General features: G+C 67.1%; 48 protein-coding genes, 1 tRNA gene and 2 riboswitches (2 of these 51 cut by a window edge). Of the genes, 23 read left to right on the forward strand and 26 right to left on the reverse strand.

From position 1 onward, the window contains the following. On the reverse strand, positions 1-1077 hold the 5' portion of the coding sequence (locus RVY76_RS12155) for an aspartate aminotransferase family protein (RefSeq protein WP_317376764.1). 294 nt of this gene lie to the left of the window's left edge; the window shows 1077 of its 1371 coding nt (coding positions 1-1077); the start codon lies at positions 1075-1077; its stop codon lies off the left edge, out of view. Positions 1078-1186: 109 nt separating this feature from the next. On the opposite strand from RVY76_RS12155, the gene RVY76_RS12160 reads away from it, so the two are divergent. Continuing rightward, positions 1187-2368, forward strand: coding sequence for a M24 family metallopeptidase (locus RVY76_RS12160; protein WP_317374327.1), 1182 nt, complete (start codon positions 1187-1189; stop codon positions 2366-2368). Next, positions 2365-3522 carry an acetylornithine deacetylase gene (argE, locus tag RVY76_RS12165; protein WP_317374329.1) on the forward strand — a complete coding sequence of 386 codons (1158 nt, stop codon included), beginning with the start codon at positions 2365-2367 and terminating at the stop codon, positions 3520-3522. The genes RVY76_RS12160 and argE overlap by 4 nt, the downstream gene beginning before the upstream one ends. On the opposite strand, the gene RVY76_RS12170 is transcribed toward argE, so the two are convergent. Continuing rightward, a complete protein-coding gene (locus RVY76_RS12170) occupies positions 3519-4562 on the reverse strand; it encodes a dipeptidase (protein WP_317374331.1) in 1044 nt (347 codons plus the stop codon). The two genes, argE and RVY76_RS12170, sit on opposite strands and share 4 nt — an antisense overlap. A gap of 60 nt (positions 4563-4622) precedes the next feature. Then, positions 4623-4698, reverse strand: a tRNA-Ala gene (locus RVY76_RS12175). Between the two features lie 79 nt (positions 4699-4777). Here RVY76_RS12175 and RVY76_RS12180 point away from each other — a divergent pair. Beyond that, entirely contained in the window at positions 4778-6112 is a 1335-nt protein-coding gene (locus RVY76_RS12180) for a DUF2254 domain-containing protein (protein WP_317374332.1), read from the forward strand. 3 nt (positions 6113-6115) lie between these two features. On the opposite strand, the gene gcvP is transcribed toward RVY76_RS12180, so the two are convergent. Genes gcvP through gcvT form a run of 3 tightly spaced genes read right to left on the reverse strand, consistent with a single transcriptional unit; the run spans position 6116 to position 10526 of the window. Continuing rightward, positions 6116-8953, reverse strand: a complete 2838-nt coding sequence (gene gcvP / locus RVY76_RS12185) for an aminomethyl-transferring glycine dehydrogenase (protein ID WP_317374334.1) — start codon at positions 8951-8953, stop codon at positions 6116-6118. Positions 8954-9012: 59 nt separating this feature from the next. Further along, positions 9013-9378 carry a glycine cleavage system protein GcvH gene (gene gcvH / locus RVY76_RS12190; protein ID WP_317374335.1) on the reverse strand — a complete coding sequence of 122 codons (366 nt, stop codon included), beginning with the start codon at positions 9376-9378 and terminating at the stop codon, positions 9013-9015. Positions 9379-9392: 14 nt separating this feature from the next. Beyond that, positions 9393-10526, reverse strand: a complete 1134-nt coding sequence (gcvT, locus tag RVY76_RS12195; RefSeq protein ID WP_317374336.1) for a glycine cleavage system aminomethyltransferase GcvT — start codon at positions 10524-10526, stop codon at positions 9393-9395. A gap of 55 nt (positions 10527-10581) precedes the next feature. Beyond that, positions 10582-10644: riboswitch (glycine riboswitch) on the reverse strand. 3 nt (positions 10645-10647) lie between these two features. After that, a riboswitch (glycine riboswitch) is annotated at positions 10648-10736 on the reverse strand. Between the two features lie 60 nt (positions 10737-10796). Here gcvT and RVY76_RS12200 point away from each other — a divergent pair. Beyond that, entirely contained in the window at positions 10797-11384 is a 588-nt protein-coding gene (locus tag RVY76_RS12200; protein ID WP_317374337.1) for a gamma-glutamylcyclotransferase family protein, read from the forward strand. Here the strand turns inward: RVY76_RS12200 and RVY76_RS12205 are convergent. From RVY76_RS12205 to RVY76_RS12215, 3 genes are read right to left on the reverse strand one after another with little or no spacing between them, the layout of a single operon-like run. Beyond that, complete coding sequence (locus tag RVY76_RS12205) at positions 11381-12274, reverse strand: DMT family transporter (RefSeq protein WP_317374339.1); 894 nt, start codon at positions 12272-12274, stop codon at positions 11381-11383. The two genes, RVY76_RS12200 and RVY76_RS12205, sit on opposite strands and share 4 nt — an antisense overlap. Then, on the reverse strand, positions 12271-12867 hold the full coding sequence (locus RVY76_RS12210; protein ID WP_317374341.1) for a LysE/ArgO family amino acid transporter: 597 nt from the start codon (positions 12865-12867) through the stop codon (positions 12271-12273). Before RVY76_RS12210 ends, RVY76_RS12205 begins: the two co-directional genes overlap by 4 nt. A 49-nt stretch (positions 12868-12916) precedes the next feature. Further along, on the reverse strand, positions 12917-14509 hold the full coding sequence (locus RVY76_RS12215) for an SLC13 family permease (protein ID WP_317374343.1): 1593 nt from the start codon (positions 14507-14509) through the stop codon (positions 12917-12919). A 143-nt stretch (positions 14510-14652) separates the two neighbouring features. Here RVY76_RS12215 and RVY76_RS12220 point away from each other — a divergent pair, with 143 nt between their 5' ends. The 3 genes from RVY76_RS12220 (at position 14653) to RVY76_RS12230 (ending at position 16120) form a co-directional block, all read left to right on the forward strand. Next, positions 14653-14925 (forward strand): DksA/TraR family C4-type zinc finger protein, encoded by a 273-nt coding sequence (locus RVY76_RS12220; RefSeq protein WP_317374344.1) that lies wholly within the window; start codon positions 14653-14655, stop codon positions 14923-14925. Between the two features lie 43 nt (positions 14926-14968). Next, positions 14969-15316, forward strand: a complete 348-nt coding sequence (locus tag RVY76_RS12225) for a hypothetical protein (protein WP_317374346.1) — start codon at positions 14969-14971, stop codon at positions 15314-15316. Between the two features lie 63 nt (positions 15317-15379). Continuing rightward, positions 15380-16120: a YebC/PmpR family DNA-binding transcriptional regulator gene (locus RVY76_RS12230; protein ID WP_317374348.1), complete on the forward strand. Its 741-nt coding sequence runs from the start codon at positions 15380-15382 to the stop codon at positions 16118-16120. Here RVY76_RS12230 and guaD read toward each other — a convergent pair. After that, the gene (guaD, locus tag RVY76_RS12235; RefSeq protein ID WP_317374349.1) at positions 16117-17400 is read right to left on the reverse strand and encodes a guanine deaminase; all 1284 of its coding nucleotides are present in this window, start codon (positions 17398-17400) and stop codon (positions 16117-16119) included. The two genes, RVY76_RS12230 and guaD, sit on opposite strands and share 4 nt — an antisense overlap. 109 nt (positions 17401-17509) lie before the next feature. Here guaD and mgtE point away from each other — a divergent pair, with 109 nt between their 5' ends. The 3 genes from mgtE to RVY76_RS12250 all read left to right on the forward strand — a co-directional run bounded on the left by mgtE (position 17510) and on the right by RVY76_RS12250 (position 20344). Further along, positions 17510-18904: a magnesium transporter gene (gene mgtE / locus RVY76_RS12240; RefSeq protein ID WP_317374350.1), complete on the forward strand. Its 1395-nt coding sequence runs from the start codon at positions 17510-17512 to the stop codon at positions 18902-18904. After that, a complete protein-coding gene (locus RVY76_RS12245) occupies positions 18901-19446 on the forward strand; it encodes a 5-formyltetrahydrofolate cyclo-ligase (protein WP_317374351.1) in 546 nt (181 codons plus the stop codon). The genes mgtE and RVY76_RS12245 overlap by 4 nt, the downstream gene beginning before the upstream one ends. Before the next feature lie 85 nt (positions 19447-19531). After that, complete coding sequence (locus RVY76_RS12250) at positions 19532-20344, forward strand: TIGR00282 family metallophosphoesterase (RefSeq protein ID WP_317374352.1); 813 nt, start codon at positions 19532-19534, stop codon at positions 20342-20344. Between the two features lie 40 nt (positions 20345-20384). Here the strand turns inward: RVY76_RS12250 and RVY76_RS12255 are convergent, their stop codons facing one another. Further along, positions 20385-22343: a bifunctional 2',3'-cyclic-nucleotide 2'-phosphodiesterase/3'-nucleotidase gene (locus RVY76_RS12255; protein ID WP_317374354.1), complete on the reverse strand. Its 1959-nt coding sequence runs from the start codon at positions 22341-22343 to the stop codon at positions 20385-20387. A gap of 320 nt (positions 22344-22663) precedes the next feature. Between RVY76_RS12255 and RVY76_RS12260 the strand changes: the two genes are divergently transcribed. After that, positions 22664-22948, forward strand: coding sequence for an SH3 domain-containing protein (locus RVY76_RS12260; protein ID WP_317374355.1), 285 nt, complete (start codon positions 22664-22666; stop codon positions 22946-22948). 10 nt (positions 22949-22958) lie between these two features. Here RVY76_RS12260 and RVY76_RS12265 read toward each other — a convergent pair whose 3' ends face one another. The 6 genes from RVY76_RS12265 to RVY76_RS12290 form a co-directional block, all read right to left on the reverse strand. Continuing rightward, positions 22959-23453, reverse strand: coding sequence for a nucleoside deaminase (locus RVY76_RS12265; RefSeq protein ID WP_317374357.1), 495 nt, complete (start codon positions 23451-23453; stop codon positions 22959-22961). A 55-nt stretch (positions 23454-23508) separates the two neighbouring features. Further along, positions 23509-24504: an isopenicillin N synthase family dioxygenase gene (locus RVY76_RS12270; RefSeq protein ID WP_317374358.1), complete on the reverse strand. Its 996-nt coding sequence runs from the start codon at positions 24502-24504 to the stop codon at positions 23509-23511. 110 nt (positions 24505-24614) lie between these two features. Continuing rightward, positions 24615-26000 (reverse strand): amidohydrolase family protein, encoded by a 1386-nt coding sequence (locus tag RVY76_RS12275; protein ID WP_317374359.1) that lies wholly within the window; start codon positions 25998-26000, stop codon positions 24615-24617. Then, positions 25997-26827, reverse strand: coding sequence for an ABC transporter permease (locus tag RVY76_RS12280; protein ID WP_317374361.1), 831 nt, complete (start codon positions 26825-26827; stop codon positions 25997-25999). The genes RVY76_RS12275 and RVY76_RS12280 overlap by 4 nt, the downstream gene beginning before the upstream one ends. Next, positions 26824-27600: an ABC transporter ATP-binding protein gene (locus RVY76_RS12285; RefSeq protein WP_317374362.1), complete on the reverse strand. Its 777-nt coding sequence runs from the start codon at positions 27598-27600 to the stop codon at positions 26824-26826. The genes RVY76_RS12280 and RVY76_RS12285 overlap by 4 nt, the downstream gene beginning before the upstream one ends. Next, on the reverse strand, positions 27597-28580 hold the full coding sequence (locus tag RVY76_RS12290) for an ABC transporter substrate-binding protein (RefSeq protein WP_317374363.1): 984 nt from the start codon (positions 28578-28580) through the stop codon (positions 27597-27599). The genes RVY76_RS12285 and RVY76_RS12290 overlap by 4 nt, the downstream gene beginning before the upstream one ends. A 484-nt stretch (positions 28581-29064) precedes the next feature. Between RVY76_RS12290 and RVY76_RS12295 the strand changes: the two genes are divergently transcribed. After that, positions 29065-29973, forward strand: coding sequence for an alpha/beta hydrolase (locus RVY76_RS12295; RefSeq protein WP_317374364.1), 909 nt, complete (start codon positions 29065-29067; stop codon positions 29971-29973). 14 nt (positions 29974-29987) lie between these two features. On the opposite strand, the gene RVY76_RS12300 is transcribed toward RVY76_RS12295, so the two are convergent. Then, positions 29988-30776 carry a helix-turn-helix domain-containing protein gene (locus RVY76_RS12300; RefSeq protein ID WP_317374365.1) on the reverse strand — a complete coding sequence of 263 codons (789 nt, stop codon included), beginning with the start codon at positions 30774-30776 and terminating at the stop codon, positions 29988-29990. A 130-nt stretch (positions 30777-30906) separates the two neighbouring features. Between RVY76_RS12300 and RVY76_RS12305 the strand changes: the two genes are divergently transcribed. From RVY76_RS12305 to RVY76_RS12325, 5 genes are all read left to right on the forward strand, one after another. Continuing rightward, positions 30907-32838 (forward strand): TRAP transporter fused permease subunit, encoded by a 1932-nt coding sequence (locus RVY76_RS12305; RefSeq protein ID WP_317374366.1) that lies wholly within the window; start codon positions 30907-30909, stop codon positions 32836-32838. Between the two features lie 41 nt (positions 32839-32879). After that, on the forward strand, positions 32880-33893 hold the full coding sequence (locus RVY76_RS12310) for a TAXI family TRAP transporter solute-binding subunit (RefSeq protein WP_317374368.1): 1014 nt from the start codon (positions 32880-32882) through the stop codon (positions 33891-33893). 52 nt (positions 33894-33945) lie between these two features. Next, positions 33946-35604, forward strand: a complete 1659-nt coding sequence (locus RVY76_RS12315) for a sulfatase-like hydrolase/transferase (protein ID WP_317374369.1) — start codon at positions 33946-33948, stop codon at positions 35602-35604. Between the two features lie 323 nt (positions 35605-35927). Beyond that, positions 35928-36911 (forward strand): TAXI family TRAP transporter solute-binding subunit, encoded by a 984-nt coding sequence (locus tag RVY76_RS12320; RefSeq protein WP_317374370.1) that lies wholly within the window; start codon positions 35928-35930, stop codon positions 36909-36911. Between the two features lie 74 nt (positions 36912-36985). Continuing rightward, a complete protein-coding gene (locus tag RVY76_RS12325; protein ID WP_317374371.1) occupies positions 36986-39214 on the forward strand; it encodes a TRAP transporter fused permease subunit in 2229 nt (742 codons plus the stop codon). Positions 39215-39249: 35 nt separating this feature from the next. On the opposite strand, the gene RVY76_RS12330 is transcribed toward RVY76_RS12325, so the two are convergent. From RVY76_RS12330 to RVY76_RS12340, 3 genes are all read right to left on the reverse strand, one after another. Next, complete coding sequence (locus RVY76_RS12330) at positions 39250-40584, reverse strand: sigma-54 dependent transcriptional regulator (RefSeq protein WP_317374372.1); 1335 nt, start codon at positions 40582-40584, stop codon at positions 39250-39252. Continuing rightward, positions 40581-42398: an ATP-binding protein gene (locus RVY76_RS12335; protein ID WP_317374374.1), complete on the reverse strand. Its 1818-nt coding sequence runs from the start codon at positions 42396-42398 to the stop codon at positions 40581-40583. The genes RVY76_RS12330 and RVY76_RS12335 overlap by 4 nt, the downstream gene beginning before the upstream one ends. 177 nt (positions 42399-42575) lie before the next feature. Next, positions 42576-43538 (reverse strand): formate/nitrite transporter family protein, encoded by a 963-nt coding sequence (locus tag RVY76_RS12340; RefSeq protein ID WP_317374376.1) that lies wholly within the window; start codon positions 43536-43538, stop codon positions 42576-42578. Between the two features lie 383 nt (positions 43539-43921). Between RVY76_RS12340 and RVY76_RS12345 the strand changes: the two genes are divergently transcribed. The 5 genes from RVY76_RS12345 (at position 43922) to RVY76_RS12365 (ending at position 49533) form a co-directional block, all read left to right on the forward strand. After that, on the forward strand, positions 43922-45847 hold the full coding sequence (locus tag RVY76_RS12345) for a glycoside hydrolase family 15 protein (RefSeq protein WP_317374377.1): 1926 nt from the start codon (positions 43922-43924) through the stop codon (positions 45845-45847). Between the two features lie 117 nt (positions 45848-45964). Further along, the gene (locus RVY76_RS12350; RefSeq protein ID WP_317374378.1) at positions 45965-46873 is read left to right on the forward strand and encodes a metal ABC transporter substrate-binding protein; all 909 of its coding nucleotides are present in this window, start codon (positions 45965-45967) and stop codon (positions 46871-46873) included. A gap of 61 nt (positions 46874-46934) precedes the next feature. Beyond that, entirely contained in the window at positions 46935-47819 is an 885-nt protein-coding gene (locus RVY76_RS12355; protein WP_317374379.1) for a manganese/iron ABC transporter ATP-binding protein, read from the forward strand. Beyond that, positions 47816-48688 carry a metal ABC transporter permease gene (locus tag RVY76_RS12360; protein ID WP_317374380.1) on the forward strand — a complete coding sequence of 291 codons (873 nt, stop codon included), beginning with the start codon at positions 47816-47818 and terminating at the stop codon, positions 48686-48688. Before RVY76_RS12355 ends, RVY76_RS12360 begins: the two co-directional genes overlap by 4 nt. Next, positions 48688-49533, forward strand: coding sequence for a metal ABC transporter permease (locus RVY76_RS12365; protein ID WP_317374382.1), 846 nt, complete (start codon positions 48688-48690; stop codon positions 49531-49533). Before RVY76_RS12360 ends, RVY76_RS12365 begins: the two co-directional genes overlap by 1 nt. A gap of 19 nt (positions 49534-49552) precedes the next feature. On the opposite strand, the gene RVY76_RS12370 is transcribed toward RVY76_RS12365, so the two are convergent. From RVY76_RS12370 to otnK, 5 genes are all read right to left on the reverse strand, one after another. Further along, positions 49553-52882 carry an error-prone DNA polymerase gene (locus RVY76_RS12370; RefSeq protein WP_317374383.1) on the reverse strand — a complete coding sequence of 1110 codons (3330 nt, stop codon included), beginning with the start codon at positions 52880-52882 and terminating at the stop codon, positions 49553-49555. Beyond that, positions 52882-54348, reverse strand: a complete 1467-nt coding sequence (locus RVY76_RS12375) for a DNA polymerase Y family protein (protein ID WP_317374384.1) — start codon at positions 54346-54348, stop codon at positions 52882-52884. Before RVY76_RS12375 ends, RVY76_RS12370 begins: the two co-directional genes overlap by 1 nt. After that, positions 54317-55021, reverse strand: coding sequence for a hypothetical protein (locus RVY76_RS12380; protein WP_317374385.1), 705 nt, complete (start codon positions 55019-55021; stop codon positions 54317-54319). Before RVY76_RS12380 ends, RVY76_RS12375 begins: the two co-directional genes overlap by 32 nt. A 209-nt stretch (positions 55022-55230) precedes the next feature. Then, positions 55231-55881 (reverse strand): aldolase, encoded by a 651-nt coding sequence (locus RVY76_RS12385; protein ID WP_317374386.1) that lies wholly within the window; start codon positions 55879-55881, stop codon positions 55231-55233. Then, on the reverse strand, positions 55878-57131 hold the full coding sequence (gene otnK, locus RVY76_RS12390) for a 3-oxo-tetronate kinase (RefSeq protein WP_317374387.1): 1254 nt from the start codon (positions 57129-57131) through the stop codon (positions 55878-55880). The genes RVY76_RS12385 and otnK overlap by 4 nt, the downstream gene beginning before the upstream one ends. 208 nt (positions 57132-57339) lie before the next feature. Between otnK and RVY76_RS12395 the strand changes: the two genes are divergently transcribed. After that, positions 57340-57671, forward strand: the beginning of a protein-coding gene (locus RVY76_RS12395; RefSeq protein WP_317374388.1) for a sodium:solute symporter. The gene runs 1276 nt beyond the window's last position; 332 of the gene's 1608 nt are visible here — the first part of the coding sequence; its start codon is at positions 57340-57342; its stop codon lies beyond the right edge, outside the window.

Consider the following 57671-nt stretch of genomic DNA (forward strand, 5'->3'; position numbering starts at 1 on the left):
GAGATAGGCCCCCACGGTCCCTGCATTCTCGACGAGCTTCAGGTCGTCGATGAGCTTGAGGTTCGCGACGCCCGCCGCCGCGCCGATCGGATGCGCGGAATAGGTCCAGCCATGGCCGAGCGGTCCGTTCTCGTCCGTGCCCTGCTCGAGCACCTTCCAGACCTTGTCGCTGACGATGGACCCCGAGAGCGGAGCATAGGCGCTGGTCAGCCCCTTGGCGATCGTGATGAGGTCGGGCTCGATCCCGTAATGGTCCGACCCGAACATGGTGCCGAGCCGACCGAAACCGGTCACGACCTCATCGGCGACGAGAAGGATGTCATGACGTTTCAGGATCGGCTCGATCGCCTGCCAGTAGCCCTCGGGCGGCGGGACGATACCACCGGTTCCGAGCATCGGTTCGGCCCAGAAGGCGGCGATCGTCTCGGGGCCCTCGCGCTCGATCAGTTCCTCAAGATCGGCCGCGCATTGCGCGACGAACTGGGCCTCGCTCTGATCGGGATCGTCGCGGTGGAAATAATATGGCGCGGTCGTGTGCAGGACGGGGGCGAGCGGCAGGTCGAACTTGCGGTGGAAGAGCTCGAGCCCGGTCAGCGATCCGGTCATCAGGCCCGATCCGTGGTAACCCCGCCAGCGCGAGATGATCTTCTTCTTCTCGGGCAGGCCACGGATATTGTTATAGTACCAGACGAGCTTGAGGTTCGTTTCGTTCGCGTCGGACCCCGACAGTCCGAAATAGACCTTGGACATGTTCCTGGGCGCGCGTTCGATCACCATCCGGGCAAGCGTGATCGACGCCTCGGTCCCGTGGCCCACATAGGCGTGGTAATAGGCGAGCTCCTGCGCCTGCCTGGCGATCGCGTCGGATATTTCCCGCCGGCCATAGCCTACGTTCACGCAATAGAGCCCGGCAAAGGCATCCAGCATGCGGTTGCCGTCGGAATCCTCGATATGCACGCCCGAGGCGCTGCGGATCACGCGGGTCGCCGTCTCTCCGCGGGCATGTTGGGCCAGATGTGTCGACGGATGCAGAAAATGGTCGCGATCCCATTTGGAAAGCTCGTCGTTCAGGCGCAGATCGTCCATGTCGCGGACCCTCCTTTTGCGATATGCTCGAGGCTAGCCGCAGGCGGCGGCGCTTGGAACCCCCCAAGGGGGACGACCGCGACCCCGAAGGAGGATGCCCATGACGAAACACGAACCTGCCTTCAGCGTCGCGGAATACCAGAGACGATTGTCGCTGGTGCGCGGCCGGATGGAGGCGGAAGGGCTCGACATCCTGTTCGTCACGAACCCGTCGAACATGGCCTGGCTCACCGGGTATGACGGGTGGTCGTTCTATGTCCATCAGGGCGTGATCGTACTGCCCGATGCCGATCCGCTCTGGTGGGGGCGGTACATGGACGGGTTCGGGGCGCATCGCACCGTCTGGATGAGCAACGACCGCGTTCTGAGTTATTCCGACGACTACATCCAGTCCGACGACCGCCATCCGATGCAGACGCTCGCCGCGCATCTGGGCGATCTCGGAGGGGCCGAGGCCCGGATCGGCGTTGAGAAGGAGAACTATTACTTCACCGCCCGCGCGATGGAGGTGCTGAGCGCCGAATTGCCGCAGGCGGTGTTTGTCGATGCGACGAATCTCTGCAACTGGCAGCGCACCGTCAAATCGGCGGAAGAGCTCGTCTTCATGCGCAAGGCAGGGGCGATCAGCTCGAAGATGATCCGCGGGCTGATGGAGCGCGTCGAGGTCGGCCTGCCCAAGAACGAGCTCGTGGCCGATATCTATCGCGATGCGCTGATGGGCGTCGACGGCGATTGGGGCGACTATCCGGCGATCGTGCCGCTGCTGCCCTCGGGATCGGACGCGGCCGCCGCGCATCTGACCTGGGACGGGCGACCCTTTCAGAAGGACGAAGCGACCTTCTTCGAGATCTCGGGCTGCTACCGCCGCTATCACGCACCATTCTGCCGGACCGTGTTCCTCGGCGATCCGCCGCGCGAGATGCGCCATGCCGAGGCCGCGGTCGCCCGCGGGATCGAGGCGGGGCTGAAGGCGGCAACGCCCGGCAACCGCGCCTGTGACGTCGCCATAGCGCTAAAATCCGAACTCGAACGGGCGGGCATCACCAAGACCGGGCGTGTGGGCTATGCCGTCGGGCTGAGCTACCCGCCCGACTGGGGCGAGCATACGGTCAGCCTGCGCGAGACGGACGAAACGCTGCTCCGACCCGGCATGACCTTCCATTTCATGCCGGCGCTCTGGATGGAGGATTGGGGGCTGGAGCTGACGGAAACCATCGTCATCGGCGAAAGCGGCCCGGCGGAATGCCTGTGCGACTTTCCCCGCGCGCTCGTCGCGAAATGAGCCGGATCGACGAGACGGTCACGATTCTGGGCGAGCTCATCGCCTATCCGACCGTATCCTCCGACAGCAACCTCGCCATGATCGATTTTCTCGCGGACTGTCTGGGCGCCCTGGGCGCACGGTGCGAGATCCTGCGGGACGAGACAGGCGGGAAGGCGAACCTCTTCGCCACGATCGGACCCGAGACCGGCGGCGGCATCCTGCTGTCGGGACATACCGACGTCGTGCCCGTTGCCGATCAGGACTGGAGCACGGATCCCTTCGCGATGCGGGAGGTGGACGGCCTGCTCTACGGGCGGGGGACGTGCGACATGAAGGGGTTCATCGCAGCATGCCTCGCCACCGCCCCGGTCTATGCGCGGGGGACGCTGTCGCGGCCCGTGCATTTCGCCTTCACCCATGACGAGGAGGTCGGATGCCTCGGCGCGCAGGCACTGGTGGCCGAGATGCGCGGCCGCGACACCCGCCCCGCCCTCGCCATCATCGGCGAGCCGACCTTGATGCGCGTGATCGAAGGGCACAAGGGGTGCTGCGAATACACGACCCGCTTCCACGGACTCGAAGGACACGGATCGGCGCCCGATCTGGGCGTCTCGGCCACCGAATACGCCGCGCGGTTCGTCGTGCGGCTTCTGGAGCTGCGCGGAGAACTGGCCGCGCGCGCGCCAGAAGGCAGCCGGTTCGACCCGCCGGGCAGCACGGTGCAGACGGGCCGCATCGCGGGTGGCGTCGCGCATAACGTGATCGCGGGTCTGGCGGAGGTCGATTGGGAGCTGCGCCCGGTCACCGCCGCCGACAAGGATTTCGCGACGCGGACGATGCGCGACTATTGCAACGACACGCTGCTGCCCGCGATGCGCGCGGTGCATGAGGGCGCGCGGATCGAGACGCAGGTGATCGGCGACGTGGAAGGGCTGGAGCCCGTCACCGACAACGAGGCGGCGCGGATCGTGTCGGAGCTGACGGGCGCGAATGGCGCGGATGTCGTGGCCTTCGCGACCGAAGCGGGCCTGTTCCAGAGCCTCGGGATGCAGGCGGTGGTCTGCGGGCCCGGAGATATCGCACAGGCGCACAAGCCGGACGAGTTCGTGGCGCGCGACCAGCTTGCCGCCTGTCTCGCGATGCTGGAAGGGCTCGACGCGAAGCTGCGTTAGGCCCAGCTCTTTTCCAGCACGCGCAGCCAGTTGCCGTGGCAGAGCTTTTCCATCAGCGCGTCGTCGTAGCCGTGATCGCGCATCGCGCTGCGCAGCCTGGGCAGGTCGGCGACGCTCGTCAGATCCTCCGGCACCATCGCGCCGTCGTAATCCGAGCCGAGCCCCACGCGATTCTCGCCGAGCCGGTCGATCAGGTGATCGAGATGGCGCAGCATGACGTCGATCCCGACATCCGCGCGCATCCTGCCGTCGGGGCGCAGGAAGGCCACCGCGAAGTTCAGCCCCACCATCCCGTCGCTTTCGGCGATCGCGTCGAGCTGCGCATCGGTGAGGTTGCGCGCATGCGGGCTGATCGCATGCGCGTTGGAATGCGTGGCGACGAGGGGCCGCGTGCTGGTCCTGGCCACGTCCCAGAACCCCGCCTCGTTCAGATGCGACAGGTCGAGCATGATCCCCAGCTTGTCGCAGCGCCGGACGAGCCGGATCCCCGCATCGGTGAGGCCGGGCCCCGTATCGCCGGTCGAGGGGAAACGGAACGGCACGCCATGACCGAAGATCGTCTCGCGGCTCCAGACGGGCCCGAGCGAGCGCAGGCCGCGATCGTAATAATCGTCGAGCTCGGTCAGATCGGGGCCGATGGCCTCCGCTCCCTCCATGTGCAGGATCGCGGCCATGCCGTCGCCGCCGATCGCGGCGCGCAGATCCCCGACACTGCGGCATTGGGTCAGAAAGCCGAGCCGCACGAGGTCGTCGAAGATCGCGATCTGGTCGTTCACGACCTTCGTTGCCTCGTCCTGCGGCACCATCCCGGGCAGAGGCATGTCGTATCCGTCGCCCTGCATCGCCGCCATCTTGGCGATGACATCGACATGCGACGGCACCCAGAGTGCAAAGAAGCCGCCGGCGAAACCGCCCTCGCGCGCGGCGGGTGCAAAGATCGCACCCTGCCCCTCGCCGCCAACGCTTTCGGGGCCGTCGGGCGCACCATAGAGCCGCGTCAGCAGATCGTTGTGACCATCAAAGATGAGGGGTGCGCGCATGGCCGGAACCTCCCGGGGTGGCGGACCGCCCGGGCGCATGACGATCGCGATCGAGAAAGGTGGTGGAGCCGAGGGGGATCGAACCCCTGACCTCGTCATTGCGAACGACGCGCTCTCCCAACTGAGCTACGGCCCCAACGGGCCGAGGCATCGCGCGTCGCGCAGCAATTGTCAAGCGGATGCGGAACCGGGCGCGGACCGCGACGTTCGACGGGATGATAACTTCGGTCTACTGGCAGGTACGGCGGTTCGCGCGCCGATTCTGGGTGCGCGTGACGCTGATTTCCTGCCTCGCGATCCTCGCGGCGGTGCTGTCGCCACTGTCGCATTTCCTGCCCTTTTCGCTGAAGGCCGAGATCGACGAGGAATCGCTCGACGATCTGCTGTCGATCCTGACCAATTCGATGCTGACGGTGACGACGTTCTCGCTGTCGATCATGGTGTCCTCGCATCTGGCCGCCGACGGAAACGCGACACCGCGGGCCCACAGGCTCCTGCGCGAGGACGGGCGCACGCAGACCGTCATCGCGACCTTCATCGGGGCCTTCATCTATGCGCTGACGATGACCGTGATGCTCAATCTCGGATTCTTCGAGCAGGACAATTACGGGATGATCTATCTCGTCACGGTGGGGGTTCTGGCACTTCTCGTCGTGGCGATGCTGCGCTGGGTCGCGCATCTTGCCGGGCTCGGCTCGATCGAGGCGACTATCGGCCGGGTGGAGGAAAGCGCGATCGCCTCGCTCAAGGCGCGCTGCGCGTATCCGTTCCTAGGCGCACGTCCGCTGTCGGAAGCCGAGATCCCGGAAGACGCGGCCGTGTTTCATTCGAAGCGCTTCGGATACATTCAGAACATCGACACAAACCGGCTGAACGAATGCGCCTCGGACTGGGCCACGCGGATCTTCGTCTCCGTCTCGCCCGGGGATTGGGTGGGTGCGGGCGATCCGCTCGGCCAGGTCGATCTCGAGACGCTCGACGAGGAGCAGGAGAACGCGATCTACGCGGCCATCGCGATCGGCGACCAGCAGGATTACGATCAGGACGCGATCTTCTCGCTGGTCGTGCTTGCCGAGATCGCCGAACGCGCATTGTCACCCGGCATCAACGACCCGCGCACCGGCATCGACGTGGTCAGCCGCCTGACCCGCATGATCGGTGAGATGCCACCCGAACGGCCGATCGATCCGCCGACCGCACCCGCGGTCTATTGCCCCCCGCTCGACATGCGGCAAATGCTGCTCAGCACGCTCGACCCGATCGCGCGCGACGGGCGCGCCTTCGTCGAGGTGCAGATCGCCGTGCAGAAGGCCTATGCGCTGCTCTCGCGTCACCGCGACCCGGATCTTGCCGAGGCCGCGGTGGCATTGTCGGCGCGCGCGCTCAGCTACGCGCGCGAAGGGATCCCGGTGATCGAGGATCTCCAGCGTCTGGCCGCCGTGGCCCCCGCCGACTACCTCGCCGAAACGACGGCGAGCGAACCGAGCCGCCGGGTCAGTTCCCTTCTCGGCGACGAGCGCCAGATGAACATCGAGCGCTCAGACGGCTAGGTATCACTCGGCCGCGTCGAGATAGGTCTCGAGCGGCGGGCAGGTGCAGACGAGGTTGCGGTCGCCATAGACGTTGTCGACACGGTTGACCGGCGGCCAGTACTTGTCGACCCGGAACGCGCCCGCCGGATAGCATCCCGTTTCGCGGCTGTAGGGCCGATCCCAGTCGCCGATGAGGTCCTCGACCGTATGCGGCGCATGCTTCAGGGGGTTGTTCTCGGCATCGCCGCCCTCCTCGATCGCGCGGATCTCCTCGCGGATCGACAGCATCGCGTCGCAGAAGCGATCGAGTTCGGCCTTGGTCTCGCTCTCGGTCGGCTCGACCATCAGCGTTCCGGCCACGGGCCAGCTCATCGTCGGAGCGTGGAAGCCGTTGTCGATCAACCGCTTGGCGACATCGTCGACCGTCACATGGGCCGACTTGTCGAAGGGCCGCGTGTCGAGGATGCATTCATGCGCGATGCGTCCGTTCCGCCCGCGATAGAGGACGTCGTAGGCCCCTTCGAGCCGCTTGGCGATGTAGTTCGCGTTGAGGATCGCGACCTTGGTGGCCTGCGTCAGCCCCTCGCCCCCCATGAGCAGGCAATAGGCCCACGAGATCGGCAGGATCGAGGCCGACCCGAAGGGGGCCGCCGAGACCGCGCCGCCATTCTCGCCGAAGCCCGGCAGATGCTCGGCCAGATGGGCGCGCACGCCGATCGGCCCCATGCCGGGACCGCCGCCGCCATGCGGGATGCAGAAGGTCTTGTGCAGGTTCAAGTGGCTTACATCGGCACCGATCTCGCCCGGTTTCGACAGGCCGACCATCGCGTTGAGGTTCGCTCCGTCGAGATAGACCTGCCCGCCATGCCGGTGCGTGATCTCGCAGATCTCGCTCACCGTTTCCTCGAAGACGCCGTGGGTCGAGGGATAGGTGATCATGCAAGCGGCGAGATCGTCGCCCGCGGCCTCGGCCTTGGCGCGGAAATCCTCGACATCGACATCGCCGCGCGCGGTGCACTTCACAACCACGACCTTCATGCCGCACATCTGCGCCGAGGCGGGGTTGGTGCCATGCGCGTTGACGGGGATGAGACAGATCCGGCGATGCCCCTCGCCGCGCGCCTCGTGGTAGCGCTGGATCGTCAGGAGGCCTGCATATTCGCCCTGCGCGCCCGAATTGGGCTGCATCGACATGGCGTCGTAGCCGGTGATCTCGCAGAGCTTGGCGCTCAGATCCCCGATCATCTCGGCATAACCCTCGGTCTGGTCGGCGGGCGCGAACGGGTGGATCATCGCGAATTCCGGCCAGGTGATCGGGGCCATCTCGACCGCGGCGTTGAGCTTCATCGTGCAGGAGCCGAGCGGGATCATCGCGCGGTCGAGCGCGAGATCGCGATCCGACAGACGCCGCATGTAGCGCATCATCTCTGTCTCGGCCCGGTTCATGTGGAAGACCGGATGGTCGAGATAGCCGGTCTGCCGCGCGAGCGCCTCGGGGAAGCGCGCATGGGTCGGGGCCTGCGTCTCGGGATCCTCGATCCCGAAACAGCCCAGAAGCTTCACGACGGTTTCGAGCCGCGTCGTCTCGTCGAGCGCGATGCCGAGCCTGGTCCGCCCCACCCGACGCAGGTTGATCCGCTGGCGAGCGGCCTCGGCGAAGATCGTGCCCTGCAACGCGCCGACCTCGACCGTGATCGTGTCGAAGAAATGCTCGGGCGCGACCGAATAGCCGGCCTTCGCCAGTGCCTCGGCCACGTGGACGGCCTTGGAATGTATCCGCTCGGCGATGGCGCGAAGGCCCTCGGGGCCATGGAAGACCGCATAGAAGCTCGCCATCACGGCGAGGAGCGCCTGCGCGGTGCAGACGTTGCTCGTGGCCTTCTCGCGGCGGATGTGCTGCTCGCGCGTCTGCAGGCTCAGGCGGAAGGCCTGATTGCCGCGCGCGTCGACGCTGACGCCCACGATCCGTCCGGGCATGGAGCGCTTGAGCGGGTCGCGGCACGCCATGTAAGCGGCATGCGGCCCGCCATAGCCCATCGGCACGCCGAAGCGCTGGGTGGAGCCCACCGCGATATCGGCCCCCATCGCGCCCGGCTCCTTCAGGAGGGTGAGCGCCATTGGGTCGGCGATGACGATGCCGAGCGCGGCGTTGTCGTGCAGCGCCGCGATGATGTCGGTGAAATCGATGAGCCCGCCATGCGTGCCGGGATACTGGAAGATCCCCGCGAAAACGGAGGCGGGGTCGAGATCCGCGGGCGCGCCCACGATCACCTCGATCCCCAGCGGGGCGCAGCGGGTGCGGATCACGTCGATATTCTGCGGGTGGCAGTTCTCGTCGACGAAGACCGCTCGGGCCTTCGACTTGGCGGTGCGCTCGGCCATCGTGACCGCTTCGGCCGCCGCCGTCGCCTCGTCGAGGAGCGAGGCATTGGCGATGTCGAGCCCCGTGAGGTCGCAGACCATCGTCTGGTAGTTTAGAAGCGCCTCGAGCCGGCCTTGGCTGATCTCGGGCTGGTAGGGCGTGTAGGCCGTGTACCAAGCCGGATTCTCGAGGATGTTGCGCTGGATCGCGGGCGGCGTGACCGTACCGTGAAAGCCCTGGCCGATCATGGTCGAGAAGACCTGGTTCTTGCGCGCGGTCTGGCGCATGTGCCAGAGCAGCTCGCGCTCGGACAATGCCGGCCCGAAATCGAGCGGTTTCGCCTGCCGGATCGAGGACGGCACCGTCTCGTCGATGAGCTGGTCGAGCGACCCGGCCCCGAGCCGGTCGAGCATCTCGGCCATTTCCGAGGGAGACGGTCCGATATGGCGCCTGTTGGCGAAATCGTAGGGATCGTAATCGGTCGGCTCGAACGTCATGGCCAGTCCTTTCCTTGCCGCGGGCCCGGGGTTCCCGATGGAAAGCCCGGGCCCCGCGATCAGATGAATTTCTTGTAGGCGGCTTCGTCCATCATCGCGTCGAGATCGGACATGTCGGCGACGCGCATCTTGAAGAACCAGCCCGCACCCAGCGGGTCCTCGTTCACGAGCGAGGGATTCTCCTCGAGCGCGGTGTTCACCTCGATGATCTCGCCGTCGCAGGGGGCCATGATGTCGGATGCGGCCTTGACGGATTCGATCACGACGACCTCGTCCTCCCTCGCGATCGTGGTCCCTTCCTCGGGAAGCTCCACGAAGACGAGATCGCCGAGCTGCTCGGCGGCGTGTTCGGTGATGCCCACGGTCACGACGTTCTCCTCGTCGTCCTCGGGGCGGAGCCATTCGTGCTCTTCGGTGAATTTCATGGGCGGCGTCCTTCTCAGCGTTTGTACGTGGCGGGTCGGAACGGCATCTCGACCACGGTGACGGGCAGCCTCCTGCCGCGCACCGCGCCCCAGATCTTGGAGCCGATTGCGGAATGGTCAATCGAAACGTAGCCCATGGCGAGGGGCCGCTCGATGCTCGGCCCGAAAGCGCCCGACGTGACGGTGCCGATGGGCGTTTCGTCATCTTCTGCGGCAAAGAGCTCGGTGCCCTGGCGCATCGGGGCGCGCCCCTCGGGCAGAAGGCCCACGCGCAGCCGCGCGGGGCCCGTCGCCAGCCGGTCGAGTACGATCCCGGCCCCAGGGAAGCCGCCTTCCCGCGCGCCGCCCGCGCGCCGGGCCTTCTGGATCGACCAGAGGAGGTTCGCCGAGACCGGGTCGGTCGTGCGGTCGATATCGTTGCCATAGAGGCAGAGACCGGCCTCGAGCCTGAGCGAATCGCGTGCGCCGAGCCCGATCGGCGCGACGTTCTCGTGCGAGAGCAGCGCGCGGGCGAAATCCTCGGCTCTGTCGGCCACGACCGAAATCTCGAACCCGTCCTCGCCGGTATAGCCCGAGCGCGACACCCAGAGCGGCCCGAAATCGGAGCCGAGGGTCGCCACGTCCATGAAGGACATGTCGCGCGCGCCGGGGGCCAGCGCGTCGAGCGCATCCTCGGCCGCCGGGCCCTGCAGGGCGATCAGGGCGCGATCCGCGATCTCCTCGACCTCGCATGTCCGGGACAGATGCTCGTGCAGATGGGCGATGTCGCGGGCCTTGCAGGCTGCGTTGACGACGAGAAAGAGGTGGTCGCCGCGATTGGCGACCATCAAATCGTCGCGGATCCCGCCCTCGTCGTCGGTGAAGAGCGCATAGCGCTGACGCCCGTCCTTCAGCGCAAGGATATCCTGCGGCACAAGCGTTTCGAGCGCGCGGGCCGCGTCGGCGACGTCGCCCGATCGGGGCCTGAGGATCACCTGACCCATATGGCTCACGTCAAAGAGACCGGCGGCGGCGCGGCAATGAAGATGCTCCTTCATCACGCCGGGGACGTATTGCACGGGCATCTCGTAGCCGGCGAAAGGCACCATTCGACCGTCGAGGTCGCGGTGGAGCGCATGGAGCGGCGTCGTCAGAAGTTCTTCGGCCATAGCGGGGGGACCTCCGGCATCAATGTCGCGCGGAATGACCCGCGTCCGATGCCCCCTCTGTCCCTTGCGCCTGAGATCGCTATCCCTTCGGCGGGCGCGGCTGCGCCACTCTCCAGAGTTCGTGTGAGCGGCGGTCCTTTTGCCTGAGAGTTTACCGGGGCGGTTGCTCCTTCGGCACCGGCATTCACCGGCTTCTCCCGTCGCTCGCGGCCTCATGCCACGAAGCCGCGGGGTTGCCAAGCCCCACGTGACGCGGCAAACCGCGTCGCCATGAGCGATCCCTATTTCTTCGGCTATGGCAGCCTCGTCAACGTAGGCTCCCACGCGTATCGACCGACCGTACGCGGGGTCCTGCCCGGCTGGCGGCGTCGCTGGCGCGCCACCCATCTGCGTCCCGCCGCCTTCCTGACGGCGGCGCGCGACCCGGATGTCGAGATCGAGGGCCTGATCGCGCCGGTGCCGGGGGCCGACTGGGCCGCGCTCGACCTGCGCGAGGGCGGCTACGACAGGCTCGAGGCCGCCGGTCTGCGCCACGATCTGGGGCGCGACGCGCATGTCGCGGTCTATGCCATCCCCGAGAGCATGGATCCCGCCGACGGGCCCTGCCCGATCCTGCTGAGCTATCTGGACGTCGTGGTGAAAGGTTATCTCGACGAGTTCGGCGAGGCCGGCGTCGCGCGGTTCATGGAAACGACCGACGGGTGGGAAACGCCCGCGGCCGATGATCGCGATGCGCCGCTATACCCCCGTGCGCAGGATGTGGGCGGCGATGTCCGCACCCTCGTCGACGACTGGCTCGATCGGCTCGGCTGTCCGCACATCGACATCGCCGAGACCGCGCTCGGCCAGGCGGGCTAGGGCGCAACGGGGGGCTGCTGCCGCACCCGCTTGGCGCGCGCCTCGCGGATCGTGATGACGAGAACGGCCCCCACGATGACGATGCCGCCCGTCACGACATAGGCATCGACCCCCTCGTCGAAGACGAACGCGCCCAATGCCGTCGCCCAGATCAGTTGCAGGAAGGTCACGGGCTGCGTCACGGTGATGGGTGCCGCGCGGAAAGCGAGCGTCATGCTCAGATGTGCGCTGGTGGCGACCGTCGCCACGAGGAAGAGCCAGCCGAGTTCGGACCAGGTGGGCCAGACCCAGACTGCCATCGCGAAGGGGGTGAGCCCGATCGTCACCGTGATCGACAGCATGGCCACCACGACGGTCGGCGCGACCTCGTCCGACAGGACCTTGGCGATGAGGTAGGAGCCGGCGAAGAGGATCGCCGTCCCGATCATGGCGATGTGGCCGGGGCTGATCTCGCGGAACCCGGGGCGCAGGATGATCGCGACGCCGACAAGCGCCACGAGGATCGCGACGATGCGCGGCCAGCGCATGCGCTCGCCCAGAAACAGCGCCGCGCCGATCGCGACATAGACCGGCGAGACGTAGTTCATCGCCGTGACCTCTGCGATGGGGATCTGCGTCATCGCGAAGAACCACAGGATCACGCCCAGCGCGTGCAGCAGCCCCCGCACCCCGAAGAGCGTCGCGACCCGTCGGTCGAACCTGACGCGCCGCAGCGCACCCAGCATCGGCAAAAGAAAGACGAGGCCCAGGGCATAGCGCAGGAAGGCCGCCTCGGCCGCGGGGACGCGACTGCCCAGATGTTTGACCATCGCGGTCACCGCAACGAAGAGCACTCCCGTCAGCAGCATCCAGAGCGCGCCCGCCACGGGCCTGTCCTGCCGCACGCTCATCCCGTCACCAGCCTGAGCGCGATGGCCCACATCACGATGCCCACGCCGATGTCGAGGGTTCGCCAGGCCACCGGCCGCGCGAAGAGCGGGGCCAGCGCCCGCGCGCCGTAGCCCAACGCGAAGAAGAACGCGAATGAGGCGGCGACCGCTCCCACCCCGAAAAGCAGCCGGTCGTCGGCCCCGGACGCGACCGAACCCAGCAGAACCACCGTATCGAGATAGACATGCGGGTTGAGCCACGTCAGCGCCAGGCAGGTCAGAACGGCCGAGCGGCGCGTCTCGCGCGAGCCGTCCGAGAGCGTCATCGCGGCCATCCCGCGCCACGCGTTGCGGAACGCCATCGCGCCGTAGACGGCGAGGAACGCGGCCCCGCCGAAGGTGAAGACCGGCTCGATCCAGGGGGCCGCGGTGACGAGCCATCCGAACCCGGCGACCCCCACGGTCACGAGGATCGCATCGCTTGCCGCGCAGGTCAGCACCACCGGCAGGACATGCGCGCGCCTGAGCCCCTGCCGCAGGACGAAGGCGTTCTGCGCGCCGATGGCGAGGATCAGGGAAAGGCCCAGCAGGAAGCCGGCCGAGAGAGACGACATGTCACCGGGCTATCCCCGTTCCGGGCCGGCCACAAGCCGGCCCGATCCGTCAGAAGGAATAGCCGAACACCCAGGCCCCGAGCGTGTAGCAGAAGACCGTGATGAGGAAGACGCCCACGATGTTGAGGATCACGCCCCCGCGCATCATTTGCGCGATGGAGACCGCGCCCGTGCCGAAGACGATGGCGTTGGGCGGCGTTCCGACGGGCAGCATGAAGGCACAGGTGGCAGCGAACGCCGCGGGGATCAGCAGGCCCAGCGGATCGGCACCGATCCCCGCCGCGACGCCGCCCAGGACCGGAATGAAGGTGGCCGCCGTGGCGGTGTTCGACGTGATCTCGGTCAGGAAGAGGACGATGGTCACGACCGAGGCGACGAGCAGGATGGCGGGCAGCGAACCGAGGCCGCTCACCTGTTGGCCGAACCACTGGTCGAGACCGGTCGAGGCCACCGCGCTCGCCAGGCTGAGGCCACCGCCGAAGAGCAGCAGAACGCCCCATGGCAGCCCGTCCTCGGCATCCTTCCAGTCGAGGACCATGCGGTGACGCCCCTCCGCGGGGATGAAGAACATCGAAAGGCCGGCCGCGATGGCGATCGCGGTATCGTCGAGCCCGTCGAGGAAGCCGAGCCCGGGGATCGAGGCGAGCAGCCCCGGCACGACCCAGAGGAAGGCGGCACTTCCGAAGACCGCCATCACGGCCTTCTCGCCCTGCGAAAGCGCCCCGAGATCGCGGATCTGATCGGCGATCAGGCTGCGACCGCCCGGGATCTCCTCGAGGGAGAAGCGATAGAGCACACGCGTCATCAGGACCCAGCCGATCAGGATGAAGATCGCCGCGATCGGAACGCCGACGAGCATCCATTCGAGAAAGCCGATCTCGCGACCGAGCTCGTCCGCCGCATATCCCGCGACGATCGCGTTGGGCGGCGACCCGAGAAGCGTGCCGAGCCCGCCCATCGAGGCCGACCACGCGATGGCGAGGACGAGGCATACGCCGAACCGCTTGATATCGGGGTCCGAGATCACGTCGCTGATCCGTCCGCCCTTGTGCAAATCGTCACCCACATCGGCATCCGCACTGCCCTTCTTCGCGGACCTTTCGGCCACCAGCGTCAGCACCGACAGACCGATCGGCAGCATCATCAGCGTGGTGGCGGTGTTCGACACCCACATCGACAGGAAGCCCGTCGCGATCATCATGCCGAGCACGATGCGCCGCGGCTCGACCCCCACCCGGGCGAGCGTCATGAGCGCGATGCGCCGGTGCAAGTTCCACTTCTCCATCGCGATGGCGATGAGAAAGCCGCCGAGGAAGAGAAAGACGATGGAGCTTGCATAGGGGGCCGTCGCCTGGCTGACCGTCTGATCGGTCAGCGCGGGAATGAGCACGATGGGCAGGAGCGCCGTGGCGGAAAGCGGGATGGCCTCGGTCATCCACCAGATCGCCATGAGCGTCCCGATCGCCGCGACCCAGCGGGCATCGGGCGAAAGCCCCTCGCTGCCGCCCAGTAGCAGCCAGACCGCGACGGCGGCGACGAGGCCGATCACGCGGTTGACCCACATCAGGCCCGAGCTTTCGGTGCCGGGTTCCTCGGCAGTCGCGTAATCGTTCCTGCCCGATCCCTGTGGCCCGTCACTCATCGATATTCCCCCGTCTCGGAACGCAAAATTCGCGCGATCTTGATGCAGGCGCGCCTGCTCCACAAGCGGTAGGGGCTCGAAAACATTGCATGCGACCGCCATCCGCGCTTTTCTGCCGCCGAAACCCAGCGAGGGAGAGTGCGATGGCCGGAGGATGGACCCGTGACGGTGCGGTGAGCGAGCAGATCGAAGCCTCGATCTCGGACGAGCTCAAGCGCCTTGAAGCCCGCCGCAGGCAGGCCGGAGGCGAAAGCCGCACCCATTGCGCCGAATGCGAGGAACCGATTTCCGAGGAACGCCGGAAGGCGGTGCCGGGCGCGCAGCTCTGCATCGACTGCATGCGCGAACGCGATCGTGCCGACGCACCGCGCGGCGGCATCAACCGCCGCGGCAGCAAGGACAGCCAATTGAAATGACCTCCGATTTCCGCCGACCCGTCATCCGTTCCCGGCCATCCGCATGAAGGCGTCCTTCGTTCTCGTCGCTATCCCGCTTCTCCTCGCAGGCTGCGCCGAAGGGCCCGGACTTGCGACCCCGGGCGACCCGGCCCCGCGGGCGGTCACGCTCTACCGCGACACCGTGACGGTCGAGATGCGCGACGGCGCGCTCTGTACCGGGGTGCGGCCGGCTGGACAGGGCCCGTGGCGCACGACGCTCAGGGGCTGCCCCCACACCTGGCCGGTCTCGGTGCTGCGCCCGACCGAGCGTCCGCGCCTGCCGCTCGCCCCCGAGGATGCGGCCCCTTGGGTCACGCTCTCACCGCCCGGCGGCGCGGCGATGGGATACGGCCCCCGCCTTGGGTCTTGATGCGGAGGGCCGCTTCCGACTATATGCCGTGCGATCCCCCCGCGTGACATGATGAGGTGAGCCATGGCTGGCCATTCCAAATGGGCCAATATCCAGCATCGCAAGGGGCGTCAGGACGCCGCTCGCTCGAAGCTGTTCTCGAAACTGGCCAAGGAAATCACGGTGGCCGCCAAGATGGGCGACCCCGATCCCGAGAAGAACCCCCGCCTGCGCCTTGCCGTCAAGGAGGCCAAGACCCAGTCGGTGCCCAAGGACGTGATCGACCGCGCCATCAAGAAGTCGCAGGGCGGCGACATGGAGAACTACGAGGAAATCCGCTACGAAGGCTACGGGCCGTCGGGCGTCGCGATCATCGTCGAGGCGATGACCGACAACCGCAACCGCACCGCCTCGACCGTGCGCTCGACCTTCTCCAAGAACGGCGGCAATCTGGGCGAGACCGGATCGGTGAGCTTCATGTTCGACCGCAAGGGTCAGGTGACCTACCCCGCCGCCGCGGGTGAACCCGACGACATCATGATGGCCGCCATCGAGGCCGGTGCCGAGGATGTCGAAAGCTCCGAGGACGGCCACGTCATCTGGTGCGCCGATACCGACCTGGCCGACGTCGCGACCAAGCTCGAGGAGCAGCTCGGGGAATCGGACTCGACCAAGCTCGTCTGGCGGCCGCAGACCACGACCGAGCTCGATCTCGACGGGATGCAGAAGCTGATGAAGCTGATGGACGCGCTCGACGACGATGACGACGTGCAGAACGTCACCGCCAATTTCGAGACCACCGACGAGGTGATGGCGCAGCTCTAGCCCGCCACGCGCCGTCCCGCGACCCAGGTCCCGGCGACGGCGCGATCGTCTCCCATCATGATGGTCGGAAAGACCGCCTCCCAGATATCGTCCGCCCGCGCGCTCCGCTGTGCGATGGCGGGCGTGGAGCCCAAATCGAGCGCGACGAGATCCGCCGCCGATCCGACGGCCATCGTCCCGATCTCCTCCTCCGCATGGAGGATCCGGGCCGACCCGGCCGTCGCGAGCCACAACAGCTCCGCCGGATGGAGCGGACGTCCGGTCAGCTGTCCGATCTCGTAGGCCGCCGCCATCACCCGCAGCATCGAAAAGGACGACCCGCCCCCGGTATCGGTGGCGAGACCCACGCGCTGCCCCTCGGCCAGCCGCGCGCCCATCTCGAAAAGCCCCGACCCGATGAACGTGTTCGAGGTCGGACAATGAACGAGCCCCCCGCCGACTTCGGCCAGCCGGTCACGCTCGCGCGGCTCCAGATGGATCGCATGCCCGTAGAGTCCCCGCGAGCCCAGAAGCCCATGCGCCTCGTAGGTATCGAGATAGTCGCGTGCGGAGGGATAGAGCCCGCGCACCCAGTCGACCTCGTCCACCTGCTCGCTCAGATGCGTCTGCATGAGGCAATCGGGATGCTCGGCCCAGAGCGCACCCAGCGCCTCGAGCTGTTCGGGGCTCGAGGTGGGCGAGAATCGCGGCGTGATCGCATAGCGCGCCCGCCCCGCCCCGTGCCAGCGCCCGAGCAGCGCCGCGCTCTCGTCATAGGCGCGCCGCGCGTTGTCGCGCAGACCTTCGGGCGCGTTGCGGTCCATGCACGTCTTGCCTGCCACGACAGCCATGCCGCGCGCCTCGGCCGCGCCGAAGAAGGCATCGACGCTTTCGGGATGGATCGTGCAAAAGGACGACAGCGTCGTCGTCCCGTGGGCCAGCGCAAGGTCCAGCGTCAGGTCGGCCTGCGCACGGGCATAATCCGCATCGCCGAACCTCATCTCCTCGGGAAAGGTGTAGGTCTCGAGCCAGTCGATCAGCCGCTTGCCCCAGCTCGCGATCATGCCCGTCTGGGGATAGTGCATGTGCGCGTCGACGAATCCCGGCAGGATCAGCGCATCCCCGAGATCCGTCACGCGCGCCCCGGCAAAGTCGCGCCCGAGATCGGCGGCACTGCCCAGCGCCAGGATGCGACCATCCGCGATCGCGACCCCGCCATGCAGCCGTGCGGCCTCTCCGGGCTCCGGGCCAAAAGGCTCCGCCACGAATTCCAGCACCCGTCCCAGGATCAATTCGACCATCTTGCATCCTCGTTCTGTCGCTTCTTCCTGCCACAGATCGAGACGGACTGGCAGGCCCCGGCGAAACAACCTAGGTTCCCGGCGACTGCGCACAGGAAAGGACGATGCAATGGCTGATCCGGCCCCGGACGAGATCCTTCCCGAGCGCGCGATCGAGGACGATGTCTATGCCCTGCGCGACGACACGATCCGCATGATCCGCGACGCGGTCGAGACGGACGATCGCGACGCGCTCGTCGCCGCGCTCGACCCGCTCCACCCCGCCGACATCGCCGACCTTCTCGAACAGATGGATCCCGAGCCGCGGCACAGGCTCATCGCGCTCTACGGTACCGAGTTCGACGGAGAGATCCTCTCCGAGCTCGACGAATCGATCCGGAGCGACGTCGTGTCGTCCCTCTCGCCGGAAATCCTGACCGAAGCGGTTCGCAGCCTCGAATCGGATGACGTGGTCGACCTGCTCGAGGATCTCCAGGAGGACCAGCAGAGCGCCATCCTCAAGGTGCTCGAGCGGCGCGACCGGGTCGCCATCGAACGCGCGCTGAGCTTCCCCGAAGGCTCCGCCGGCCGGTTGATGCAGCGCGAGGTGGTGACCGCGCCCGAACACTGGACCGTGGGCGATGCCATAGACTTCATGCGCGAGCGGCTCGACCTGCCCGAGCAGTTCTACCACATCGTCCTCGTCGATCCGCGTCATCGCCCGACAGGCCACGTGACGCTCGGCAAGGTCATGTCGTCGGATCGCGTGACCCCGCTCATGGAACTGAGCGAGCCGAGCTTTCGCACCATCCCCGCCGATCAGGACGAGGAGGACGTGGCCTACGCTTTCAACCAGTATCACCTGATCTCGGCCCCGGTCGTCGACGATGACGGACGCCTCGTGGGTGTGATCACGATCGACGACGCCATGATCGTGCTCAGCCAGGAAAACGAGGAGGACCTCCTGCTCCTCGCGGGTGTCGGCGACGAATCGATCTCCGACCGCACGATGCAGATCGTGCGGCAGCGCTTCCCCTGGCTGCTCGTCAACCTCGGCACCGCGATCGTCGCGTCGCTCGTCATCGCGCAGTTCGAGGCCACCATCCAGGCGATCGTGGCGCTGGCCGTGCTGATGCCGATCGTCGCTTCGATGGGCGGCAATGCCGGCACGCAATCCATGACCGTCGCGGTGCGCGGCCTCGCGACGCGCGACCTGACCGGATCGAACGCGCTGCGCGTTGTCCGGCGCGAAGTTGTGGCCGCGCTCCTCAACGGCCTGCTCTTTGCGGTCATCATGGGGGTGATCGGCTATCTCTGGTTCGGCACGATGATGCTGGGCGTGGTCCTCGGTCTCGCCATGATCATCAATCTCGTGGTCGCGGGGCTTGCGGGCGTGCTCGTGCCGCTTCTTCTCGGCCGCGTCGGGATAGATCCCGCGCTGGCCTCCGGCACCTTCGTGACGACCGTGACGGATGTCGTGGGCTTCTTCGCGTTCCTCGGCCTCGCCGGTGTGATGCTCCTGTGACCGACAAGGCCGCGCTGCGCCAAGCTGCGCTCGCCGCCCGCGACCGCGCGCACGCTACCGTCCCTCCGGACCACGCCGCGCATCTCCTCGCGGCGCTCGCGCCGCATCTCGGACGCCCCCTCGCGGGCTACTCCCCCATCCGGACCGAGATCGATCCCTCCCCCGCCATGGCCCATGCCGCGGGTGCCGGCCCCGTCGCGCTCCCCGTTGTCACGGGGCGCGGCATGCCCCTTCGCTTCCGTCGGTGGCATCCCGATGCCGTCATGACCGACGGCCCCTTCGGCGCGCGCATTCCCGCGGAAGGCGACTGGATCGACCCCGAGATCCTGATCGTCCCGCTCGTGGCCTTCGACAGAAGGTTGAACCGCCTGGGCTACGGCGGCGGGTTCTACGACCGGACGCTTGAAGGACTACGCGCCGCACGCCCGACCATCGCCATCGGTTTCGCCCATTCCGCGCAGGAACTGCCCGAAATTCCCGTCGAGCCCACCGACCAGCCGCTCGACCTCGTCGTAACGGAACGAGAGATCATCGCGCGCTGATGCGCCCTCTTTGCTTTTCAAAATACGCATGTCGGTCCGTCCGCCGCACTTGCCACGCTCTGCCCCGACGCCTAAGGGCTGCCGCATGAGACTTCTCTTCCTCGGGGACGTGATGGGCCGATCCGGGCGGGCCGCCATCGCCGACCGCCTGCCCCGCCTGCGTTCGGAATGGCGACTCGATTTCGTCGTCGTCAACGGCGAGAACGCCACCCACGGCATGGGGCTTTCGCCCGATCATGCGCGCCTGTTCCTCGACGCAGGCGCGGATGTCGTGACGCTCGGGGATCACGCCTTCGACCAGCGCGACATGCTCCAGGGGGTCGAGCGCGAGGCGCGGATCCTGCGCCCGCTCAACTATTCCAAATCCGCGCCCGGCCGCGGCGCGCGCGTCTTCGAGGCTCCGGGCGGACGGCGCGTGCTGGTCGCGCAGGTGCTGGGCCAGGTCTTCATGAAAAGGCCTTTCGACGATCCCTTCTCGGCGATCGACGGGACGCTCAGGAATGCCCGCCTCGGCGCGGCGGTGCAGGCCGCGATCGTCGACATGCATTGCGAGGCCACGTCCGAAAAGATGGCGATGGGCCATTTCTGCGACGGCCGTGCCTCGCTCGTCGTGGGCACCCATACCCATGTTCCGACCGCCGATGCACAGATCCTGCCGGGCGGGACCGGATATCTTACCGATGCGGGGATGTGCGGCGATTACGACAGCGTCATCGGCATGGACAAGGCCGAGCCCATGACCCGTTTCGTGACCGGCATGCCGAAGGGCAGGTTCCAGCCTGCAAGCGCCGAGGCCACGCTGTCGGGCGTCTTCGTGGAAACCGACGACCGTACGGGCCTCGCCCTGCGGATCGCGATGGTGCGTCAGGGCGGACGGCTCCAGCAGGCCGCCCCCTGATCGACAGGGGTGGCCGCTGGGCCACCCCTCCCGTGCACCGTCAAAGACTGATGCGGTAGCGATAGAACCCGTCCTCGGCCTCGCCCATCGGCTCGATCTCGACGCCTTCGACCTGATCGGCGTAGCGCGTCCCGAGCGGTCCCGTCTCGAAAAGGACGGTCGTCCCTTCAAGCGGCACGAAGGTCCAGTTGGCATCCGCCTCGGGGTTCACGGTTCCCTGCTCGACGATGTAGCGCACGATCACGTCGCGGTTCGTGTCCGGCCCCTCGAAGACGATCTTGGAGGGCAGGTCGCCCGGGAACGACCCGCCGCCACCGGCGCGGTAATTGTTCGTGGCCACGATGAATTCCTGATCGGGGTCGATCGGCGCGCCTTCGTATTGCAGGTTCACCACGCGGTTCGCGTCGGGATTCGCGACCTCGCCCTCGGGGCCGTATTTCGACGGCTGCGACAGGTCGAACTGATAGGTCACGCCGTCGATCACGTCGAAATTGTAGCTCGGGAAGTCGGGGTTCAGAAGTTGCTGATCCGCCTCTCCGGGCGTGATCCGCTCGAACATGCCCGCGCTGCGCTCGAGCCATTCCTTCACCTCCGCGCCGGTGATCTTCACCGCCCGCACCGTGTTGGGATAGAGGTAGAGATCCGCCACGTTGCGAATCGCGATGTCGCCGGGCTCCACGTCGGTATAGTAATCCGCGCCGCCGCGACCGCCGGCCTTGAATGGCGCCGCGGCAGAAAGGATCGGAAGCCCCTCGTATTCCGTCCCTTCCATCATCTGCCCGATATACCAGATCTGCGCGTTCGACACGATCTGCACCGACGGATCGTCCGCCACGAGCGCGAAATAGGAATGGAGCGGCGCATCCGTGCGCCCGACTGCCCGCCGCACGTAGTCGAGCGTCGCCTCGTGCTCCTCCCGGATCGATTCGAGGACCGCCTCGTCGGATGAGACCGTCGGCTCGATCTCGCCCTCCTCGTCGCGCAGATAGATCGGCCGCGCCTCGGAGGTCGCCCGCGCGATGCGCCAGCCATCGCCCTCGCGCACCAGCATCAGATCGACGAGGCCCATATGGCTGCCCCAGAATCCCGCCATGACGGCGGGCTTGCCGCCGATCGTGCCCGCCTCGGCATCGACGCCGGGCGTGCCCTCGTAATCGGGCCCCGGAAAGACGCGGTGATGGTGCCCGGTCATCACGACGTCGATCCCCTCGACACCCGCGAGCGGGATCGCCGCGTTCTCCATTCCCTCGGTCCATTCCGCCGGCCCGATCCCGGAATGGGCGAGCGCGACCACGATGTCGGCTCCCTCGTCCTTCATCTGGGGGACATAGGCGCGGGCCGTCTCGACGATGTCGCGCGCCACGACCTCTCCCTCGAGATGCTGGCGGTCCCATGTCATGATCTGCGGCGGCACGAAGCCGATGATGCCCACCCGGATCGGATGCGTCTCGCCCGCGCCGTCGGTGATCTCGCGTTCGAGGATGACGTAGGGCTGGACGAGCGTCTCGTCCGCGGTCGGGCTGTCGCCCTCTTGCGTCGCGACATTGGCCGTGACGATCGGGAAATCCGCCCCCGAGACGGAGTTTCTCAGGAATTCCAATCCGTAGTTGAATTCGTGGTTGCCGAGCGTCGAGGCGTCGAAGCCGAGCGTGTTCATCGCCTCGATCACCGGATGCATCGCACCCTCGGGCATGCCGCGCTCGTAGGCGATGTAGTCGCCCAGCGGATTGCCCTGCAGGAAGTCGCCGTTGTCGAGCAGCATGGAATTGGTCGATTCGGACCGCACCCCGTCGATCAGCGACGCCGTCCGGGCGAGGCCCACCGTGTCGATCTCGCGATCCGCGTAATAATCGTAGGGATAGACGTGGACGTGAAGATCCGTCGTCTCCATCAGGCGCAGATGCGCCTCGCTCGCCTGCGCGCGGGCCGAGAATGGATGGAGCGCGATCGCGCCCGCGCTGCTGGCAAGGAATGTCCTGCGGTCGATCTTGAGGGGCATGGCGGGCTCCGGTTCGGGTGATGTGGCTGGAGCCGAGCCTAGCGATCCCGGCGCGCGCCTCAAGCCGTGTCGCGACGGCCCGACCGAGGGGATCGGCGATGATCCCCTCCGAGCCTCGCGTCACAAAGGCGAATCGTCCTCCGTCCGGCGGCGGCGGTCGACGGTTCGCGCATCGTACGGATGGGGGGAGGTTTCGCGGCGAAACCTCCCCCCGCGCGCCACGGGGCCGATCGCGGTGCGGCAGGTGGCGTCGTTTCGGACTTCACCCCGGGCGATCGGGCTGGCAGATGGGATCTGATCGAAACGTCGAGGGGGTTCCCATGAATGTTCCAGCCATCGCCGCGATGACGGCGCTTCTGATCGCCTCGGGATGCGCCGGGTCCTCGGGGCGGACCGTCGTTCAGGGAACCGGGCCGGACGATCTGCTCAAGCTGCGCGCGGGGCCCGGGCTCGGGTATCGAGTGATCCTGGGTCTGCCCGACGACACGCGGCTCGTCCGGCGCGACTGCGTGACCGAGGTGGGCCAGCTCTGGTGCCGGGTCTCGCTTGCCGAGGCGCGCGGCGTCACCGGGTATGTCGCGGCGGATTACCTGGCCGACAGGTAGACCCGGCGCATCACGCCTCGCGCGACCAGAATGCCCGATGCAGTTCGGCCCCTTCCTCCTCGAGGAGCGGGCCCACGACGTCGATCTCGCGCTGACCGGCGGCTATGACCGTCCGGCAGGGCAGGTCGAGGGTCGGATTCTCGGGGTGGTTGCCGGTCATCGCCTTGAGACGCGTCTCGCCCAATCCGTAGACGATGCGCCCGATGCCCGCCCAGTAGGCCGCGCCCGTGCACATCGCGCAGGGCTCGGCCGAGGTGAACATCGTGCAACCCGCCAGGACCTCCGCCCCGTAGGTCGTCGAGGCACGCGTCATCAGAACCCGCTCGGCGTGGCCGGTCATGTCGTGGTCGGGCATGAAGGCATTGCCCTGTTCCATCATCACCTCGCCGTCGGGACCCGCGAGGATCGCGGCGAAAGGATGGTTGCCCGAGGCCGCGACCTCGGAGGCCAGCGCATAGGTGCGCCGCAGGAGGGCGAGATCGCGATCGGATGCGGTGTCGTTCATGTTGAATTCCCTGTCCGGTGAACGGGACGCGACCGGCACGCCCCGTTCCCTGGCTTCACTTCTTGCCGAAATTCGCGCCGAGGCGCATCTGGATGTAGTCGTGGCCGGTCATGGCCTCGTACTTGCCCTCGGGTCCCTGAAGGACGGTCTCCATGTTGGCCTGTGCGAAATAGGCCATCGAATAGCGTGGCCCGAGGCTTTCGCCGGGCTTCGGCATCCGCACGCGATGGAGGTTCGACAGAAGCTTGTCGTCCGACCAGCGCATCAGCATGTCGCCGATATTGCAGGTGACGACCCCGCCCAGGGGCGGCACGTCGGTCCAGGCGACGGCGCGGCCCTGCGCATCCTTGCCGGGACAGAGCTGGAGCCCGCCCTGCCCCTCCTTCTGGTGCAGCAGGGTGAGGCAGTCGAAATCGGTATGCGCGCCCGCACGCCAGAACTTGAAATCCTCGGGCTTGGCATCCTCCATCCCGAGATAGTGGATAAGTCGCAGCGTCGATTGATAGCCGGGATCCTCGGGGTCGTGGCCCTCGGTGAAGGTGTCGGTCTCGAAGCCGAGCCTGTCGGCAAAGCACGACAGCACCCGCATGGCGAGCGCCCAGTTGTGCCGCTCGAAGGCGAGCATGGTGGACTTGAACTGCGCCACCTCGGCCCCGGTGGGCCAGAGGCCCTTCATCCGCGGCAGCGTGATCTGGTAGCTTTCCTTCTGGTCGGCGGTGCCGGTAGAGGGGCGGACCTGCGCCTTGTATTCCCAGCCCGCATTCGTACCAGGCTTGAGGGGATAGTGCGCCTTCGCCTCTTGCGGCAGGTCGAAGAAGCGGGCCGACAGAGCGAATGCCTCGTCGATCAGCGTTTCGGGGATGCCGTGGTTGAAGAGCTGGAAGAAGCCGATGCCGGTCGCCGCCTGCCAGAGATCCTCGGTGATCTCGGCCTTGCGGGCGAAGAAGTTGGACATGTCGATCTTCGGGATGTCGCGCTCGACCTCCTCGCCGTAGCTGCCGTATGTCGCCTCGCGCCTGAGCTCCTCGAGGCCGTGTTCCGTGGTGGTCATGGGTCTTCTCCTTCTGGGTGCGCGGGCGGTCCCGCGCGGGTTGGGGAGCAATGACCGGCGCGGGGCGGATCGCCCGCGCTGACTGCTTCTACTCCGGATGCGCCACGGCCTCAGGCGGCCGCGGCGTGTCGGTGACGGCGGATCATCCGCTCGGTGACGCGCCGCGCATCGTCGCCGAGAGCCCCGAGATCGAGGCCGGCGGGCACGCCGTCCGTGACGATCTCGCGCCCCGCGACGAAGGCATGGCGCAGGGTCAGCCCGCCGCCCGAGACGACGGGACCGACGGCCGCATCGTGCTGTCCGAGATAGCGGGGATGCGACAGATCGACGATCGCGATGTCGGCGGCCTTGCCGATCTCGAGCGTGCCGACAGCATCGAGGCCCAGCACCCGCGCGCCCCCGGCGCTCGCCCAGTGAAGGATCGTCTCGGCACGCACGGCCCCCGCCCCGCCCGTCGCGCGGTGGAGGCAGAACGCGGCATAGAGGGCCGACCCCATATCTGCCGCCTCGTTCGCACCGGCCCCGTCGACGGCGAGCGACACGGTGCCCCCTGCCGCATGGAGCGCGGCGGCAGGCGCGATCCCCGATCCGAGCCGGGCATTGGCCTGCGGGCAATGGGCCATGGCCGAACCGCTCTCGGCCAGGATCGCGACCTCGTCGGCATCGGCCTCGACCAGATGGGCGAACCAGACGTCGGGTCCGAGCCAGTCGTGCTGTGCCAGCCAGGGGACGGGACGCATTCCGAACCGGCTTTCGGTGAAATCGACATAGGCGCGGTTCTCGCTCAGATGCGTGTGGAGGCGCAGACCGCGCCCCCGCGCCGTGGCGGCGATCTCGCCCAGCGCGCCGGGATCGACGTTGAAGGTGGGGGTCGTGGGGGCCACAGCCACCCGCGTCATGGCGTCGGGGGCGGGGTCGTGCCAGCGATCCGCGATCCGCTGAACCCGGGAGAGCCACCCGTCGAGCGGATCGCAGGGGATCGGCGGGACGGAGGGATCGCTGGTGGCCCGTCCCTTGGTGCCGCCGCCATGGGCCAGCACGAAGCGGATGCCGAACCGGGCGGCGGTCTCGAACAGGATTTCGGCCGGATCGTAGTCGAACCGGTCCGACCAGATGTAATGGTGATCGCAGATCGTCGTGCAGCCCGACATCGCCAGTTCGGCCATGCCGATGGTGACTGAAATGCGGAATGTCTCCTCGTCGAGGAAGGGCCAGAGACCGTAGGGCACGGCCATGAGCCATGGATCGAGCGGCAGGTCGAGCGCCGCGGGCACCGCCTTCATCACCGACTGGAAAAGGTGATGATGCGTGTTGACGAGGCCCGGCATCACCACCGCGCCGCGCGCGTCCATCACGCGCTCTCCGGGTTCGGGGGAAAGCGCGCCCATCGCCGCGATGCGTCCGTCGCGCACGCGCAGCGCGCCCTCGAAGCGCTCGCCCTCGCCCAGGCGGCCGGTGAGCCCGTGGGCGATGTCGGTGAGAAGGAACGACGTCATTTGCGATTTCCCGAAAGCGACCAGGGGAAGAAGACGCGCTGCGCGAGGTTCACGGCCTGGAAGAGCGCGAGCGACAGCGCCACGAGCACGGCGAGCCCCGCCCAGGCCTGCGGCAGGCGGAACATCGAGGTCGAGAACTGGATGAAATACCCAAGCCCCGCCTCGGCCGCGACGAACTCGGCCACGACCGCCCCGATGACCGACAGCGTGATCGAGATCTTCAGCCCCGCGAAGATATGCGGCATCGCGTAGGGAATGCGGATCTGCGAAAGCTCGCGGCGCAGCGGTGCATCGAGCGAGCGCGAAAGCTCGATCAATTCGGGCGGGGTGGAGGTGAGGCCCGTCGTCATCGACACGACCAGCGGGAAGAAGGCGATGAGGAAGGTGATCGTGATGCGTGGCGCATCCCCCGTACCGAGCACGACGATGATGATCGGCGCGACCGCCACGACCGGAACCGACTGGATCACGACGAGCAGCGGATAGAGGCAGCGCGACAGCAATGCCGATCGCGCGAGCCCGATCGCCACGGGGAGCGAGATCGCGATGGCAACGGCGAAGCCCATGAGCGCCACGCGCAGCGTCGCCCAGACATGCTGGAACCAGCGCGCGGCGTCGATGCTGCCGAAGCCCTCGACGATGCGGCTGGGCGGAGGAAGGACGTAGGTCGGCACCGAGAGGAGCCGCGTACCGACCTCCCAGAGGATCAGGATGGCCGCGAATGTCGCGAGCGGCAGGAGCGCCGGCACGTCCATCAGCCGCCGCGCCATCGGCGCGCGGCGCGGCACGATGTCGGAGTGGTCGGGGAAATCGGCCTCGGTCGTCATGCGGGCTCCTTGATGAGGAGGGACCTGAGATCCGCCATGAAATCCTGGATCTCGGACGCGCGCAGGCTGCGCTCGCTTCGGGGACGGGGGAGCGGCACGGGGCGGTCGGCGATGACGCGGCCGGGCCGTTCGCTCATCACCACGACGCGGTCGGCCAGCAGAACCGCCTCGGGGATGGAATGGGTGATGAAGAGCACCGTCTTCGGGCGCGCCTGCCACAGGCGCAGGAGTTCGAACCCCATCGCGTCGCGGGTGAGCGCGTCGAGCGCCGAGAAGGGCTCGTCCATCAGCAGAATGTCGGGATCGAGAAAGAGCGCGCGCGCGATGCCCACGCGCTGCTGCATGCCGCCCGACAGCTCGTCCGGGCGGCGCGCCTCGAACCCCTCGAGGCCCACGGCCGCGATGATCTCGCGTGCCCGCGCACGATGGTCGGGGCGGACGCGGCCCTGCATGTGGCGGACGGGAAAGACGACATTGTCCTCGACACTGGCCCAGGGCAGGAGCGTGGGCTGCTGGAAGACGATGCCGATATCCTGCCGGGGGCGGGTGACGGGCACGCCCAGGACCTCGACCGCGCCTTCGCTGGGGCGCATCAGGCCCGCCGTCAGCCGCAGGAGCGTGGATTTCCCGCAGCCCGACGGGCCGAGGACGGCCACGAATTCATGCTGCGCGATCGCCAGCGTCACGCCTCCGAGCGCCCGGAGGGGGCCGGAGCTCGTCGCGAAGCTCTGGCCCACGCGGTCGAAGCGGATCGCCGGCGGCTTGAGGCTCATCCATCCGCCCCGGGCAGGAAGGACCGGTCGACGACGGTTTCGGGGTCGAGCGAGGCGGGGTCGAGCCCTTGCGCCTGCGAGACCCTTTCCCACGTCGCCTGGAGCCTGCCATCCTCGATCGTGCCGAGCCCGTCGGCCTCGGTCACGTCGTTCATGATCAGCGCGCTCGCGTCGGTCCACGAACCGATCACGTCCTCGGCACCCAGTTCGGGCACCATCGCGGCGACGGCATCGGCGGCGGCTTCGGGGTTCTCGAGCGCGAATTCGATGGACTTCTGGAACGCATCGACGAAGCGGCGGGCGACCTCGGGCCGGTCCTCGAGGAAGCGGTCGGAGGCGACGAGCGCCGCGGAATAGAGCTCGAGCCCCGCCTCGGACCAGGGCAGCACGACGATCTCGCGTCCCGCTTCCTCGGCCTGGTCGGTATAGCGCGTCACATCGGTGAGCCAGGCGATGATCGCGTCGGTCTGTCCCGTCATCAGGAGCGGCCCGAGCGCGCCGGGATCGGCATTGGTGAGCGTGATGTCGGAGGCGTCGACGCCGTTATCGGCAAGGACCAGCGGCAGGAACAGGTTCGATTCGGTGAAGGGCGAGGTCGCGATGCTCTTGCCGGCGACATCCTCGATGCTTTCGATCCCGTTGCCCTCGAGCGTGTAGAAGGCGTGCGGGCCCTCGGTGAAGATCGACATGACGACGGTGACGGGCACGTCCTCGGTCGCGGCGGCCGACATGACGGCCCCGATCCCCGCCGATCCGATGTCGGAGGTCCCGGTCGCGAGCTTCGTCACGGCCTCGGACGACCCGCGCCCCGATTCGATGCTGACCTCGAGGCCCGCATCCTCGCAGAAGCCTTCGTGGATGCAGACATAGATCGGGGCCTTGTCGCCGCCTGGCAGCCAATCGAGCTGATAGGTCACCTGATCCTGGGCGAAGGCCGGTGTCGCGAGGAGCGCCGCGGCGGCACAGATGTTGAAACGCATTGGAAGAAAGACCTTTCCTGTCGCCAAAGCACGGTGGATCCGTGAGCGTGATGTATGAAATTCCGAGGTCGAAGCCGTCACCTGCGTCATTGCGCACCCTCTCTCGTCGGGTCTGGTGAGCAATGTCGGAGCCTTCGGCCCCACCGCTTCTACTCTGCCCCCGAACGTAGGATGACGGCGGCGCGCGATGCGACGGCCATGCATGCGCCGCGACCGCGGGATTGGGCGATCTGCCGAAAGTTCGGGCAGAGAGGGCGCGCAGGTCCCGCCGATTGGGCAGGCACGACATGAAACCGCGTCGTGCGATGGACCTTCCCGGCCCTCGTCACGGTGGCCGCGTTCGGGATAGGATGGCTAGACGGACCTTGCATGGTCGCGATGTCGGGGCGCAGTTTTCCGCAGGAGGGCACCATTCCATGATCGTCGAAGGCTTCCCCGCTGGGGCTGAACCCGGAACCTGACTACTCGGGACGGAGGCGGGACGATGAGTACGCCGTCCCCCTCCATGCAGGCAATGATCGACCGGCTCGCACGCGAGGATGCGGGGCTCGGCGATCTGACGACGATGCTGCCGCAGCACGGGCGCGCGATGGCGGACCTGACCAATGCCCGGTGGAACCGCGATCTGCCGGAAATGGCCGAGGCCCGCACGGTCCTCCATGCCGGGCTGCCTGCGCGCTGGGTCGTGCCCGAGGAGGACGAGGGCCGCGAGGCGATCCTGCACGTCCATGGCGGCGGCTGGGCGTTCTGCTCGCCCGCCACGCATGAGGGGGCCGCGCGCCGCCTCGCGCGCGCCTGCCGATGCGCGGTTCTGACGATCGACTACCGCCTCGCACCCGAGCATCCCTTTCCCGGAGGGCTCGACGATGTGCTCGCCGCGTGGAAGGCGCGCGATCCGTCCCGCCGCTGGAGCCTCGCGGGCGACAGCGCGGGGGCGAACCTCGCGCTCGCCGCGATGCTGCGGCTGATCGACGAGGGGGACGAACTGCCCCGGACGGCTTTGCTGTTCTACGGGTCCTACGATACCGATTTCGACACCGACAGCTACCGCGCCCATGGCGAGGGTCCGGGCCTCACCCGCGACAGGATCATGCGGTACTGGGACTGGTACGCGGCCGAGGCATTGCGCGGCGACCCGTGCGTCACGCCCCTTTCGGCCGGTGACGAGGCGCTTGCGGCGCTGCCGCCGCTATACCTCAACGCGGCGGCGCTCGACCCGCTGCTGTCCGATACCGAAAGATTGTCCGAAAGGCTGCGCGGGCTCGGTCGGCAGGATCGCTACGACCTGATTCCCGGGGTGATCCACGGTTTCATGCAGATGGGGTCCTTCCTGCCCGAGGCGGAGGAGGCTTTCGAGCGGGCCGGCGCGGCGTTCCGCGGGATGACGGCCTGAGCGCACGACAGGGTTCAGCGAAGATCCGGCATACCGCCCCGCGCAGCATATTCGCTCGCGATCGTCCCGGCGGCGGATCGAAGATCGTCGAGATGGGCCGCGACGATCTCGGCTTCGGTCATGGCGCGCGCGACCCAGCTGAGGTTGATCGCGGCGATCGCGATGTCGCCCATCATCACGGGCACGGCGATCGCCGAGACCTGCGCCTCGCGCGGGGCCGAGACGTAATAGCCAATATTGCGCGCGCCGTAGCCTTTCGCCCGCACCTCCGCGACGAGGCGCGCCATGGCCGCCGCGTCGCGTGCCGGCCGATCATGAGGCGTGTCGCGCATGGCGACCTCGGCGAGGATCCGGTCGCGGTCGGCCTCGGATGTGAAGGCGAGGATCGCGCGGCCCATGGCGGAAGGAAACACGTGGATGCTGTCGGCGACGGTGCGGTTGCCGAGGAATGGCGAAAGCCGGCGGGACGTCTCGAGAATGCGGATGGTGCCCTCGCGATGGATGCCGATATCGGAGGGCCAGAGGATCCTCTGGCACAGCCGGTCGAGCAGCGGCGCGCAGATCTCGGCCAACAGGGAGCCCGGCAGCGGCGCGTCGTGCCGCGCGACCGTCGCCCGCCAGAGCCCGTCGATGAGCCCACGCCTGACATGCCCCGTCGCCTCGAGCGTGTCGAGGATCCGCAGAAGGGTAGGCTTGGGAAGGCCCGTCGCCCGCGCGAGGGAGGCCAGCGATTGCGGACCGTCCCTCCCCAGGTGATCGAGCACCAGAAGGCCGCGCCTCAGCGCCTCGATCCGTTTGCCCATCGCCGCGCGCTCCACCATTCCACCAGGTGGAATATACGCGTTTTGAGCTTGGGAGGACACCGCATCCGTCCGAGACATGCATGAGGGCAATGCGGGAGGAGACCGCGCGGCCCTCGGGGAGGACGCTAAGATGACGGATGGTCCGAAGGCGAGGCTCGTCCACCGGGCGCTTGTCGCGCTGGCCGCGACCAGTGCGGTGGGCCTGTCGTTGATCGGGGTCTGGATCGCGGGATTCGGCAGCCTCGACGAGACGCTGCTGCGTGTGGGCACTTACGCGCTCGCCGCCGGGCTCGTCCTCGTCCTGTCGATCGCCACGCGGATCGGAGAGGGACGCATCTGGCTCGTTCCGGTCGACCTTGTGCTTCTGGCCGTGCTGGTCGTGACGATCGAGCGGTATTTCGCGATCGGCCGCGCGCTCGAGACCGGGCTCTATTTCTTCTCGGCCTCGGATGTCTGGATCGGGCTTGCCGCCGTGATCCTGCTTCTCGAACTCACGCGCCGGGTCTTCGGACTGCCGCTCGTCGTGGTCTGCGCGCTCGCGCTCGGCTACGCGCTTTTCGGCGACAGCCTGCCGTCGATCTTCCGGCATGGCGGGTTCAGCCTGCAGCAGGTGATGCAGGTCGTCTGGTATTCCTTCGACGGGGTGTTCGGAGGGCCGCTTTCGGTGGTGGTGACGTTGATCCTCGTCTTCATCGTCTTCGGATCGTTGCTCGAGGCGATCGGCGCGGGACCGGTCCTGCTGCGGCTCGCCTTCGCGGCGACGGGACGGATGCGGGGCGGACCCGCACATGCGGCGATCGCGGCTTCGGGGGTCTTCGGCACGATGTCGGGATCGGTCTCGGGCAACGTGGTCGGCACGGGCGTCATGACGATCCCGATGATCGTGAGCCGCGGATTCCCGGCCCGCTATGCCGGCGGAATCGAGGCCGCGGCGTCGTCGGGCGGGCAGTTCATGCCGCCGATCATGGGGGCGGTCGCGTTCATCATGTCGGACGTGACGGGCATCCCCTATCTCACGATCTGCCTCGCCGCGCTGCTGCCAGCGCTCTTCTACTATGCCTCGCTCTTCGTGGCGGTGCATGTTGAGGCCGTACGCCGCGATCTGCGCCCGATCCCGCGACGCGAGCTGCCGAAGATCGGCCGGCAGGACTGGCTCATGTCGCTCTGCTTCGTTGTGCCGCTGGCCGTGATGCTCGGCGTGATGATCTCTGGCCGGTCGCCCGCGCTTGCCGGGTTCACGGCCGTGATCACGGCCGTGGCGCTCGGGGTCGTCCTGAACCCTGTGGTGCGCCGGAAACCCGCCGTGATCCTCGAAGGGTTGCGGCAGGGCGGCGTCGCGGCGGCACAGATCGTCATCGCGGTCGCCGCGATCGGGATCGTGATCGGCGTGATGAACATGACGGGCCTCGGCCTGCGCTTTGCGGGGCTGATCCAGAACATCGCGGGCGAATCCCTGTTCCTGAGCCTCGTGATGATGATGCTGGGATCGCTCGTCCTCGGGATGGGGATGCCGACGGTGCCGGCCTATCTCATCATCGTGCTGGTGATGGGTCCGGCGATCGAGATCATGGGCGTGCCGACGATCATCGCGCATCTCTTCGTGGTCTATTTCGGCGTCCTGTCCTCGATCACGCCGCCCGTCGCCATCGCGGCCTTCGCCGCCGCACCGATCGCACGGGCGAACCCGGTCTCGATCGGCATAGATGCCTGCCGGATCGCGCTGGTGGGCTTCGTCATCCCCTTCGTGCTGGTCTACAACCCGTCGCTCTCGCTCGTCGTCGACGTCACGGCGACGGGGCTCGCCTGGGTCTGCCTGCGGCTCGCGCTTACCATCTGGCTCTTTTCCACGGGGTTTTCGGGCTATGCCTCCGCGGCCTTGTCGCCACCCATGCGGATCCTGCGGCTCGCGCTCGGCTTCGGGGTGCTGGTGCCCTGGATCTGGGTCGAGATCGCGGCGACGCTGATCGCGCTTTTCATCGTGTTCGGCGACTGGCGCGGACGTTATCGCGGAGAGGACGAACCCGAACCGGAGACGGATAACCCGCCAGCCACCCCGACCTGACCTGACCTGACCTTCTGCCACCCCAAAATCGAGGAAACGACATGTTGAAAAGATGGATCGCCGCCCTCGGCCTTTCGGTCGCGCTCACGGCACCTGCGGCGAAGGCGCAGGATTTCTACACGATGGCGACCCTCGGGCCGGGCTCCTCGCCCTATCTGGTGATGAGCACGATGGCCCAGATCGTGAGCGACAGGCTCGATGGCGTGCAGATTCAGGTCAACGCGACCGGCAGCGCCACGCAGCACGCGATCGAAGCCGCGATGGGGCAGCTCGACTTCTTCATGTGGTCGGCAAGCGTTCATCAGAACATGATGGACGGGACCGCGATGTATGCGCAGATCCCGCAGGCCCCGGATCTGAGCGCCAACCTGCGCGCGGTCTTCGCCTTTCCACTCGGCCTCTACCATGTCGTGACCTACGCCGATTCGGGGATCGAGAGCTTGGACGACCTTGCCGGAAAGACGGTCTTTCTCGGACCGCCGGGCGGCGGTGCCTCGGCCATCATGGCCAATGTCGTCGAAGGGGCGACGGGTCTGAAGGCGGGCACCGATTACGATCAGGTCCAGGTCGGATGGGATGCGGCGGCACAGGCGTTTCAGGACGGCCGCATCGACGTCTACGTCAACCCGACCAACGCCCCCTCGCCCGTCATCCAGCAGATGGCGCTGTCGCGCGACCTGCGCCTCATCGGCCTGACGCCGGAAGAGATGGAGCGCCCCGGCCTGCAGGCGATCCTGAACCGTCCGGGCGGCACGCTCGGCACGATCGAGGCCGGCACCTACGGCGAGAACCAGGTGAACGAGGAGGCGGTGCAGACGCTCGGATCGATCGTGGGCGTGGGCACGAATGCCGATGTCCCCGAAGAGGCCGTCTACGAGATCACGAAGGCGTTCTGGGAAGGCGTGGGCGAGATGGAGGGCTCCGCCCCATGGTTGCGCAACATCACGCTCGACACCGCGCTCGAGGATCTGAACCTGCCGCTGCATCCCGGCGCGTTGCGCTTCTACGAGGAGGCCGGGATCGAGATTCCCGACGATCTGCGCCCGGCCGAATGATCCTCTCCGGTCCCTTCCGGGGGCCGGCCCACTCACTGCTGCGAGGTCCGCCTTGTCCCGTCCGAAGAACATTCTCTTTATCATGTTCGACCAGCTTCGCTGGGATTATCTGAGCTGCTATGGCCATCCGCATCTGAAGACGCCCCATATCGACAGGCTGGCCGCCAGGGGCGTCCGGTTCACGAATGCCTATATCCAGTCGCCGCTTTGCGGACCGTCGCGGATGAGCACCTACACGGGACGCTACGTCCATTCGCACGGCGCGTCGTGGAACGGCATTCCGCTCAAGGTCGGCGAGCGGACGATAGGCGATCACCTGCGCGACGCGGGCATGTCATGTCACCTCATCGGCAAGACCCACATGCGTGCGGATGCCGAAGGGATGGCGCGACTCGGGATCGAGCCCGACAGCCTCATCGGCGTGCGGGTCGCCGAATGCGGCTTCGACGTGGTCGAGCGCGACGACGGGATGCGTCCCGAGGGGCCCGACGGGCTTTATGACGAGGGCGGAGCCGCGCGTTACAACGACTGGCTGCGGGAAAAAGGCTACGAGAGCGACAATCCCTGGCACGACTTCGCCAATTCGGGACGGGACGAGGACGGTAACGTCCTCTCGGGGTGGTTCCTCAAGAATTCGGTCCACCCGGCCAACATCGCCGAGGATGACAGCGAGACGCCGTACCTCACCCGCCGCGCGATCGAGTGGATGGAGGGCGCGCGCGACACCGGGCCTTGGTGCTGCCATCTCAGCTATATCAAGCCGCACTGGCCCTATGTCGTGCCCGCGCCCTATCACGACATGTTCGGCCCCGACGACGTGCTGCAGCCCATTCGCTCGGATGCCGAGCGGCAGACCGATCATCCGGTCCTCTCGGCCTTCATGGACGCGCCGATGAGCCGCGCGTTCTCGCGCGCGGAGGTCCGCGATCCGGTGGTGCGGGCCTATATGGGTCTTATCAAGCAATGCGACGACCAGATGGGCGTGCTCTTCGACTATCTCGAGCGGTCCGGTCGGATGGAGGACACGCTGATCGTCGTCACGTCGGATCACGGCGACTTCCTCGGCGATCACTGGATGGGCGAGAAGATGTTCTTTCACGATGCCAGCGTGAAGGTCCCGATGATCGTCTACGACCCGTCGGCCGAGGCCGACGCGACGCGCGGGACGGTCTGCGAGGATCTCGTCGAATGCATCGACCTGGCCCCCACCTTCGTCGAGGCGGCGGGCGGAGACGTCCCCGACCATATTCTCGAGGGCCGGTCGCTCTTGCCGATTCTCCACGGAAAGGACGATCCGGCGCGCGATTTCGTCGTCTGCGAATATGATTATTCGGCCTCGCCCATCGCCGAACGGTTGGGTGTGTCGGTGCGGGATGGGGTCATGTTCATGGTCGGGACGACCCGCTGGAAGCTCATCCATTTCGAGGGTGGCTTCCGGCCGATCCTGTTCGACCTGACCGAGGATCCGGACGAACTCGTCGATCTGGGGGCCGATCCCGCGCACGAGGAGGTACGGGCCGAGATGTACGGGCACCTCTTCACCTGGGCGCGCCGGCTCTCGCAACGCACCACCCGCAGCGCCGAGCAGCTACGCTCCATGCGCCGCGCCTCATCCCGCAAGGGCGTGATGATCGGCATCTACGACGAGAACGACGTGCCGCTGGAACTGACGACGAAATACCGCGACCGGAAAGTACCGGATCGCCGCTGAGCCTGCGCTGAAGACGCGGGCCGGATCCCGCGCCGCAAGGAGGCATTGCCCGCGACAGGCCAAGGGTTTGATTCGGAGCCTTTCCTCATGCCGACCCCCTTCATCCGGGGGCTGAGCCGGGTTTCGGACTTGGGGGCGGCGGCACCCATGCAACACCCCGAATGGGCACGATCCGAAACATGCGCGATGGAAAACGCGGCAGCTGGCGTTTTTCCGGCCTCCTTTTCTTGCAATGCCGGTATGCCCTCCGGGTATAGCTGTAGGCAGCGATCCGAGAACGCAGGACGTTCCCGGATCGGGATGACATCGAAGTGGAGGACAAGATGAAGACGCAGATCACGATTGCGACCGCCTGCCTGATGGTGGCCGGAATGGCCGGCGCACAGGATGCGGACCGCTCCGACTGGCCGACGAGCTTCACGGTCGGCACGGCAAGCCAGGGCGGCACCTATTTCGCCTATGGCTCGGGCTGGGCCAATCTCGTGGCCGACGAACTGGGTGTTTCCGGCGGTGCCGAGGTGACCGGCGGGCCGATGCAGAACATGGCGCTCGTCCATACGGGCGACCTCGCCTTCGGCCTGACGACGATGGGCCCCGCGCGCGAAAGCCTCGATGGCGAGAACCCGATCGCTCCCGGCCTCGCCATGGACAATGCCTGCGCGATCTTCCCGATGTACCAGACGCCCTTCTCGGTCACGACGCTCTCGTCTTCGGGCATCGACAGCATCGAGGGCATCCCCGAAGGCTCGCGCATCGGGTTCGGTCCGGCGGGCTCGACCTCCGACACCTATTTCCCGCGGATGCTCGAAGAGCTCGGCGTGAGCTACGAACGGCGCAACGGCGGCTGGTCGGATCTTGGCGGTCAGCTTCAGGACGGACTGCTCGACGTCATCGCCTTCGCGGCCGGCATTCCGATCCCGGCCGTCAGCCAGCTCGAGGTGCAGACGGATGTCAACATCATCCCCTTCACCGAAGAGCAGCAGCAGACGCTCATGGACACGTTCCCCGTCTCGCAGTTCGAGATCCCGGCGAGCACCTATTCGACGCTGTCCGAACCGGCCCGGTCGGTCGCGATGTGGAACTTCGCCATCGCCAATTGCGACCTGCCCGACAGCTTCGTCAACGCGGTGGTCGACGTCGTCATGTCCGACAACGAGCGGATGGTGAACATCCACCGTGCGGCGCAGACGACCGTTCCCGAGAACGCGGACAAGAACACCGTCCTGCCGTGGCATCCCGGTGCCGCCGCGTGGTTCCGCGAGAACACCGACGTCGAGATCCCCGACGACATGATTCACGGAAACTGATCCACGGATCATCTTAACGGGGCCCCGGCCGTCGCGCCGGGGCCCTCGTCGCAGGTTCAGGAGGAGGAGCCGGAATGTCGGTCGGACCAGAGAAGACCAATCGCGTCGTCGCCGAAGGCGCGGATGACGAGATCATCGAGGACAACAGACGTCTTTTCACCGGATGGCGGCTCGTCGCGGTCAGCGTGGCTGCGGGGCTCTATGCCGCGTTCCACATGGCGGCCCTGACGGGGCTGTCGATCTCGTCGATGACGGGCATCTCGATCCCGTTCCTGCCGACCTTTCCAATGGAGACGTGGAACTTCCGGATCGTGCACGTCGCGGGCGCGCTGATCCTGGGCTTCATCCTCTACGCGCCCAATACCTTTGCCGAGGACGGGGCGCACCGGTCGCGCGGGCTCGACCTCGCGGCGCTCGTCCTTGCCATTCCGGCGCTCGGATCGCTCGTCGTGGCGCTGTGGTTCGCCGGTCAGATCGCGGGCGGCCTGTCGTGGAACGGCATGGATCAGACGATCCGATTCAGGGAACTCTGGCTCTTCGGGACGCCGCTCTGGATCGCGACCGCGGGCGGCATCGTGCTGAGCTGGCTGGTCCGGCGCGAACGGTCCGGCCTCGGCATGCCGGATCTGGTGCTTTCGATCTGCGCGGTTTCGGTCGCGGTCTATCTCATCACGATCTACGGCACGCTCATGCGCAATTCCACGGGCACGCCCTTCGCGCCCATCGGGATCTCAATGGCGGCGGTCGCGGGCAGCGCGCTCATCATGGAGATGACACGCCGCGTCGCAGGGCTCGCCCTCGTCATCATCTCGGGCGTGTTCCTCGTCTACGTCTTCACCGGGCAATACCTGCCGAGCTTCCTCAACTCGCCCGCCATCGCGTGGGACCGGTTCTTCAGCCAGGTCTATACGGATGCAGGTATCCTGGGGCCGACCACGGCGGTGTCCTCGACCTATATCATCCTCTTCATCATCTTCGCGGCCTTCCTGCAGGCCTCGAAGGTCGGCGAATACTTCATCAACTTCGCCTTCGCGCTCGCCGGACGGGCGCGCGGCGGGCCTGCCAAGGTCGCGATCTTCGCCTCCGGCCTCATGGGGATGATCAACGGCACCTCGGCGGGCAACGTGGTCGCCACCGGGTCGCTGACCATCCCGCTGATGAAGAAGGTCGGCTACAAGCGCACCACCGCCGGCGCGATCGAGGCCGCGGCCTCGACCGGAGGCCAGATCGTCCCGCCCATCATGGGCGCGGGTGCCTTCATCATGGCCGAGATCACCGGCATTCCCTATACCGAGATCGCCATCGCCGCGATCATCCCGGCGATCCTCTACTTCGTCTCGGTCTTCTTCATGGTCGATTTCGAAGCCGCGAAGCTCGGGATGAAGGGGATGAAGGACGACGAGATCCCGGAACTCGGCGAGTTGCTGAAGAAGGTCTTCCTCTTCATCCCGATCGTGATCCTGATCGTGGCGCTGTTCTTCGGTTATTCGGTGATCCGAGCAGGCGTCTACGCGACCCTCGCCGCGGTCGTGGTGAGCTGGCTCACCCGCCACAGGATGGGACCGCGCGCGATCGGCAAGGCATTCGAGATGGCGGGCGTCATGTCGATCCAGATCATCGCGGTCTGCGCCTGTGCGGGCATCATCGTGGGGGTCATCAGCCTCACCGGTGTCGGCGCGCGCTTCTCCTCGGTTCTGCTGAACCTCGCCGATGCCTCGCAGCTCATCGCGCTCTTCTTCGCGATGTGCATCTCGATCCTCCTCGGGATGGGGATGCCCACGACGGCGGCCTATGCGGTGGCGGCCTCGGTCGTGGCACCTGGGCTCGTGCAGCTCGGGATCGCTCCGCTGACGGCGCATTTCTTCGTGTTCTACTTCGCGGTGCTCTCGGCGATCACCCCCCCGGTCGCGCTCGCGAGCTATGCGGCGGCCGGCATCTCGGGCGCCAACGCGATGGAGACCTCGACGGCCTCGTTCAAGATCGGGATTGCCGCCTTCATCGTGCCGTTCATGTTCTTCTACAATTCAGCGTTGCTGATGGATGGAACATGGCTCGAGATCGGGCGCGCGGGGATCACGGCGATCATCGGCGTGTTCCTTCTGTCCTCGGGCGTGCAGGGCTGGTTCGTCGGGGCGCGCGCCTCGTGGATCACGCGTGGCATCCTCATCTTCGCGGCGCTGTCGCTGATCGCGGGCGGCCTTCTGAGCGACCTCATCGGCGCGGCGGCCACGGCGGCGGCATTCGCGGTCTCGCGGGTGATGCCGTCATCGCGCCGGCCGGCCGCGACGACCGCGTCGGACTGAACGCATCGCCCCCGTCCGGACATGTCCGGGCGGGGTCAGCCCCGCCCGGAGGCGTCCTCCCGGCGGATCCCGTATTTCTGCATCTTCTCGTAGAGCGTCTTGCGTCCGATCCCGAGCGCCTCGTAGGTGGCCTTGAGGCTGCCGTCGTGGATCGCGAGCGTGCTGGCGATCATGTCTCTTTCCGCGCGTTCGAGCCGCTCCGTCAGGGTTTCCGACCCGGTACCGGATTGCGGCGGATCCTCAAGCCCCAGAACCAGCAGATCCGCCGCGCTGCGCAATTCGCGCAGGTTGCCGGGCCAGTCCCGTTCGGCCATCCGCATGAGGAGGTCCGGCGGCGTCTCGGGCAACGGCCGTTCCATCCGCCGCGCCGCATCCGCCACGAACCGAACGAAGAGGCGCGGTATGTCCTGCCTGCGTTCCGACAGATCAGGCATCCTGAGCGTGACCGGGTTCAGCCTGTAGAGCAGGTCGTCGCGGAACTGGCCCGCCTCGACGAGCGGTTCGAGCGGAACGCGGCTCGAGGCGATGAACCGCGCCTCGAGAGGGACGGCCTCGGCAGCCCCGAGAGGGCTCACGGCGCGATCCTCGAGCACGCGCAGCAGCTTGGCCTGAAGCGCGAGCGGGGCGGAGCTGACCTCATCGAGGAAGATCGTGCCCCCCCGCCCCTGTTCGAGCCGTCCGGTGCGGGCGCGGCTCGATCCCGGGAAGGCGTTGGCCGTATACCCGAAAAGCTCGGCCTCGACGTGATCGACCGAAAGCGCTGCGAGGTTGATCGCGACGAAGGGGCGCGGCATGCCGGAGCCGAGCGCATGGATCCCACGCGCGACATGTTCCTTGCCCGTGCCCGTCGCACCGACGATCAGCACGTCGAGCTCGCTTTCGGCGATGGTCCGGATCTTGCGCCGGATCTCGACGATCTCGGCGGCACGACCGAGGACGATCTCGTCCAGCAGCGTCCCGTCGGCGTCGGTCCCACGCAGATCGCGCAGATCGAGCGTCATCCGACGTTTTTCCAGCGCGCGGCCCACGGCGGTCATCAACCTCTGTCGCGCAAAGGGTTTCTCGATGAAGTCGTAGGCCCCGCGCCCCAGCGCCTCGACCGCGAGTTCGACATCGCCATGGCCCGTGACGAGCAGGATCGGAAGGTCGCGATCACGCGCGAGCGCCGCGTCGAGAAACGCCATCCCGTCCATCCGCGGCATCCGGATATCGCAGATAACGATACCGGGGAAATCGGGGCGCAGCGCGTCGAGCGCGGGTTCGGCACGCGAGAACGTCACGGGATCGAGCCCCGCGAGCTCCAGCATCTCGGCGAGCGAGGCGCGCACATCCTCGTCGTCGTCGATGACGAAGATCGGGTCGCCGCTCATTCGGCGGCCACGCGCCGGGTTTCGGCACGGCGCAGCGTCACGGTGAAGCGCGCGCCCCCTTCGGGGACGTTCGCGGCCCGCATGCTGCCGCCGAAATCCTCGATGATGTTGAAGCAGATCGACAGGCCGAGCCCCAGGCCGTCGCCTACCTCCTTGGTGGTGAAGAACGGATCGAATATCTTCGGCAGCACGTCCTCTGCGATGCCCGATCCACGATCGGTGACGGTGATCGTCACATCGGCCTCGCCAGCGGCGATGTCGATGTCGATCTCGGGCGGCTGCCCTGCATGGGCCGCGTCGATGGCGTTCGAGACGAGATTCATCAGAACGTGCTGTAACCGCGTGCGCCCCCCAAGGACGAGCGCGTCGCGATCGCCCGTCACCCCGATCCGGGCCTCGGAGCGGTCGATCCGTGCCGCGAGAAGCTCCAGGGCCTCGTCGATGACGGGGCCGATCTCGACCGACTTCAGATCCTGACCCGAGCGTCGGGCGAACCGCGTCAGGTTGCGCGAGAGCTGCGCCATCTTGCCCGTGAGGTTCATCACGCGACCGAGGCTCGCCGCCGCGCGGTCGGCCTGCCCGGCCTCGTGAAAGGCCAGCGCGTTCTCGGTATAGGTGCGGATCGCCGCGAGGGGCTGGTTGAACTCGTGGCTGAGCGCCGCCGACATCTGGCCCAGCGCCGCGAGCTTTCCGGCCTGGACGAGCTCGGTCTGCGTCTGGCGAAGGCGGTCGACGGCGGCGCGCCGCTCCGCAACCTCGTCGGCCAGCCGGGTATTCGCGGAGGTGAGTTCCGCCGTCCGCTGCGCCACGCGCGTGGCGAGCGTGGCCTTGTCGCGTTCCCGTGCGACGAGCCGGTCGATCAGCCGTTTCCGGCGCTGCATCAGCAGGAGGAGGACCGCCATCGCGGCGATGCCCCCCGCCCCGATCGCCGCGCCGATCGACCAGAGCCGTGCGCGAAGCGGATCGAGATTGTAGAGCACGTGAAGCTGCCATCTTTCCTGCGGCAACGACGTGCTCAGCGACAGGTAGGTCGGACGCGGCCCCGCCTCGGCGATCGACGCCCCCCGCACGAGCGGCAGCGTCGCCCCCCAGGATCCCGCCCGTTCGAGAGGGGCTCTCGGGATCGCATCGACGTCGTACCGGCGCGTGCGCGCGATCTCGTCGCGCGCCACCGCGTCGATGTCGTCGATCGCGGTCATTCTGAGGCCGGGAGCATCGGATATGATCGAGATACCGGCCTCGTCGGTCACGTAGACGGCGTTGGGAGCCTGGGTCAGCGCCTCTTCGAGTGCCGTGATCGAAACCTTCACCACCACCACGCCCAATATCCGGCCATCGTCCATGACCGGCGAGGAAAGATAGTAGCCGCGGAGCCCCGACACCGTCCCGAGGCCGAAGAAACCGGTCGTCTCGCCTTCCATCGCGTCGGTGTAATACGGCCGGAAGCTGTAGTTCTGACCCACGAAGCTCTGCGCGTCACGCCAGTTCGACGCGGCGATCGTCAGTCCGTCGGGGCGCAGAAGATAGGTATCGAGCGTACCCGCGATGTCGTTCCAGCGTTCGAGCTCGCGGCTGACATCGACAAGCGCACCGGGCTCGGGCGTGCCGTCCAATGCTTCATGGATGAGCGGGCTCCGGGCATAGAGCTTCGGCAGAGCACGGAACCGATCGAACCAGTTCTCGACCGTGAGGGCGGCGCGATCGACGACGGCCTGCGCATCGCGGGCCGTGCGATCGCGGAGCGTGTCGTGTATTCCGAGGAAGATCGTCATCGACAGGGCAAAGACGATTGCGGCAACCCCGAGCGGGTGCACCCGATCGAGAAAGGTCCGGGCCCTGGGGTCGGGGCGATGTCGTCTGCTCGAGATCACATGAAGAGGCGTAGCACGGAAATTCAGCCGAGCGAAGAGACCGGCAACGCGCGTATGCGGCCCCGCAAGATCGACATATGCGCGGGAGGTTCGATGATCCGAACCTCCCGCCACGGGGGATTACCGCGAGATCCGTCTGGCCGCGCTGCCGAAGAACCAGTCCTTCGCGCTCAACTGCTCGCCGTAGCGCTGGAAGAGGTCCGAATCCTCGTGTTCGGCAAAGAGCGCGTAGTTCAGCACGGCGACGAAGGTGACCCCTCCGACCGTGTTGCCCAGCAGGACGGGAAGCACGAATGTCGGGAAGAGCGGGAAGAACCCGATATCCGATTGGGTGAAGGCGAGATAGAACACTTCGACCGAGGACGTGATGATGTGATAGAACCCGGCCACGCCGATGAAATACATCAGCACGTAGACGAAGACGATCTTGGAGATCGTGTCGCGCGCGGCATGGACGAGCCAGACCATCGCGGCGACGATCCAGCCTGCGATCACGGCCTTCGAGAAGAGGTCGAACCATCCCTGTTCATGTGCGTGACGCCCCATTTCCACGGCCTTCGCGACCCGTTCGGGCGTGAAGACGTCGAACCAGGCCAAGAGCGCCGCGACCCCCACCGCACCGATCATGTTCGCGGCCAGCACGACTCCCCAGAGCCTGAGCGTGCTCGCGACACTCGCAAGCCGCGTGAGGACGAGCACGACCGGCGTCAGCGTGTTCTCCGTGAAGAGCTGGTAGCGGCCGAGCACGATGATGAGGAAACCGACCGGATAGAGCAGGTTGCCGAGAAGTCCCGGGCTCTCCTCGCCCGCGACCTCGGTGAAGACCACGCGCGCGACGAAGGTGAGGCCCAGCCCGGCCCCCGCGCCCAGCGCACTCCAGAAGAGATAGCGGTTCGAAGCGGCGAGTTCGTGATCGGCGCTCGACAGGACCCGTGCGAAGATCTCGTTGAAGGCGAAATAGTCGCGCATCACCTCGCCGTCATCCGGAGCATTGCGCAGGCGCCGTTCGGATTCATCGCGACTATCGTTCTGGGCGCCGTCCGCTTCATCGTCCGACTGAGGTCTGTGATCTTCGGTATTCATCCGCAATCTCCGGAAGATGAAACTGACATATTCATAAGATCGCTCGCGCGCGGAAAAAGGAAAGGGCGACGGCCTTGCCGCGCAGCAGGCAACGGCCCGCCCGGGGCACCGCCGACATTCTGCAAGGCCGAATACGCTCGGTTTCGCGATCCACCTTTCTAACGAAAACGTGTAGTGACCCACGAACATGCCCGCCCAAGGCGAGTATCAGGGGTGGCCCCGATCCGTCGATCGATCGCGTCCTGTCCGGTCCGGCGACAGCTCCCAAACCGGCTGTGCGCTTTCGCACAGTTGCCCGGCCCGTCGCCGATCCTACACTTCCGCAACGCCGCACGGATCGCGGCCGTCGATGTCTTCCGCCCCCGATCACGAAGGATGCCCCCTTGAGAGCGAACGACCAGCCGGAGCGCCGACGCAGTTCCACAGACATTTCGGCGGATCAACGACCCGCGGACGCGGCACCGGACAGCAGAGGGCGCGAGGGCGGTAAGAGTGTCGACAAGCGCAGGATCTCCGACTACGCGATGATCGGCGATTGCCAGACGGCGGCGATGATCTCGCGCGATGGATCGATCGACTGGCTGAGCGTGCCGCGCTTCGACGCGCCCTCCGTCTTCGCCGCACTCCTGGGCGAAGCCGAGAACGGACGCTGCCGTATCGCACCCAAAGGAGATTTTGAGGTCACGCGCCGCTACCGGCCCGGCACGCTCATCCTCGAGACCGAGTTCCGCACGGAAACCGGCACGGCGGTGCTGACGGATTTCATGCCGATCCGCGACGAACGGCCGGTCAACGTGGTGCGGATCCTCGAATGCCGTTCTGGCACGGTCGAGCTCGAACTCGATCTGCGGATCCGCTTCGATTACGGCGCGATCGTACCATGGGTCACGCATCACGACGCGACGACGCGGCTCGCGATCGGCGGGCCCGACGCGCTGGCGATCCGGACACCGCTCGAGGTCGAAGGGGAGGGCCTGCACAGCGTCGCCTCTATCCCGCTCGAGGAAGGCGACAGAACGCATCTGGTGCTCACCTATTATCCGTCGCACCTGCCGCCGCCCGAGGCGATCGACCCGCTCCAGGCGCTGACCGAGACCGAACGATACTGGCGCGACTACACCGCGCGGTGCCCCGACGTGGACGGCGATACCGAGGCCGTCGCCAATTCGCTCGTGATCCTCAAGGCGCTGACCTACGCACCGACGGGTGGCGTCGTGGCGGCTGCGACCACCTCCCTTCCCGAGGAAATCGGCGGATCGAGGAACTGGGATTACCGGTATTGCTGGCTCAGGGACGCGACCATGACGCTCGTCGCGTTCATGGATCTGGGCTATTTCGACGAGGCGCGGGCGTGGCGCGACTGGCTGATGCGCGCGATCGCGGGTGATCCGGCAAGGTTGCAGATCATGTACAGCGTCACCGGGGAAAGACGGCTTCAGGAATGGCAGCCGGACTGGCTCGGGGGCTTTCGCGGGTCGAGCCCGGTCAGGATCGGCAACGCGGCAAGCGGTCAGCTCCAGCTCGACGTCTTCGGCGAGGTCTTCGACATGCTCGCCCAGGCGTCAACGGGGATCGAACCGTCCGACCATGGCCGCGATCTGCGGACCCATCTGCTCGAACGGCTGGAGAAGATCTGGCGCGAACCCGATGCTGGCATCTGGGAGCCGCGCGGCGGTCCGCGCCACCATGTGCATTCCAAGGTGATGGCCTGGGTCGCCTTCGACCGCGCCGCGAAGGGCTTCGCGGGCGACGATCACGACGGGGACGCGGCCGCGCGGTGGCGTGCCGTGGCGGACGAGATCCACGCGGAGGTCTTGGAACACGGGTTCGACACGGAACTCGATACGTTCGTGCAATCCTACGACAGTACGTCGCTGGATGCGTCGCTGCTCTTCATCCCTCTGGTGGGGTTCCTGCCTGCGGACGATCCCCGCGTCGTCTCGACGGTGGCGGCGATCGAACGGTCGCTGATGGTCGGCGACACATATCTGCGCCGCTACGATACAAAGACGTCCGACGATGGGCTCGAGGGAAGCGAGGGGATGTTCCTCGCCTGCTCGTTCTGGCTTGCCGATGTCTATGTCCTGCAGGGGCGGCGCGACGACGCCCGGGCCATTCTCGACCGCCTGATCGCGCTTCGCAACGATGTGGGCCTCCTGCCGGAGGAGATCGACGCGGAAACCGGCGAATTCCTCGGAAATCTTCCGCAGGCATTCAGCCATGTCGGCCTGATCACCACGGCGCTGAACCTCTCGCAGGCGAACGGCCCGGCGAAGCGCCGGTCTCACTGCCCGCCCGCGGACGAGTGACGGGGGAGATATCCGCGCTACTTGCAATCCATTCTCATTCTACTTGACAGATGAGAACGCTTCGCATTACGGAACGTGCAGGGCCGGAGCGTCGTGCCACCCGGCCAGGAGACCGACATGATCATCCGCTCAGGCCCCCTTGCTGCCCTGGCAGCCGCCGCGTTCTGCGCCCACGGCGCGCTGGCGCAGGATGACGGCGATCCGTTCAAGGCGGTTACGACCTTCACCGTTTTGGCCGACATGGCGCGCAACGTCGCGGGCGACGCGGCCGAGGTCGTGTCGATCACCCGCCCCGGAGCCGAAATCCACGGCTATCAGCCCACGCCTCAGGACATCGTCGGGGCATCGGATGCCGATCTCATCCTCTGGAACGGTCTCAACCTCGAACGGTGGTTCGAGCAGTTCCTGGCCAATCTCGGCGACATTCCCTCGGTAACGCTGACCGACGGAATCGACCCGATCCCGATCGCCGACGGGGTCTACGAGGGCCAATCGAACCCCCATGCCTGGATGGGGCTCGACAACGCGATGATCTATGTCGACAACATCGCCGAGGCCTTCGCCACGCACGATCCCGAGAACGCCGAGACCTACCGGAGCAATGCCGAAGGCTACAAGCAGGAGATCCGCGACCGGATCGGCCCGCTGCGCGACCGGATCCGAGACCTGCCGGAGGATCGCCGCTGGCTCGTCACCTGCGAGGGGGCGTTCAGTTATCTGGCGCGCGATTTCGGGATGCAGGAACTCTATCTCTGGCCGATGAACGCCGATCAGACCGGCACGCCGCGGCAGGTCCGGTCGGTCATCGACGGCGTCCGAGAGCATGACGTACCCGTCGTCTTCTGCGAAAGCACCGTGAATACCGCCCCGGCCGAGCAGGTCGCGCGCGAAACCGGGTCGAGCTATGGCGGCGTGCTCTATGTCGACAGCCTGACGACCGAGGACGGCCCGGCACCGACATATCTCGACCTTCTCGAAGTCACGGCGCAGACCATCGCCCGGGGGATGGGGGCGGATGCGAACTGATCCCGATCTCTCATTTCGCGATGCACGAAGACCGTCGGATGACGGGGCCGCGGAGATGAACATGACCGCGGCCGCGGATGACCGGACCTTATCCGCCGGTGCGGGCATCTTTGCCTGTGACGTGACGGTCACCTATCGCAACGGCATGACTGCGCTCCACGATGCGAGCTTCGAGATCCCGCGCGGCACGATCACCGCGCTGGTGGGCGTGAACGGCGCGGGCAAGTCCACGCTCTTCAAGGCGATCATGGGCTTCGTGCCGACCGCGCGGGGCGAGATCCGTCTGCTCGGCAAATCGGTGAAGGAAGCCCTGCGCGAGAACCTCGTGGCCTATGTCCCGCAGGCCGAGGAAGTCGACTGGAGCTTTCCGGTGCTGGTCGAGGACGTCGTGATGATGGGGCGCTACGGTCACATGGGCTTTCTGCGCCGACCGTCGCGCGCCGATCGCGAGGCCGTGGAGACAGCGCTCGCGCGCGTCAACATGACCGAATTCCGCAAGCGCCAGATCGGCGAGCTTTCGGGCGGACAGCGCAAGCGCGTCTTCCTCGCCCGCGCGCTGGCCCAGGACGGTCGCGTGATCCTGCTCGACGAACCCTTCACCGGCGTCGATGCGACGACCGAGGACCAGATCGTCGCCCTGCTGCGCGAGTTGCGCGACGAGGGGCGGGTCATGCTCGTCTCGACCCACAATCTCGGATCGGTGCCGGAATTCTGCGACCGGACGATCCTCATCAAGGGGACGGTGCTGGCGGCGGGCCCTACCGAAACGACCTTTACCCGCTCCAATCTCGAACTGGCCTTCGGGGGCGTGCTGCGGCATTTCACGCTCGGCGGCGACCGGCTCCATGACGACGACGATCCGCGCGAGGTCCGCATCATCACCGACGACGAACGGCCCTTCGTCCATTACGGTGACCGACCGACCGCACGCAGGGACGAGGAATGATCGACCTCCTGCTCGAGCCGTTCTCCTACGGATACATGTTCAACGCGATGTGGGTCTCGGCGCTTGTCGGCGGGGTTTGCGCGTTCCTGTCGTGCTATCTCATGCTCAAGGGATGGTCGCTGATCGGCGACGCGCTCAGCCATTCGGTCGTGCCCGGGGTCGCCGGAGCCTACATGCTGGGCCTTCCCTTCGCGCTCGGTGCATTCATCGCGGGGGGGCTCGCCGCGGGGGCAATGCTGTTCCTGTCGGGGCGGTCGGGGCTCAAGATCGACGTCATCATCGGCATCATCTTCACCGCCTTCTTCGGGCTCGGCCTCTTCATGGTGTCGCTCTCGCCGATGGCGGTCAGCATCCAGACGATCGTCATGGGCAACATCCTTGCCATCACGCCGGGCGACACGCTGCAGCTCGCCCTCATCGGGTTCGTCTCGCTCGCGGTGCTGCTTCTGAAGTGGAAGGACCTGATGGTCGTCTTCTTCGACGAGACCCACGCGCGATCGGTCGGCCTCAGACCGGACCTGCTGCGCGCAGTGTTCTTCGTGCTCCTCTCGGCCTCGGTCGTGGCGGCGATGATGACGGTCGGCGCGTTCCTCGTGATCGCCATGGTCGTGACGCCGGGGGCCACGGCCTACCTGCTCTGCGACCGTTTTCCGCGCCTCATCTGCCTCTCGGTCGCGATCGGCACGGTGACGAGCTTTGTCGGTGCCTATCTCAGCTATTTCCTCGACGGGGCGACGGGGGGCATCATCGTCACGTTGCAGACGCTCGTTTTCCTCATGGCCTTCGTCTTCGCGCCGAAGCACGGCACGCTCGCGGCACGGCGCAAGGCCGCCGCCGCGTTGTCGCGCGGGGGAAAGGTCGCACCCTGATGCTCGAGACGCTCATTCTGCCGTTCCAGTTTCCGTTCATGCAGAACGCGTTCTGGATCTCGCTTCTCGTGGCACTGCCCACGGCGCTGCTGTCGTGCTTTCTGGTGCTCAAGGGCTGGGCTCTGATGGGCGATGCGGTCAGCCACGCGACGCTGCCGGGCATCGTGCTCGCATGGATCCTGGGTCTGCCACTCCTTCTCGGGGCCTTCGTGGCGGGGATGCTCTGCGCGCTCGCGACGGGGTATCTGTCGCATAACAGCCGGGTGAAGGAGGACACGGTAATGGGCGTGGTCTTTTCCGGCATGTTCGGTGTCGGGATCGTCCTCTACACTTCCATCCGGACCAACGAACATCTCGATCACGTCCTCTTCGGCAACATGCTGGGCGTGGGACGCGAGGATCTCTGGAGCTCGGGGATCATCGCCGTGCTGGTCTCTTCCCTTCTCGTGGTGAAATGGAAGGATCTGCTGCTCCATGCCTTCGACCCGGCACAGGCGCAGGCATCGGGGCTGAACACGAAGGTGCTGCATTACGGGCTGCTCTCGGCGCTGTCGCTGACCATCGTCGCGACGCTGAGCTCGGTCGGCCTGATCCTCGCCGTGGCGCTTCTGGTGACGCCGGGGGCGATCGCGTTCCTGACGGTTCGCAGCTTCGCGCCCATGCTGGCGGTCTCGGTCGCGGTCTGCATCTTCGCGATGGTCGCAGGCACCTATGCGAGCTTCTTCGTCGACAGCGCGCCCGCGCCCACGATCGTGCTGATCCTGACCATCCTCTTCATCGCGGCCTTCCTTCGCCGCCAGTGGAGCGCGCGCGCCATGTCACGCAGGACGGCACCCGCGAACTGACCTTCGGGACGCCTGGCGGTCAGTGGAAATCGCGCGACTTGGGAATCACGCGAACGTCGCGCGGATGGTTTCGCGGCGAAACCTGGCCCGGAAGGGGGTGGGTCGGATGGTCGCCCCGGGCGGTGGTCCGCGGCAGGGCCGCGTCCGACAGGGCGGCGAGGCGATCGCTGCGATCCTCCAGGTCGCGGGCGACCACGTGGATCACCCGCCCGTCGGTCTGCACGACGCCGCGCACCACCATCAGACGGGCCGACATGATCGTTGGACGATAGCGTTTGAACATGTCCGGCCAGATCACGAGGTTGGCGACGCCCCCCTCGTCCTCGAGCGTGATGAAGCAGACGCCCTTGGCGCTGCCGGGCTTCTGGCGCACAAGCACCAGCCCGGCGAGCGAGACGCCCTGCCCGTGGCGCATCTGCGGCAGGTCGCGCGAGGCGGCGAAGCCCTGGGCGGCGAGGCTGCGACGGAAGAACGACATGGGATGCGCCTTGAGCGACAGGCGAAGGGTCTGGTAATCGGCGACGACATGCTCGGCCTCGGGCATGGCGGGCAGATGCAGCTCGGGTTCGGGCCCCTCCGGCGCGGCATGGACATGGTCGAAGATCGGCAGGGCCGGCGCATCCTTCAGCGCCTGCGCCTGCCAGAGCGCCTGCCGTCGGTCGATCCCCATGCTGCGCATCGCATCGGCCGCCGCGAGCCGCCGGATCGCCCGCGCGTCGATGCCCGCCCGTGACCTCAGATCCCCCACGTCGCGATAGGGGCTGTCGCGTTCGCTCATGATCCGCAGCGCCATCGCCTGCTGCAGGCCATCGACCCGCCGCATCCCGAGACGCAGCGCGAACCCCTCCGCCGCGGGTTCGAGCGTCGAATCCCAGTCCGAGAAGTTCACGTCGACGGGCCGCACCTCGACCCCGTGATCGCGCGCGTCGCGGACGATCTGGGCCGGGGCGTAGAAACCCATCGGCTGCGAGTTCAGCAACGCACAGGCAAAGGCCGCCGGGTAATGGCATTTCATCCAGCTTGAGACATAGACGAGCTTGGCGAAGCTCGCCGCGTGGCTTTCGGGAAAGCCGTATTCGCCGAACCCCTTGATCTGATCGAAGCAACGGCGCGCGAAGACCGGATCGTAGCCACGCTCGATCATCCGGCCGACCATCTTGTCCTGGAGCAGATCGATCGTCCCGCGCGAGCGGAAGGTGGCCATGGCGCGGCGCAGCTCGTTCGCCTCGCTGGGCGAGAAGCGCGCGGCGTCGATCGAGATCTTCATCGCCTGTTCCTGGAAGATCGGCACGCCGAGCGTGCGGTGCAGGATGCGTTTGAGCTCGTCCTGCGGATGCTGAGGGCCGGGGGTGGGATACTCGACCGGCTCCAACCCCTGGCGGCGACGCAGATAGGGATGGACCATGTCGCCCTGGATCGGACCGGGACGGACGATGGCGACCTCGATCACAAGGTCGTAGAAGACGCGCGGACGCAGCTTGGGCAGCATCGCCATCTGGGCGCGGCTTTCCACCTGAAAGACGCCGAGGCTGTCGCCACGGCAGAGCATGTCGTAGGTCGGGCGGCGGTCGTCGGATTCGTCGTCCTCGACCGGCACCGTCGCGAGTTCGAGCGCGCGCCCGTGATGCGCCGCGATGAGGCCGAAGCACTTGGCGATGCAGGTCAGCATCCCGAGCGCGAGGACGTCCACCTTGAAGATGCCCAGCGCGTCGATGTCGTCCTTGTCCCATTCGATGAAGCTGCGCTCGGGCATGGCACCGTTGCCGATCGGCACGATCTCGGTCAGGGGGCGGTCGGTCAGGATGAAGCCGCCCACATGCTGCGAAAGGTGCCGCGGCATCCCGATCATCTGCCGCGCGAGAATCAGCACGCGCCTGAGATGCGGATCGCCGAGATCGAGCCCCGCCTCGCGCGCGCGGTCGTCGTCCATCTGCCCCTCGAAGCTGCCCCAGATCGTCCCCGCGAGCTTCGAGGTGACGTCCTCCGACAGGCCCATGGCCTTGCCGACCTCGCGGATGGCCGAGCGGGGACGGTAATGGATGACGGTCGCGCAAAGACCCGCCCTTTCGCGGCCGTATCTGCGATAGATGTACTGGATCACCTCCTCGCGGCGCTCATGTTCAAAATCGACGTCGATATCGGGAGGTTCGTCGCGTTCCTCGCTCAGGAACCGCTCGAAGAGCAGGTCGTGGACGGCCGGATCGACCGAGGTGATGCCGAGGCAGAAGCAGACCGCCGAATTGGCCGCCGACCCGCGACCCTGACAGAGGATCGGCGGATCGGCCTCCTCTCGGGCGAAGCGGACGATGTCGCGGATCGTCAGGAAATAGCGGGCGATCTTCTTCGACGCGATCAGGGCGAACTCCCTGTCGATCGTCCGGGCCACATTCTCCGGCACGCCGTCCGGATAGCGTCTCGCGGCCCCTTCCCATGTCAGGCGTTCCAGCTCCTCCTGCGGGGTGAGGCCGGCGGGATGGATCTCGTGCGGGTATTCGTACTGGAGCTCGTCGAGAGAGAAGTCGATCCGATCGGCGAGCGTTCGCGTCGCGGCGACGGCGTGAGGCCAGTCCGCGAAGAGGCGGCACATCTCGGCGGGCGATTTCAGGTGCCGTTCGGCATTGGCCTCGAGGAGGAAGCCAGCGCGCTGGACGGTGGCACCCTCGCGGATGGCGACCATCACGTCCTGCAGCGGACGCCGCTCGGGCGCGTGGTAGAGCACGTCGTTGGTCGCGAGGATCCCGAGGCCGTGGGACCGCGCCAGCGCGTCGAGACGGTTGATCCGCGCCCTGTCGTCACCGCGATAGAGGAACGTGGCACCCAGATGGCGCATGCCCGGCAGCGCACGGACGAGCCGCGGAAGCCCCCGTTCGAACGCGTCGAGATCGTCCTTCGGCATCGCGACGAGGTGCAGCCCCCCGGCATGGGCGGACAGCATCTCGAGCGTCAGATGCGTCTCGCCCTTCTGCTGCCACGCGCCCTCGCGGGTCTGCATCTTGCCCTTCGAAAGCAGGGTCGAGAGGCGCGCATAGGCGTCGCGATCCTGCGGATAGGCCAGGATCTCGGCCCCGCAGAGCAGCACCAGCCGCGCGCCGATCCGGGGGCGGATGCGGGCGGTCTTCGCCTCGGTATGGACCCGCACGACGCCCGCGAGAGTGTTGCGATCCGCGATCCCGAGGCTGTCGTAGCCCAGCAGGTTGGCCGTCGCCACGAGATCCGAGGCGTCGGAGGCTGCGCGCAGGAAGGAAAAGCAGCTCGCCAGGCCGAATTCCACGTAAGGCGCGGGCGGGTTCGGGGCGAAGCCGTTCTCCTTCGACAGGGTGCGGCGCTTGTGTCCCTCGGGCATGGGCATCAGGCGAAGAACCCGTGCAGGAACCAGCGGGGTGCATCCCCGCGGCCATCGTCCAGGACCCCCTCGCGGTAGAGCCAGAACCGGCGGCCATCCTCGACCTCGACCTTGTAGTAATCCCTCAGCCGCGTGCCGGGGCGGTCGCGCCACCATTCGGGCGCGATGCGCTCGGGTCCGGCATGTCGCAGGGCGCGGTAGGTCACGCGCCTCCAGACGAACCGGGTCGGAGGACCGTCCGGCACGCCGTAGATCACGCCAACCTCCTCGGCCGGATCGAGAAGGCGCACGGGACGCTCGCGCGGAAGGGTCGGCGCGTCCGCCGCCTCTGCACCGAGGGCCGGAACCTCTCCCGTCATGCGTTCGGGGCGGTGGGTTTCGGTCCAGCGTGCCCACGTGACCCGCTCGGGGCCGAGCCGGGCGCTCAGCCGATCGACGAGACCGGCGAGATCCTCCTCCGCGTCGCGGCCGCCGCCGAGATCCTCCTGCCGGAGGGGCACCGGCTCGACCCGGACGGCGTCGAGCGTCAGCAGGTCGAACCCGAAGCCGGGATCGATCGCGTCGAGCCGACCCTGCCAGAGACGCAGCAGATGCGCAGGATCGCGGCTTGCGCGGGCGAGACCGATGGTCACGTCGCGGCATTCGCCGTCGATCCGGTAGATCGTGAGCCGCATCCGGCGTGCCCCCTGACCGTCGGAGACGAGAGCCCGGCAAAGCGTCTCCGCGAGACCGGGAAGATGCGGATAGGGGTCGATCACCGGTTCCGGCAGACGGGTACGTGCGTGGTATTCGCGATGATCGGGTGGCGCGTTCAGGGGATCGGGCATCCGCCCCGCGGCCCGGTCCAGAAGGATGAGCGGATTTCGATCGGAGGGCGCGGCAGCGAAGCGGCGCATCAGCGCCTGACGTGGCATGTCGGCCAGCGCGCCCAGGGTCTTGAGCCCCAGACGGGAGAGAAGCCGATCTGTTTCTGCATCGATCCCGAGGGCACCGACCGGCAACGGGGCCAGATGCGCATCCACGTCCGCGGAGGTGCAGATCGCGCGGTCGGGGCCGTGGCGCGCGAGCGCCCGCGCCGCGCCCGGCATGGGGGCCATGGCCAGGCGCGCGGTCAGCCCCTGAAGCGCGAAACGGCGCGCGATATCCTCCAGCAGCGCGGGTTCTCCGCCCCAGAGATGCGTGGACCCCGTGGCGTCGAGGACGAGCCCGTCCGCGCCGTCTGCGGCCGTCCACGGACACCAGCGGCGCGACCAGTGCACCAGCCGACGCAGCAACGCGCGGTCGCCGTCGAGATCGGCAGGCTCCACGTGGAGGTCGGGATGGATCGCCTGCATGTCGACGATGCGCTTGCCACGCGCGATTCCCCGCCCCGTGGCCACGGCATCGGCCCCGTGGACCACGGGACCATGCGCCCCCTCGCGCGACAGCACGACTGGCACGTCAGGACCCGGCAGCGTCCGATATTGCTGCACCACCCGTCTCCACCGCTCTATCGTCAGGGCGGGAAACCAGACTGAGACGATCCGCCGTTCCCGGGTCATGACGGGCCACCCATCGGCCCGGGGCGCGGCCCTGGGCACGAAAGAGCTCCGCATCCCATTGGGCCCATCCCGGCGCGCGGGGATCGTGGGGATGCGCCTGCGACGGCAGGGAGGCGACGCGCCAGCGCATACGTGCCGCACTCAGCACGCCGGGATCGGCCCCGCGGATCAGATAGACCGGAACGCCAGAGCGTTCGGCGCGGATGGCGAGCCGCTTCGTCGCCGTGAAGTCGAGCGCAGCCGGCGCGCCGTGGATCTCGCCCACCACGGCCGAGAGGGCCGCGCAGGAGGCCCCCTCCTCCATGGCCCAGAGGACGTCGCGCGGATGGCTCACGCGGACCTGGAGGATGCGGAGACCCGAGGCCATATGCCCCAGGCCCGGCAGGTACAGCGCGCCCGCCTCGCGCCGCGACAGGCGATCCTGCACCCAGAGGACCGGACGCTGCCCGAGGGACAGAAGCGACAGCACGAAACCCGTCGCCCCCGGATCGGCGCTCCGCAGGGGATGCAAGTCGGTCAGGGGCGGCCGCAACGCATCGCCCTCCGGGACGGAGGGGGCGCGGCGACCGCGTCCGGGCAGATGGACGACCTGCGGATATGGCAATCGATTCCCCATGCACCGCCTCATTGTTCACTTTTTGTTCTTTTTGGCCAGTTCTTTTCCGCATTATGTTTCGACGATGCGTCATCCATGCGGTGGAAGGGTCTGAGAGCCGGTTATTGCAGGAGCAGAGGCCTGAGCCGCCCCGTTCCACCCCTTACGGGATGACGGCCCGGAGCGCAGGCGAAAGACGATCTATCGCCGACGGTGTCTCAGGCACCCCAGTCGACGTCGAATTTCTCGACCAGCCGTGCAACGTTCTCTTCGCTCAGCGCGCGGGGATTGAGGCCGCGGGTCATCATGGCGAGCTGGGCAGAGGCCTCGAGTTCCTCGATCGCGTAGACCGCCGCCTCGAGATCCTTGCCCGCCACGACGGGACCGTGATTGGCAAGCATCACCGCCGAACGTTTGCCTGCGAGGCCCCGGATCGCATCGCCGATCGCCGCGTCGCCGGGCATGAAATAGGGCAGCAGCTTGACCCGGCCTAACTTCATGATCGGATAGGGCGTGAGGTGCGGCAGAAAGTCGTCCTCGTCCACATCCGGCATCATCGACAGCGCGACGGAATGCGCGGAATGAAGATGCACGATCGCCCCCGACGCCCCCCGAGTGTCGTAGAAGGCGCGGTGGAGCGGCATTTCCTTGGTGGGCTTGTCGCCGTCCACAAGGGTCATCCCGGCGTCGAAGAGGCTCAGCCGCGCGGGGTCGAGCGTCAGGAAGGACGATCCGGTCGGCGTGACGAGAAGCCCGCCATCGGGCGTGCGGGCCGAGATGTTTCCGGTCGATCCATGGGTCAGACCGCGCCCGTGCAGGGCGCGGGCGAACATGCAGATTTGTTCGCGCAGATCGGCAAGCGCGCTCATGTTTTGCCCTCCAGAACGGCCAGCGCCTTGGTAAAGAACTCCTCGTCGCCGAAATTGCCGGATTTGAGTGCAAGGAACAGATCGCGCCCCTCGGCGCGCAGAGCGGGCACGCCCGGCGCGATCTCGGGCCCGATCCGGAGCGCCTCGATGCCGAGCCCCTCGACCACGGCCCCCGACGTCTCGCCGCCCGCCGTGACGAGGCGCGTGACGCCCCCCTCGACGAGCTTGCGTGCGGTTTCTGCAAAGAAATTCTCGAGCCGTCCGGCGACCTTCTCGCGGCCGTATCTTTCCTGCGCGGCGCGCACCGTGTCGGGATCTGCCGAGGAATAGACCAGCGCGGTGCCGTCGGCCTCTATCGCGAAGCGGGCGGCATCCTCGGGCGTCACGCGCCCCTCCATCACGTCATCGGCCGTGATCTCCCGGCTGGGATTGTCGGCGGCGTAGCGTGCGACCTGAGCCCGGGTCATCCTGGAGGCGGACCCCGCGATGATCGCGGCTGGGCCCGAATGGCCCTGCCAATCGGCGTCTGGCGGTGCGAGATCGCCCTCGGCCATCAAATTCGCAGGCAGCCCGAGGGCGATGCCCGATCCGCCGGTCACGAGCGTCATGTCCCTTGCCGCCGCGCCGATCCTGCGCAGATCCTGGTCGCGGATCGCGTCCACCACGATCACCGGGCGACCGGCCTCGGTCTCGGACGCGATGGCGGCGGCGATGGCCTCGGATCCGTCGAACACGGTCGCGGCGGGCACATGGCCCACGCCCTGCCGTGTCTGGTGACCCAGCCAGCGCCGGATGTCGGCATCCGTCATCGGGGTGAGGGGGTGGTTCTCCATCCCCGATTCCGACAGCAGCGTGTCGTTGACGAAGAGATGACCCTGGTAGATCGACCGTCCCGTCGCGGGAAAGGCGGGGCAGACGATGGCATTCAGGGCCCCGAGCCGTTCCATCAGCGCGTCGATGACGGGGCCGATATTGCCCTCCTTCGTCGAGTCGAAGGTCGAGCAGTACTTGAAGAAGAACTGGGTGCAGCCCTGCGCCCGAAGCCATTCGAGCGCATCGAGCGACAGGCGCACCGCCTCGTCCACGGGGATCGTCCGCGACTTGAGCGCGACGACACCGGCATCCACGTCGGCATCCGCGGGGCCGTCGGGGATGCCCGAGAATTGCGTGACGCGCATCCCCTCCTTGGCGAGCATGTTGGCGAGATCCGACGATCCCGTGAAATCGTCGCCGATACATCCGAGCTTCATGATCCGGCCCCCTCGATTGCGATCATGCACATCGTCTTCACCCTCCCGCGAAAATCCGCTCTCCGTCCCGATACATGAAGCGATCGGTCTGGAGCGCCAACCGATGGTGACGTTTTTGTCTCGAAAATCTCCGCTGCCCATCGACGGGAACAACCTCAGGGAGATAAACTTTCGACCTGGAGGGAGAGAAACAACCGAAGGACTCCGCATGCAAGAGGTACAGGACGCGATCACCGGCCTCGATCTGGGCGTGATCGCCGCCTATTTCGGCCTCATCATCCTGATTGGGATCTGGGTTTCGCGAAAGACCAAGTCCGGCGACGACCTCTTCCTCGCGGGACGATCGCTCGGCTGGGCGGCGATCGGGTTCTCGCTCTTTGCATCGAACATCTCGTCCTCGACGCTGATCGGCCTCACCGGGTCGGCCTACACGACCGGCATCGCACCGTCGGCCTACGAGTGGTTGGCGGGCATACCGCTCCTGTTGATGGCCTTCATCTTCGCACCGATCTTCCTGAAATCCCGCATATCCACCACGCC

This window comes from Palleronia sp. LCG004 (assembly GCF_032931615.1).
Lineage (GTDB): Bacteria > Pseudomonadota > Alphaproteobacteria > Rhodobacterales > Rhodobacteraceae > Palleronia.

Coding starts and splice junctions, on each gene's coding strand:
- RVY76_RS12290 (WP_317374363.1), bottom strand. CDS start 28,580: ATGCGTTTCAACATCTGTGCCGCCGCGGCGCTCCTCGCGACACCGGCC.
- RVY76_RS12300 (WP_317374365.1), bottom strand. CDS start 30,776: ATGGGCAAACGGATCGAGGCGCTGAGGCGCGGCCTTCTGGTGCTCGAT.
- guaD (WP_317374349.1), bottom strand. CDS start 17,400: ATGGTCGAATTGATCCTGGGACGGGTGCTGGAATTCGTGGCGGAGCCT.
- RVY76_RS12265 (WP_317374357.1), bottom strand. CDS start 23,453: ATGAACGACACCGCATCCGATCGCGATCTCGCCCTCCTGCGGCGCACC.
- RVY76_RS12385 (WP_317374386.1), bottom strand. CDS start 55,881: ATGAGCGCGCTTGCCGATCTGCGCGAACAAATCTGCATGTTCGCCCGC.
- RVY76_RS12215 (WP_317374343.1), bottom strand. CDS start 14,509: ATGAGTGACGGGCCACAGGGATCGGGCAGGAACGATTACGCGACTGCC.
- RVY76_RS12355 (WP_317374379.1), top strand. CDS start 46,935: ATGACCGCGGCCGCGGATGACCGGACCTTATCCGCCGGTGCGGGCATC.
- RVY76_RS12280 (WP_317374361.1), bottom strand. CDS start 26,827: ATGACGACCGAGGCCGATTTCCCCGACCACTCCGACATCGTGCCGCGC.
- RVY76_RS12285 (WP_317374362.1), bottom strand. CDS start 27,600: ATGAGCCTCAAGCCGCCGGCGATCCGCTTCGACCGCGTGGGCCAGAGC.
- RVY76_RS12255 (WP_317374354.1), bottom strand. CDS start 22,343: ATGCCCCTCAAGATCGACCGCAGGACATTCCTTGCCAGCAGCGCGGGC.
- RVY76_RS12305 (WP_317374366.1), top strand. CDS start 30,907: ATGACGGATGGTCCGAAGGCGAGGCTCGTCCACCGGGCGCTTGTCGCG.
- RVY76_RS12310 (WP_317374368.1), top strand. CDS start 32,880: ATGTTGAAAAGATGGATCGCCGCCCTCGGCCTTTCGGTCGCGCTCACG.
- RVY76_RS12200 (WP_317374337.1), top strand. CDS start 10,797: ATGAGCGATCCCTATTTCTTCGGCTATGGCAGCCTCGTCAACGTAGGC.
- argE (WP_317374329.1), top strand. CDS start 2,365: ATGAGCCGGATCGACGAGACGGTCACGATTCTGGGCGAGCTCATCGCC.
- RVY76_RS12370 (WP_317374383.1), bottom strand. CDS start 52,882: ATGCCCATGCCCGAGGGACACAAGCGCCGCACCCTGTCGAAGGAGAAC.
- RVY76_RS12260 (WP_317374355.1), top strand. CDS start 22,664: ATGAATGTTCCAGCCATCGCCGCGATGACGGCGCTTCTGATCGCCTCG.
- RVY76_RS12320 (WP_317374370.1), top strand. CDS start 35,928: ATGAAGACGCAGATCACGATTGCGACCGCCTGCCTGATGGTGGCCGGA.
- RVY76_RS12275 (WP_317374359.1), bottom strand. CDS start 26,000: ATGACGTCGTTCCTTCTCACCGACATCGCCCACGGGCTCACCGGCCGC.
- RVY76_RS12270 (WP_317374358.1), bottom strand. CDS start 24,504: ATGACCACCACGGAACACGGCCTCGAGGAGCTCAGGCGCGAGGCGACA.
- otnK (WP_317374387.1), bottom strand. CDS start 57,131: ATGAAGCTCGGATGTATCGGCGACGATTTCACGGGATCGTCGGATCTC.
- RVY76_RS12360 (WP_317374380.1), top strand. CDS start 47,816: ATGATCGACCTCCTGCTCGAGCCGTTCTCCTACGGATACATGTTCAAC.
- RVY76_RS12230 (WP_317374348.1), top strand. CDS start 15,380: ATGGCTGGCCATTCCAAATGGGCCAATATCCAGCATCGCAAGGGGCGT.
- RVY76_RS12180 (WP_317374332.1), top strand. CDS start 4,778: ATGATAACTTCGGTCTACTGGCAGGTACGGCGGTTCGCGCGCCGATTC.
- RVY76_RS12170 (WP_317374331.1), bottom strand. CDS start 4,562: ATGCGCGCACCCCTCATCTTTGATGGTCACAACGATCTGCTGACGCGG.
- RVY76_RS12295 (WP_317374364.1), top strand. CDS start 29,065: ATGAGTACGCCGTCCCCCTCCATGCAGGCAATGATCGACCGGCTCGCA.
- RVY76_RS12330 (WP_317374372.1), bottom strand. CDS start 40,584: ATGAGCGGCGACCCGATCTTCGTCATCGACGACGACGAGGATGTGCGC.
- RVY76_RS12350 (WP_317374378.1), top strand. CDS start 45,965: ATGATCATCCGCTCAGGCCCCCTTGCTGCCCTGGCAGCCGCCGCGTTC.
- RVY76_RS12210 (WP_317374341.1), bottom strand. CDS start 12,867: ATGTCGTCTCTCTCGGCCGGCTTCCTGCTGGGCCTTTCCCTGATCCTC.
- gcvT (WP_317374336.1), bottom strand. CDS start 10,526: ATGGCCGAAGAACTTCTGACGACGCCGCTCCATGCGCTCCACCGCGAC.
- RVY76_RS12160 (WP_317374327.1), top strand. CDS start 1,187: ATGACGAAACACGAACCTGCCTTCAGCGTCGCGGAATACCAGAGACGA.
- RVY76_RS12225 (WP_317374346.1), top strand. CDS start 14,969: ATGAAGGCGTCCTTCGTTCTCGTCGCTATCCCGCTTCTCCTCGCAGGC.
- RVY76_RS12205 (WP_317374339.1), bottom strand. CDS start 12,274: ATGAGCGTGCGGCAGGACAGGCCCGTGGCGGGCGCGCTCTGGATGCTG.
- RVY76_RS12220 (WP_317374344.1), top strand. CDS start 14,653: ATGGCCGGAGGATGGACCCGTGACGGTGCGGTGAGCGAGCAGATCGAA.
- gcvH (WP_317374335.1), bottom strand. CDS start 9,378: ATGAAATTCACCGAAGAGCACGAATGGCTCCGCCCCGAGGACGACGAG.
- mgtE (WP_317374350.1), top strand. CDS start 17,510: ATGGCTGATCCGGCCCCGGACGAGATCCTTCCCGAGCGCGCGATCGAG.
- RVY76_RS12365 (WP_317374382.1), top strand. CDS start 48,688: ATGCTCGAGACGCTCATTCTGCCGTTCCAGTTTCCGTTCATGCAGAAC.
- gcvP (WP_317374334.1), bottom strand. CDS start 8,953: ATGACGTTCGAGCCGACCGATTACGATCCCTACGATTTCGCCAACAGG.
- RVY76_RS12340 (WP_317374376.1), bottom strand. CDS start 43,538: ATGAATACCGAAGATCACAGACCTCAGTCGGACGATGAAGCGGACGGC.
- RVY76_RS12325 (WP_317374371.1), top strand. CDS start 36,986: ATGTCGGTCGGACCAGAGAAGACCAATCGCGTCGTCGCCGAAGGCGCG.
- RVY76_RS12250 (WP_317374352.1), top strand. CDS start 19,532: ATGAGACTTCTCTTCCTCGGGGACGTGATGGGCCGATCCGGGCGGGCC.